This window comes from Leptospira mayottensis 200901116 (genome assembly GCF_000306675.2).
Taxonomy (GTDB): domain Bacteria; phylum Spirochaetota; class Leptospiria; order Leptospirales; family Leptospiraceae; genus Leptospira; species Leptospira mayottensis.
Genome location: NZ_CP024871.1, coordinates 385,001 through 432,500, shown reverse-complemented (window position 1 = coordinate 432,500; position 47,500 = coordinate 385,001). Strand labels below are relative to the sequence as shown.

Here is a 47,500-nt window from a genome sequence, read left to right as displayed (position 1 = left end):
TTTCCCTTTTCGATTCCCTTTTCGATTCCTTTTTCGATTCCTTTTTCGATTCCCTTTTGCATACCTTCTGAAATCAGTCTTTCTGCAGTAGTCACAGTTAATTCCTCGTATGGTTCCAATTTAGATCTTTGGAAAATTCCTTTGAGTTCCGAAGGTTTGAAATCTCGGACCCAATAGATATACAATAACAGTTTTCGTAAGATTGCAACTCTTTTCGATTCCTCTTCGATCTCCAGTAACAGAGAAAAAAGCCCAGGTAAATGAGAAATAAATTCTAAATCACCTTCTCGAATCTTTTGAACGACTCCCAGAGTGACTTGAAAGGTAATACTTTCTAGTTTATCTTTCAGTTCTATTTCTTTTAGATCGAATAAATCTATTTTAAAATTGGGGATAAAATCTTTTAGAATATCAACTTCTTGATTTGTTAAAGCGAACTGATCTAAAAATCGATTCCCCATTTCTATGTTGATTTCGATAGATTTCAGTAAGATAACCGAGCAGTTGTATGTAAATAGAGTTATCTAAATAACTTTTATGTTCGAAGAGTAAATACAAGTTGGTTTTGTTACCAGACTTAAGAGGAATTTGAAACAATAGATCGGTTTGTTCTTGTTTGAGTTCTTCAGAAATAAAACTGGATTCGGAGAGTTCTAAGTTTTCTAAATCCAGTAGCCTCACTACTTCGAGTGGTAATGTGTTTTTAAAAAATATAGCGGCTTCTTTTTTATCTTGGAACGTTTCTCGGATTAATCGATCGTGAGGATTGTTGACTTCGGTCATGGCTATTGTTTACTTTAGATTTTTATTGAGTCAATTAGATTCCAATCGCAAAACATACGTTTTACGAAGAAATTTGAAACTTAAGAACTTTATCTTTGAATTTTACAGAAGTTCCTTCGACTTTATCTCCGATATAAAAAACAATACCGAAAACTTTTTCTTTGGTAGGATCGTAATTCGACCCGTTTCAAAACAGTTCACTAATTTTTTCGAAAGATCTTAGCCTACATATTGATAAGCTCGTATCGTTGAATCATCCCCAAACCTCCTCCTTGACTAATCCTTATAAAATTGATTACCGTAAATTTTTATTACAAAGCCCGTTTCAGTGCAAAATATTAGGTATTCTGTTATATGGCTTTGAGTAAATGGAAATCCATCTTCAAAATATAGTCTAAAACGAACCCAATGTCTTTGAAAATAGGGTTGGATTAATTTTATCTCGAATCTTTTGAACGACTATTTTTCGCAAAACGACCTGTCCAACGAGTATGCAAAAAATTTCTTTAGATTGAACAAAATCTATTTCTTTCCAATGACTATCTATACAACTTAGAGCCTGTCTTAAAACCTCAGAAATAGGTACCTCGACGAAAACTTAACAATTATAAAATCTGTTCGAAAGCTCGTAAACTACCAAAGAGACGTAATTTGTCATAACTTCTATATTTGATTACAAACTTACTGAATCATTATAACTGATTTTTTGAAAGGTTTTGGGACAGACTCTTAAATTAAAAAAATGCATATAAGGACTACAAAGTATTTGTGCAAAATTATAAAGATCATTTTTCAATTTGAGACGAACAAGATCCCACTCTTCCCAAACAATTTGTTTCATTTGAATTAGAAAACTAGAAATCCCTACTTTTTGTAATCGTAATTCCGATTCGCAAAGATATTTTCTACAGATAAGAAAGGTCTAAAATAAAAACATAAAATACAACAGGAGATTTTCCTTATGACAAGTCCGGTTCTATTTCTCGGACACGGTTCCCCGATGAATCTCATAACCCCTTCAAATTTTACTCTGAACTTGGAAGAATTCGGTTCCACCCTTCCGGAAGTAAAAAACATACTCGTGATTTCCGCACATTGGAAAACAAAAGGAACCTATGTGACCACCTCTGATTCACCGAAACAGATTTACGATTTTTACGGATTTCCTTCCGAATTATACGAGATTAAATATCGACCTTCCGGATCCCCGAAGCTCGCCGAGAGGATTCAAAATTCACTCAAAACCATAAACGTTCAACCTACACAAGAATGGGGACTCGATCATGGAAGTTGGGGAGTGTTGTATTTCCTATTTCAAAAAGCGAATATTCCCGTACTTCAATTGAGCCTAGATTCAAACTTAAGTCCAGAAAAACAATACGAGATCGGAAAAGAATTACAACCTCTGCGGGAAGAAGGAACTTTAATTTTAGGAAGCGGAAACATTGTTCACAATCTGCAAAAAGCTGATTTTTACGATATGAATGCGACACCTGCGGATTGGGCAATTGAGTTCGACGAATTCATACGACAAACATTGGAATCCAGAAACGATAAAGAGATTTTAGATTTTCAAAAAAAAGGAGACATCGCAACGCTCTCGGCACCTACCACGGAGCATTTAGAACCGATTTTTTACGTTTTAGGTGCGATGAAGCCTGAAGAAAAAGTGAAGTTCATTCATCATAGCTTTCAGAACCGAACTGTATCCATGCGGTCCTTTACTTCGGTTTAAAAAATTATTCCTCATCTCCGGAAAAAACCCATTCTTTATTGAGCAAAGAATTGGAAACCTTCATCAAATCCCTCTCCGGATCAATCAGAACCTGACTTTTCCTTCCGTTTAAAGAAACCATAACATCCGCATACACTGAAACTTCTTGAGCAGTTCTTTTCTTCTCATTTTTACCGACCCAATGAGCGAATTGCAAAATCAAATCCGGTTGATAACTCATCATAATCCTCTGGATTTCGTTGAGATGAGATTCCGGAAGGACCACGTTCGTTTCCCCAGTTTGTTGGTTCACCATTCTAAATGAAGCAATACCGTTCTTTTGAACCAACATAATCTGCCAGGAAAATCGAAAACCCTGCTCCGTCCAAAGATGATTTCCCGGATATAAAAAATGCCTAAGAGGAAATAAAGACTGAAAAAGAATGTAAAAAATCCAAAAATAATAAAGCATACGATCAGATAAAAGAAAATCGATTTTTTTTCTCAGCGTCTCAACTTTATAAAAAACGAACTTTTCCGAAATAGAGGACTTAGATTCTAAAAAAAATAAATAAGATTCGATAAAAACCAAAACCGATTCCTTGAAATGAATCGGGAAACGCGTCCACAAAAAATGAAAAATGTTCTCCCGGTCCGGGAACATACTTCTGGATTTCAGAAATTGAAACAGATCGATCGGCCAAGTCGGGGAGAAAAATAAAGTGGCATTCAAAATCATAACCCAAGGAAACATTCCGATCGGAAACAATTTCCAAGTCAAAAAATGAAATATTATAACTAAAGAATATCCCAACATTCTCGTCTTGCGAAATAATAATAAAAAAGGAATCGAGAGATCAAATATCAAACCGGCATAACTAAAAAAGTATCCCGTAGCCGACATGGAAAGAATCGGACCGAAAATCGGGATATCCGAATTACGAAGAAGCCAGATTCTCACCGGTTGCGCTTCGAAAAGCCAGTCCGGAACCAATTTGCCGACACCTCCGAAAAAATAAACCGCTCCAATCTGAAATCTAAGTATATAAAGACTCCATTGCGGAATCGGATCTATATTCTGAATCGATCCACTTTTGAATATTCTAAAAATATGAAATATGTTCAAAGCTCTATCTGCCGGAATCCAAATCAAAATAAAAAGCAACAGACAAATGAGATAGTAATGATTGAGATAAACCGCAACCTCAAGAAGGTTGATGTACGTAAAAATCAGAAAAAAACAAAAAACAGAAATCCTGTAAAAAATTCCCAAGGAGATAAAAACCGCAAAAAAAAGAAGCGAAACAAAAAGAGGATACAAAACCCAACCAGGCAAAACTCCGATCCAAGAAAAGCCGTAAAATTTGAAATGAAAATTCGGATCCAAAAAATATCTGGAAATCCAACCGTTTGTAAAATAACGAAATACTAATATAAAAAGCAGAATGCCGAATATGATTCTATAAAGTCCCAGTGACCAAGCCGGAACTGGCTTAGAAGCCCGGAAGAATAGGTTGGAAAAAAGTTTTTTTCGCATAGTAACCGGAACCGATCGATTTCCACTCACCAGAAAAGCGTTTCTCGGAAAGTTCTGCAAGCATTCCCGGAATTTTCGATTGGGAATCCGGCAAAAGATGATTCATATGAAAAACTTCTCTCATCCCAAAAGAGATATCATTCAGATCCAAACTTCCCGCTCCATCTCGAATTAGAATTTCCCCTCCTTGATTTTTCGCCTGACGTGGATCGGAAAAGATAAAAATATTTCTGTTTTGTTCCAGTGCGTTGTTTGCGGATGAGATTGCGCCCGATTTTTCAGGAGCTTCCACAATAAAAACGGAATTACACATTCCGGTCACGATTCGATTCCGTTTTGGAAACGTATATTTCAAAATCTTTTGACCGGGAGGATATTCCGTCAAAATCAAAGTTCGTTTCGAATACTTCATTCTTTGATAAAGTTTTCTGTTTTCAAAAGGATATTCCGTTTCCGGTCCGGTTCCCATAACTCCGATAACTGCTAACTCTTCGTCCAAAGCCGCACTCATACTCGTTGCGTCGATTCCTTTTGCAAAACCAGAAACGATCCCCGAAAAACCTTTTTTCTTCAAATAGGAAGGAATCAATTCAGCCGCATAACAGGAAATCGGAGAAGGATTTCTCGTACCAACAACCGCCGCAAAAGAGAGATCTAAAATATTCAAATTCCCTTTATAAAACAAAATCAATGGAGGATCATATATTTCCTTTAAAAGAGAAGAATATTCCGGATCAAAAAAAGAAAGAACCGAAAATCCGGTCTTTTTTAAATCGTTCGAAATTTTTTCCGAGGTATACAAGGCCTTCTGCAAAACGGAAGAAGGCAGGAAACGTTTCAAGTGTTCACTCAAACTTGTCCAAGAATTCAATTTTTCGAATATTCTATTTTTCAAACAGAATTTGGAGACATTGGAATCGATGAGAACGAGAGGATTCATTCCGCTTTTGAGGAACTCTCTTCTATTTTTTTCAGGTTTTGAAGCACGTTTTGATACGAATCGTTCTTTTCAAGACCACCGCGAACGAGACCGGCGTCATTCAATTCCTCAATCGTTTTTTTGACCTTCAGATATTCTTCTTTGGAATCTTCCGTCCTACCAAGACGATACAGAAAGTTGGCTTTGGCAAAACGAGCTGGAACATTTTTATATTCTTTTTTGATAATATCATCTATAATTCGAAGAGCCTTGTCCTGATCGTGAAAACCGGCAGACACACCTTCCCAGGAAGAATCTGGCATGGAAGAATCGAAATAGATGAGAGCGAGTTGAAACGGAAATCGCGAATCACGAGGATCTTGAATGGCCAGATGAGTGAAAAGATCGATCGCGATTTGTCTTCTTACGGTCTCCCAACCTCTGTCTTTCGAAGCATTCGCATAAGCAAGAGCAGTTTCGAACAAAAGTTGTTGATCGATCGGTTTTAGAAGAAGTGCTTTTTCAAAAAATGGAATCGCAGGTTCAAAAAAATGAAGTTCCGCACCTACGATTTCCACTTTTTTTCCTTCGTTGTTTTCTTTCAACGCTCGGTTGTAAAATTTGACCCCCATATCGTAGTCGCCGATTTTCATATAACCTTGGGCAATCTTCCAACTGAGAGCGCCTGCAGATCTTGTCTTTTGGGCCATTGAAGAAATTTTCTTTTCCAATTCTACGATCTCCGCTTCCTCCATCGCAAGTCTCTCTTTCCAGGCTTCCAGATCTTCCACGGTCGGAGGCCTATCTCCCCGATTCTGAAATCCGAAATTTTTGGATCTTTCACAGGAAACAAAAACGAATAAGAATAATAAAAGAAAAATCCGTTTCCATGGAAAATTGGAATCTATGCCTTTGAATTCAACGCGGTGAATGGATTTGCAGAAAGTCGAATTCTTAGAATCGGCTTGGAGGTTTCCAAAATTTTTATAAAAGAAAATTTGAATTCTTAGTAAAGTTAAGATCAGATGCAGGATATTTTGAAACATACGATTTCCTAGGATAGAATCGACCCTTTTCTATAAGTATCGGCCTCCCCTAATTGATGCGGTTTTAGAAATGGAAACTGCGGTTTGAATTTTCGAAAAAAAGAAAAAAGCGGAGTCATTTCCCCGCTTTTTAAAGGAAAAAATCAGTCTTTTGAGGTTCCTGCAATCAGAAGAGCGGCTCCTAAAAGAGAAACATCCTTCAAAAGTGCGATCGTGGAAGCCTGATTTCCCGCAGCCGCACCCGGAAGATGCACCAAGACCACAAAAATTCCCAAAAGAACCGCAAGAAGAACAGTCGCCAAATACGTCTTAATTCCGGTAATTACAGAAACCGAAGCCGCAATCAAGGCCAACCCGGTTACATAAACCCAAACAATCGGAAAAGGAATATAAGAAGGAACAATCCCTGTCATCGCGGGACCTGAAATAAAGTGAAATAATCCGAAAATCGCAAAGGGGACCGCATATACTATTTTACCTATTTTTTTCATATTAAACTCCTTAATTCATATCCTTCAGAGAAAATTTCCGAAATCAGTCATTCTATCTGAAAGTCAGGTATCGAATCCTGATTGAATATTGAACTTCAGCAACTATAATTTGACCAAAAAATAAAGTGGGTTTTTCGTTTTGGATATAAAAATTCTCAATAAAACTGATTTGGATTGGCTCTTTACGCTGGAAGAAAATTGTTTCGGTAGTCACGCCTGGACAAAAGAAATGTTATACTCTCACCTTCGAGAGTTTTCAGGAATCGGTTCGACTGATCTCTGTTACATTCTCTATAAACTCGCGGGTGATGAGATAGAAATCTATCGAATCGCAGTGTATTCCCGTCAGAGAAGGCAAGGCAAAGGAAAAGAACTTTTGGAGCATCTTCTAAGTTTCGAAAAGGACAAAACATTTTTTCTGGAAGTCAATTCTACAAATTCTCCAGCAATCGCTTTGTATGAGTCCTGCGGATTCCAAAAAATTCATGTAAGAAAACATTATTATGAAAACGGCTCAGATGCATTGATTTATAAAAAAGCTCCGATAGACGTTTTCGAAAATTTCAGTTTTAACGTACCGGATCCCTGAAACCACAAGTCTCCTAGATCTTTCGGCGAAATCTGAAGTTTCATAAGTTTACAAAACCAAAAGAACGTGTTTTCTTACTGTATTCAAAAATCCTAAACGAAGTCCGTTTAATGATTTCGTAAATTTTTTTTATTATGCGTTTGTTAAAAGCCCTTTTTTAGCTGAAAGTTATTTCCAATCGGTATACACTGCTTTTACTGGAAAATTTTAGTATGAGAAGAATTCTTCGAACTATTTTGCCCCTCTTTGTCTGCGGATTTTTTGTGAACTGTTTTTTAAATCCTCTTTCTAAACTCGTCACTGATACCGTTTTCCCCACGAAAGAAGACTGTCAAAACTGTGAAGAACAACTTCTTGTTGCGGTCTCCGCCGTTTCTCATCCTAGAGTTTTACAGCCTCGCGCCGACGGAATCCAAGCGTTCGCTTTAAATCTTTCCATGTCTTTTCCATTTTATTGCATCGTAGGAATCTGCGCTGGAGGAATTACCGAGAATCAACCCACATCCACGGTTAGCGTTGCGGTTCCGAATGGAACCGATCTTACCGCCTTAAAGCCCAATTTTTTGATTCCGGAAAATTCCAAACTGGAAGTGAATGGAGAATCACAAATTTCGGGAACATCGGTTCAAAATTTCACCAGCCCCGTGATCTACAAGTTTACGGATTCCAAGGGAGAGAGTCAAAGTTATACCGTGACAGTAAGTCCCGCTCCTCCCGAAGATAGAGTAAACGGAACCGTTTTATTTCCGACCGGTGATCTTTGGACGAAATGTTCTTATGGTCAGGTTTGGAGGCCGGGTTTCAACGATTGTAAGGGCAAAGGAAACGAAAACGACAATTACGGAGCAAATACAGACATCGTCTTCTGCGACACTGCCGATGCGTCTTGTGACATCTACGGAAACTTCGCGTTTCAAAACGCCTGTTTCGAGATGCAACAAATATTATCACCTCCTAATATTCCTATGAACGTATTGAGAGCCGGAGATTTCAACCGATTAAGTGCCCTGGTTCTATGCAACGGTTTTTCCAAAGGACCTTCTTGTGGAACCGCAGATCAGTGTCTCGGAAATTCTGGAACCACCGTCAACGAGAGTCTGTTCCCACAAACCGTAAACGGTTACTATTGGACTTCGTCCATTTGTTCTGTTTTAAACATGCAGGTGATCCAATTCGGCGGATTAAGCAACACAACCGTCCAGGTAAAAAACGGTAAGGGCAAGGCTCTGCGTTGCACGTACAATATCTTTTCATGATCCGCTTTCAAACAGTAAAATTCCGTTCCGTTCGAGGTGTGGTTTTGTATGAAATTTAGATTTTACGTTTTGTTTTTTTATTCCATTCTGATCCTATTCGCAAACTGCAAGATCGATCAAAGAGTAAGCGCGGATAAAAGTCATCGGACCGTTTTAGCTTCTGCTGACGCAAGTTGCCAGGTCGCCTTTGTCGAACCCTTGTATTCTTTTCTATTCGGCTTGTTGCCAGTGTTTCGTAAAGCCGAACCAGAACCAGGCCCCGGAAAAACGTTACGCGTCACCGAAGTTACGAACTGGAAAGACTACGTGGTGACCGCGTTAGGCGGTTGGGCAATCACTTTGGTTCGCCGGACGAGAACGATCGAATTCTGCCAGGAGAACTTATACGCCAGCAACTGGAATCCAGAAAAGATTTCCATCGATCAGACCTTGTATCAGATGGCTGTATCCGGTAAAATTATCGTCCATTTGAAATCGGGGGATCCTTTGACCCAGGTAAAAATCGTAGGTTTTGATGAATCCTCCGTGGACGTTGAAACCGTAACCCCCGATCCTCAAGGCGGAATGATGGATCGGGCTTTTTTACGGGATGGCTCGATTTTGGACGGTAAGCAGATCGGACAGGACGACAAGGAAGTGATCATGGAAAATCTGGAAGGGAAAAAAATTACGATCGCCAAATCGACCCTTCATAAGATCGATATGCGGGTTCCGAAAATGATTAAAGAAAAAAAGAATATTCTAAAATCCGAAATTTCCAGGATCGCGTTTGAGGATTTCGAAAAAAAATAGAGGTTTGGTCGAGTTCATAAATCAGAGTTGTTTCAGTTTTTTATTGATTTTATTTTAGAGTCTTGTCCCAAAATCTGTAAAAACTCCGCTAAAATTTAACAATTATAAAATCTGTTCGAAAGCCCGTAGAGACGCAATCTGTGGGAACTTCTATATTTTGCTAGGAACACTCACAAAATGATGTAACTGATTTCTTTTAAAGTTTTGGGACAGGAACAAATTCTAAGACTTTTTTCTCAAAAGAATACTACAAAACGTTCCGATCCCTTCCTGGCGACCCAAAGCTCCCATTTTTTCGGTGGTGGTAGCCTTGACGGAAACGCAGTCCACCGGAAGATTCAATAGATTACATAAGGATTTTGTAATTTTCTCTTTGAGAGGCGTAATTTTGGGCCGTTCTCCGATCACGGTACAATCCACGTTGACGAGTTGGAAATTTCTTTCTTTCATCAGTTCCAAACATTTCGCGAGAATGACCTTGCTATCAATGTTCTTCAATTTTGGATCGGTGTCGGGAAAATATTGACCGATGTCCCCCAAAGCCAAAGCCCCTAAAATTGCATCAGAGATCGCATGCAAAATAATGTCTGCATCGGAATGACCTACAAGGGCAAACTCAGACTCGCATTCCACCCCTCCCAGAATCAAAGGACGGCTTTGGTTTATCTCCAACTTATGAAAATCAATCCCGTTTCCAATTCTAAACATTCAATATTCCTAAATTTAATAACTATAATACTCTGGCAAAGTATCTTAAACGAATCCATATACAAAATTTTCCGACTCCAGCGATTATTTTTCCATCTTTGATCTTCGTTTCAAAAATGCCCAAATGTTCCTAATTTACGAGCCTTTCCTCTTGCATAGAGACTATCAATTTTCTTCTCGATCCTGTAGTTAGAATTTTTCTCATAATATAGACATTTTTTTACTGTAGTTTAACGAACGTTTTGGAGCAGTAATTCGATACGTTTTATATCCGAGGTTTTAGTCTAAATCGAAGGCTCAAAGCAAATTTTACCACATTTCTACTTCGTATCGATTCGATTCAAAAAAACGTCCACGATATTTTGTTTCCATCTTAATTCTTTTCTAAGATAGGTTTCATTGGCGAGATTTTGGTGGAGTTCTATTGATCTTTTTTTATTTCGTTTTGCTTCGTTCCGTTCCGAAAAGTGAAAATTACAAATCGATAGACCAGCGTATGTTTCCCCCAAGAAAGGGGCCCGACGGATTCAACTCGATCGAGCGTAGGAAATATTTTTTTGCCAAAATGTAGTCATCTTTTTGAAGATGAAGATATCCCAGATTGTTGACCGGATAAGCAAACGTAGGATTTAGTTCGATCGCTTTTTGAAAATGAGAAAGCGCTTTTTCCGTCTGATCATCGTTATAGTAACTGATCGCAAGATTATTCCAAAGATCCGGATATTCAGGATCGATTTTTAACGCGGCTTCGTAATAACGAATCGCGGAACGAAAGTTTCCGGCCGAATCATACAAATATCCCAGAGATAAATAAGAGAAGGAATATTCAGGATCGTTTTTGATTGCTTTTTTAAAAAGGTGAAACGCCTCTGTAGGCTTTCCGAGATAAAAATAGATCCATCCAGTAGAAACGTCAGCGGTTGCAGAGGAAGAAACTAAAAACGTTTCCGGAAAATCCGATGGACTCATCCAATTTTTTTCCAAGGTTTTTGCAGCGATTGCATTTTGGAGTAGAATATAATTTTTTCCGCAATTTTGTAATTCGGATTTTCGGTTTTCGAAAAATCAAAGTAACGCAGAGCGTTTTCATAATCTCCGAGATAAAAGTAACACGCACCGATGTTGTTGAAAATCTCGTATTTATAAGGCGCATCTCCGAGAAGATTCAAAAATTGTTCCAGTGCGCTTTTGTATTCTTTCAATTGGAAAAAAGAATGTGCACGCAGATAGTTTAAGGCTAAATTCTCGGATCGATTTAGTGGAGCTGTTCGATTTGCGAGTTTAAGTGCAACGCTGAAATTCTTCAGCTTGTATTGAGTTAGAACTTCGTTTAACGAAATTTCGCGATCGGAGTTGTCGCCCGGGTCGGCAAATAAGACATTTCCGAATAAAAAGAGCAGAATAAAAAGACGATTTCGTTTCCCAAGCATACGGGTCGACCCAAGATTACTTACATTATCAGATTGTAAAGCACTTAACTACTGAGGTTGAGAAGAAACAAAAACCTATTTCTTAAAAGAAAGATCCAACATTCTTTGAACGGACATTCTCCCCTTCTCGATCACTTCCGGATCTAGATGAATTTCGTACTGATCGTACAAGAGCGCGTCTTTGATTTTTTCCAAAGTGATTTTTTTCATGTGAGGACAAACCTGGCAAGTGGAAACGAAATGACGGTCCGGAAATTCGGTACGCAAGTTATCACCCATAGAACATTCCGTAATTAGGAAAATATTCTTCGTTCCAGATTTACGGATAAAATCGCTCATTTGGGAAGTGGAACCGGAATAATCAGAATGATCCACAACTTCGGTTTTACATTCGGGATGAGAGATCACAGTAACGCCAGGAAACTGTCTTCTTGTAAGTTCGATGTCTTCCGCGGAATACATCTCGTGAACCATACAACTCCCGGGATGTGTGATGATCTTTTTCCTGGTAAGATTCTGAACGTTTGCAGCCAAATAACGATCAGGTAAAAAAATCACGGTATCACTTTCCAAGGACTCGATCACTTGTAACGCGTTCGCCGAGGTGCAACAGATGTCCGTTTCAGCTTTTACGTCCGCAGTGCAGTTAACGTATGTAACTACGGGAACACCTGGATATTTTCGTTTGAGATCGATTACATCTTGTCTCGTGATACTCTCTGCAAGAGAACAACCCGCTTTGAGATCCGCAATGAGAACCTTCTTTTGGGGAGACATAAGCTTTGCAGTCTCTGCCATAAAATGAACCCCGTTAAAAAGAATGATGTCTGCGTCCGTATCCGTCGCGACCTTACTCAGGTAAAGAGAATCGCCCGTGATATCCGAGACCCCGTGAAACACATCCGGAGTCATATAATTGTGCCCGAGAAGAATCGCATTTTTCTCTCTCTTTAATTTTTGAATTTCCTGGATTAAGGGAAGTTTTTCTTCCACTTCGTGTTCCATGTAAGTGTTTTTAAGAGCTATCGTAATTTCTTCAAGGGTTTTCATGGGTAAGGCCAATATGTAGTTGTGGTCGAAATTCCTTTTAACTTCGAAAAGGAAGAATCCGTTCCCGTGTTACAATTAGACTGGCATTGCCTCCAAAGATTCCCACTGTTTGTAGAACCGGAACGTTTTGCTGTAACATAATCGGATTCAGTTTCAAAAGAACAGGAAGAATAACTCAAGAAAAATGTGGAATTGCATTTGCTCCAACAGTGGAGAAGTTCCTCTAAAACCTCCCTGTTTTGCATATTGGTAGGATGAATTCCATTTTGAAGTCGATCCATTTCCTGAGAAGAACATTTCTCATTGATTGAAACAGGAGATTTTAAACATAAATTCTCCTGGGAATAATAATCCAAACAGGAAGGGTTTGTAGCAGAAGTTAAAATCCAACCGAGAAGTTGCTGATTGATCGTATCCTCTTTTTGTTTAGAAACGATACAATCAAATGTGACTAGAAAACAAAAAAGAAGAACCAAAACAAATTGTTTGTGTGCAACAAATCCCATTGTAGCTCAGTTTCCTTTACGAGAAGCTTCGATACAATCAAAAAATAAAGAGAAAAAGACAGGTTCGTCAAATCCGAGTTTTTTGATTCTAAAATATATTGACACGATTCTTTTTGAATTTTAAATCAATCTTTATTCCCCAAAATCAAACAGGATTGGTGTTACTTTCAATGAGAAAATTATCTTCTCTAATCACTGTGTTAGTTCTCCTTATTTATTTAGGAAATTGCGCAGCTACAGTCGATGTAGAATATCCGGTATTCCCGAAAGATAAAGAAGGCCGTGCGCTTCAGAAATTCCTCGGAACGATTCGTAACGTAGGTTTGGCTGTCGAAGCCCCAAAGAAAAGTCTCTGGGAAGCGATCTTCGGAGAAGGTTCTAGTTTTATCGACCAAATGCCTTCTAAAGTTTTCGAGGCATTCGATAAAGAATCTTATTACAAACTTACCGACCTCAGCAAACGTGCCGATATCCTTAACGAGGCTACTCTTTCTCTCACAGGAATTACGAAAAGCAGAGCGAAGATCGGAAATCTAATCGGGGCGGAAGCAATCCTTTACATCGGATATCAAAAACCCTATACAGAGTGTGGTAGCGAAAACAAAATCGATGCAGTTGCGGCTGGTCTTAAAGTTGCCGGTTTTGCTGCTTCCATGGCAACGGGTAAAGAAGTGAATACCGGAAACGATCCCGTTTCAAAACCGACTGGCGTTCGTTATATGCTAATTCCTTTAGATGCAACTTTGATCAAAGTAGAAACTGGAGAAGTTAAAAAAGCGGTCGTTTCTAACCCCGCAAAAATTTTTAACAGCGTCGGAAATCTGGAATGTCCTTCCATTCTGGATTCTTTCGGACAAGGATTGGACGAAGCCGCTGCATATATCAAAGGCAGACTTTCTCCGATTGTTAAAACGGAAAGAATTAAGGTTTTCGTAAAAGACGAAGATGAGGAAGTAAAAGAACTTCTCCAAGAAGGTTACGAAGAAATCGTGGGAGAAACTCCAAGTTTTAAAAAGGCAAAAGAAGCCTGGGAAAAAGCGGATAAAAAAGCGAAAGGTCAATCCTGGGGAGCGAAAGCAAACCTAGCGACTTATTATTTTTCCGTCGGCGATTTCGAAAAATCGATCAAACTCTACGAAGAAGCTATGAAACTCAAAGATGCCGATAAAAGTTATCTGAGAGAACTTAGAAAAAGAGTAGAGGCTACGTTTGCAGTTGATGAGAGTAACGCGAAGTAATCTGATTCCTTTGAAATTGCAGAATTGTATGAAAAGCGGACGAAAGTCCGCTTTTCTTATTTCTATTTTCACCTTTTCAATCGTATTCCTTATCGATTGTAGAAAAACCCCGAACGAAGAGGAATGCGTGGAAAACCAGATGCACAACGTAAAGTTGATCGCACAAGCCTCCGAAGACGAAATCCCGCCCACGATGCAACAAATCATGCTGAAACAGATTCTTCAGCCGGCCATGTCTCGGGCCATTGTACTCCGTTGTATGTCCGAAAAAACCCTAAAACAGGTCCAATGCGAACTAGCAAAGGAAAAGTTTAGGGATTTAAAAGAATGTAAAAAATTTGGGAAAGAAGAATCGAAATAAATCCGATTTCGTCGACATTTCAACGACACTTTTCGAAACCCTAGATAGAGATTGAATAAAAAAATAGTATATTCTAATCTTCTAAAATTCCCGCTTCTGAGCAATTCATCAACATATCAAGTGAACTCGGCAAACACTCAAGTTTACTTTTGAGTTCGTTCCAAAACGCGAAAACCCACATTGGATGGTTTTGGGACAAACATTTATCAAAAAGGTTGAACTGCAAGGATCAAGATCCCGAATTGTTCCTTCTAAGATACGCCGGAATATCGTAATCGTCCACTTTCGGAGCAGAACCGTTCGAAGAACGAAGTCGTAAAGATCCAGAGTTTCGATTCTGTTCTGCGTTTTCATCCTGAAAGAGTTCTTTCTTCTTCGCAGAAGAGTTTTCCATTCCCACCGCTTTCTTTTGAAGACCGTAGTTTTCCTGAACCCTCGCAGTCAAATCCTGATTTTGAATAAGTTTTCCCGAAGAGGAACGCCTATCAAAACCGGTAGCGATTACGGTTACCCGAATTTTATTAGAAAGACTTTCATCTTCGTGAAGACCGACGATGATATTCGCGTTCGGATCCACTTGAGAAGTGATGATTCCGGAAACCTCATTCCAATCAGAGATTGTAAGATCTTTTCCACCCGAAACGTTAATGAGAAGTGAAGAAGCCCCCGTAATCGAAGCCGAATCTAACAGAGAATTGTTGATAGCGTATTCAACGGCTTCTTTAACTTTACCTTCTCCGCTTCCTTCTCCGACTCCCATTACCGCATCTCCGGTGTCTTTCATGATCGTTTTCACGTCTGCAAAGTCTACATTGATCAGTCCCGGATTGTTAATAATATCGCTGATTCCTCTGACAGCGTTGAGAAGAATATCGTCGATCACTTGAAACGCAAGATCAATCGGAGTGCTTTTATCCACAACTCTGAAGATGGAATCGTTATTAATGAGAATCAAAGTATCAACGTGAGAACGAAGTTGTTCGATTCCTTTGCGAGCAAGCTCCATTCTTTTTTTACCCTCGAAGGAAAAAGGGAGAGTAACAACTCCTACCACGAGGCATTTCATTTCCTTGGCAATCTTTGCAATTACGGGAGCAGCTCCGGTTCCAGTCCCTCCCCCCATTCCGGCCGTGACAAAAACCATATCGGCTCCGCGGACTGAGGATTGTATTCTTTCCTTATCTTCTTCCGCCGCTCTGTAACCGAGTTCGGGATCACCACCCGCTCCCATACCGCGAGTTACTTTTGTTCCTAAGATGATTTTATTTTCCACTGGAGAACGAAGTAAAACTTGTTCGTCGGTATTGAGAATCGTAAATTCAACCCCTTTTAAAGTGGAGTTAGACATTCTTGTCACTGCGTTCATTCCGCCGCCGCCGACCCCAAATACTTTGATTACTGCGGGACTTGATTTTACTTCTTCTTCAAATCGGATCATATCGTTTTTCCTTTTGGAGAACGGATCAAAGATTGTCTTCAATCCATCTTTTGATTTTTTTAGACCAGCCTTCCGAACGGTCTACGGATTTCTGATCCATGTCCGTCATCCTATCTGCATATTTAATCATCCCGATCACCGTAGAAAATTCCGGAGAGGACGCTTTTTCAGCGAGTCCGCTAATTCCACCAGGCCTTGCTCTGGATGCCGTTAGACGAAATACATCTTCCGCGAGGGTGTCGATTCCTTCGAGCAGACTTCCTCCTCCCGTGAGGATCACTCCCCCTGCAAGTAGCCCTTTCTTGCCAGATTTTTCCAGTTCCTTATCCGCCATCTCAAAGATTTCCCTCATCCTCGGTTCGATGATAGAAACAAGCTCCTCTCGAAGGACTTGCCTTGCGGGTCTTCCACTAATTGGCGGAATTTCGATCGTTTCGGTAGGATCGATTTCGGACAGAATAGTATGCCCGTACCTTTTTTTTAGAAGTTCGGCGGTTTCCAAGGTGGTTTTAAGTCCGATGGAGATGTCGCTTGTAACGTTGATTCCTCCAAAAGGTATCACGGAAGAATAAGAAATCCCTCCGTCCACATACACGATCAGATCACAGATTCCGGCTCCTATATCCAGAACCGCGGTCCCTAAATCCTTTTCTCCCGAAGTCAAAACTGACTCAGAGGATGCAAGGCTAGAGAGAATCATTACTTCACAAGCGAGACCGGATGATTCAATACATTTTTCTAAATTATGAATTGCTGTTATTCCTGCCGTTACGATATGAACTTCTGCTTCTAGACGAACTCCTGTCATTCCGATCGGATCTCGAATACTCGTTTGATCATCAACCGAGAATTCTTTGGAGAGTACGTGTAAGATCTGTTGATCCGCAGGAACCCGAATCGCTTGTGCTGCTTCAATTACTCTGACTACGTCCGGCTCCGTCACGGTTCTATCTCGGTTTGTGATCGCAACTACTCCTTTGGAATTATCAGCTCTAACCGTCTTCCCCGTAATGTTAACCGCCACCACAGAAATTTCTTGACCGGACGTGAGTTCGGCTTCGCTGACTGCTTCGATGATGGAACGTGTAGTGGATTCTATGTTGATAATGGATCCGTTTTTGACTCCAGAGGAAGGATAAGCTCCAGTTCCAATGATTTCCACTTCATACTCGGAAATAGGTCGAGCCAAGACCACCTTCGTCAAAGAAGTTCCAAGGTCCAGTGCAGCAATAATTTTATCTCTCGGTTCCGACATATCAGTGATAGACCGCGTCTTCTCCTCTGATATCCACAAGCTCGGATTGAATCCGATCTTTTTCAAAATATGCCAATATAGCGTAAAGTTTTCTGATTTGGTCTCGATGAAGAAGAGTGCCGATTTGAATTCTCAATTGAATCGGTTCGTCCGCAAAGAAAAAAATTTCCCCATCTTCTTGCAGTAAAACTTCGGAGATTCTCGGCTTTAAAGCGGGGTATATTCGAAAAGCTTGCTCCACCGAATTGTAAAGATCGCGAAAGATAGCGTCTTGGATGGCTCCGTTTTTTACGGGAAAGTTTCCGGAGAGAATACAGAGATCTTTCTCACGAACATCGTCTTTAGAAAGAAGCCGCAATTCCGAATCGATCTCGTAAAGATGCCCGTTCGAATTTACGACGTATACGGCTTTTTTTTCCGTGAGTTCTATGAGTAATTGATCTTCCGACTTTTTAGTGATACGGGCAGAATTGACTCTGGGAAGCCTGGAGAGTTTTTTTTCCAGAAGATCCAAGTCCAACGTATCAAAGGAGGTTCCGGGTTGAATTTCAAGCATTCTTACGATTTCTTCCGTTTTGAGCTTTTCATGCCCCGTAATAATTAACTTATTCAATTCTCGTGGTATCATCCCCTGATAACCGAAGCCGAGCATTATTCCAACACTCAAAATTCCGATCAGGAGAGCCAAAAGGAGAATGTTTCTTCTTTTCTGCACAAATTCTCTTAGGAAGTCAATCAGATTATGTCTCATAATAAATTCTTCAGGGAAATTTCTTCCCTGATTTCCATATCGGGTTTTGGAATCACTCTACATCTTGTTTTTTGCTGTAGGAATTCCCATATTTCAAACGGCTAAGACAATATTACAATTTCATATTCTCCTTCTAACCTACTACTTGAAACGTAGGAACTCCCACAGATTACGTCTCTTTACGTTATTTTAAGGTCTTAAGGCAGGCTTTAAAATCAAAAAAGTCCAATCCGGATCCGACGGTCAGCAATAGGGAAAATAAACCCATTACGATTCTCTCTTTTTCAAAAAAAGAAAGTCGCGTCGGAACAACTGTCCTATAAAATCCGATCTTATAAGAAATAGACTACCTCATGAATCTTTCCAAACATACAGCTATTTTGACAGGTATTATTTTCTTCTTAGGATTTTCCTTAGGGATCTATGTTTCCGTGGTTGAAAAGGCCGGAACCCAAGATGAATATCCCTATACCATGAAAATTTATTATCCCCGCTTGGAAGGAATTCATCCGGGTGCGCCAGTTCGAATTTTGGGAGTAGAAAAAGGAATTGTTCGCAGCTTGGACGTGATTCCGATAGACGAAGTAGGAGACCAGAAATTTTTAAATAAGGATCAGACAAAAGCAATTGAAATCGTAATCCGACTCAGAGAACCAGTCACACTTTGGGACAATTACAAAATCACATTCCAAACAAATACAATCCTCTCCGGAAGAACGATCGATATCGATCCGGGTTCCTTCGAAAAAGAAGACACCACTTTTTTTCAACCTACCTACTTGGAAAAGGAACAAAGACCTCCGGATTTTTTACCTTCTGCGGATTATTTTGAAGATTTTTTCTCAGCTTCCACAGGAGTGATTCGGGAAAACCGGGAAGACATCCGTGTGTCTTTTAATAATTTTTATGAGATTTCGGAAAAACTGAAATCGAACCGTGGAACGATTCCTCGAATTATCAACTCTCCGGAAACGTACGACAACGTGATAGAACTTCTTTCCGATGCGAGAATTTTCGGAAACGATATGCGTCGCTATACAGAAGGTTATCGCAAGTTGGAACGTTCGGCTCCGACCCCATTTACAATCAATTTATACCGCAGAACCACACTAATCGGGAGCGTAGGCAATAATTATTATTTTCGTAAATTATAATATAATAATTTTTAAAATAGTCACCAAACCGCTTCCACAACAGAGCGAATACGATAGACTCAAAATAACGTAAATTGACTAATCCCTTTCTATGCTCCCAACTACTTAAGTTATCTTAAGACGAATTCCCTTTGTTTTATATTATTTTTAAGACAAAATGGCGCCCCTTCTGGGCTTGAAAACCGTGGGTTAGATGCAAGCATTTACCACAAAACAAGAAAACCAACAGAAGGAACGTAATGAAAAGAAAAATATATGTAGGAATGGATGTCCACAAAGAAACGAACAGAATTGCGAATTTAACGAACAATACAAAGGAAATAGTAAAAGAACAGCAGATAAAACATAATGAGGTTCAGATCAAAAAGTTCGTCAATAAACTAAAATCAGAATGGAACGAGATACATAGTTGTTACGAGGCGGGAGTAACCGGTTATCCACTTTACAGATATCTAAAGTCTTTGGGAGTGAATTGTATCCTTGTAGCGCCAGGAAAGATACCAAGACAAAGCTCGGATAAGATCAAAACGGATAAGAGAGACGCGATCAAATTAGCAAAATTATTACGAAGTGGAGAATTAGAATCGATTCATGTACCGAGTGAAGAGGACGAAGCGGTAAGAGATTATTTGAGATCCCGTGACAGTCTTCGTTTGGATTTAGGAAGGAATCGTCAAAGGTTGATGAAATTCTTATTAAGAAAGGGTATAACCTACTCAGCAACAAAGTATTGGACAGTCAGTCATAACAAATGGTTGAACAATCTACAGTTTAACAACGAGATCCTTCAAGAGACGTTTAACGACTATTATAGTCGGGTAAGAGTTCAAGAAGAGAATTTAAAAGCGATGGATAAGAGGATACAAGAGATAGCGGAAAGTGAACCGTATCGAGAGAAAGTAGGAATATTAAGATGTTTCCGAGGAGTGGATTATCTAACCGCAATGTTTTTACTTTGTGAGGTTTGTGACTTCAAACGATTCAAAACAGCCGGTTCGTTCATGAGTTTTCTTGGACTTGTTCCGGGAGAATATTCCAGCGGTTCCAAAAGAAAACAAACAGGGATAACAAAAACTGGAAGTCCCAGACTTCGAAGGATTTTGACAGAAGCAGCTTGGCAACATCGTTTCCCTGGAACAGGAAGTAAGATTGTAACCGCACGTAGATCGGGACAACCTGCGTTAGTTGTTGCTTTGGCGGAAAAAGCATCTCTCAGATTACACAAGAAGTTTCGTAATCTACAGCAAAGAGGAAAAACTCCTCAGGTAATGATAACGGCAGTTTCAAGAGAGTTATCCGGATTCCTTTGGGCGGCGATGAATCTGGTTGCATAGAGTTAGAGTAATGTTTCATCCAATAATTGAATTCGTTAGAGAAGATGTACGATAAAGGAGGAATACTTGTTGGCTCAGTGTTGAAGCAAATTTGAATTTCAAATTTGACCTTCGTTTTAAGACTAAGAACAGCTCCCGATGTATAGATTATCCTGCGGTATCCAACCCGCGAATATCAGTCTGATCAATCGTCGCGAATGCTTTTCTCTAACGAGTTAAATTATTGGGTGATTAAAAAAAAATGCGAAAAAATATTTACGGCTCCGGATGGGGGCGCCATATCAGAGCCTGTCTTAAAACCTCAAAATATAGGAACCTAGACGAGAATTTAACAGTTATAAAATACGCTTGAAAGCTCGTAAACACCAAAGGGACGTAATTTGTGAGAACTTCTATATTTTATTACAAACTTACTGAATGATTGTAACTGATTTCTTTTAAGGTTTTGGGACGGCTCTAATGAGATCCGTTCCGAAGAATCAATCATCTACAAGTGCCTTTTCTTAATTCGATTGTCAGACAAATTCTCTTATTGATTGATAGCATTTTTATAACAATAATTTTCTTCGGTCATACTGATCCCATCCTGTGACCTGCGTTTGAGCATAACATTCGTGTAATTCTTCAAACAAAAGATCGAAATGACCTTTTTATTCCTAAGGACTCGTTCAAGAGTCCTATTTAAAGCACGAATTCAACCTTCTGTTTCAAGAAAGTGGTGGAGTTTGAATCCTACAATTTTTCCGGAATATAAAATCAAAGAAAGATAACCGTCTTTAACTTTGATGTAAATATATCGGAAACAAAGATCAGATTTGCTTCTGCAGGAATTAAATTCTGGATTGAATTGGGATATTTGAAAAAGGAAGTTTGAATTTGTGATTCCTGGCGTTAGCAGCGATTTTGTGTAAATAACGTTCTTTAAAAAGAATCCAATTTCAATTTATCCCCGAAAACTGATTCATTGCTTTTCCCCAATCTTGAATCGGCGCGATCCACCATTTTTTAGATATATTATTCAATGTTAAATAGAGAAATTTGATTTCGGCCTCATGGTCGGAAAGGATCCCCGATTTTTGATAATTTTTCTCGTATATCTTTCTTTGTTTTTCCAAAAAGAAAGAGAATCACTTCTCAAAAGACGACCTGCCCATCTTGATGCAATATTCTTGCAGGATCTCTTCATTTTTACTCTCACTATTTTACTTCTTGCCATACCTTTCTAACCGTCTCAGAACCTTTGATTCCGTTGTATTTTCTACGGATGAAATCAGAAATCGGCTTCTCGATCCTTTCCGATCAACTCTGCAAGAATCAATCCCGCAAAGACGATCGTACAACCCGCAATCCGAATGGGCCCCGAAGTTTCACCTAATAATAAGAAAGCGATGATGGAAGAAAAAACAGGTTCCAAAGAAAAGATGATTCCCACACGAGTTGGTGACACATAACGTTGAAATTTCGTTTGTAAAAACGTAGTCAATACCGAAGCTAAAAGCGCATTGTACAAAACCCCTGGAATCAATCCCATACTCGGATTAATCCTCGCTTCCTCAATTCCGGTAAAATGAAGACCGATCGTCGACACTAAGGCGAGAAAACCAGCCACAAAGGACTGATAAAAAATGGAAACTCGAATCGGAATTTCAGAGCCCACACGATCCATTTGGATGATATACAAAGAGAAAAAAAATGCACCGCCAAGAGTAATCCAATCTCCACTTGTAATCATCAAAGAACCTTCCATCCCGATTTCTCCCAAAAGGATCAGACAAATTCCAGTAAAAACCACGGCAGCCCCCAAAAGATTTCCCCTTGCGGGCATTTTTCTTTTGAAGACCGCTTCCAGAAACGGCGTAATAACAACTAACGTTCCTATCAAAAAAGAGGATTTAGTCGCCGTCGTAGTTTTGAGTCCTAAGGTTTCACAAGCAAACCCGAGATATAAAAACATTCCGAGCCAAAATGCACTCGGGTACCAAACTTTACCGCTTCTAAATTCTTTCCAAACAAATGGAAAAAAAACGAAGCTTGCAATCCCAAAACGAAGACTCAAAAAGATAGAGGGAGAAGTATCCCTGAGTCCGAAAACCGTCATGGTGAACGTCCCTCCCCAAACCAAAGTACAAAGGATAAGATATACCTCGTTTCCAAATTGTCCGATACGAAACATTAAATTCTACTTTTCTTAAGTATGATTTTTAGAGGTTCCCAGTTTCGGCGAGGTCGGGACCAAATTTCAACGGATTCGTAACCTTTTTTGGAAATTTTGATCTTCGTTTCCTTTCGATCGGGAAATAACTGAAAGAAAAATCCATTGACCGGATTGGAAACCCGAATTTCCTCATGAAAGTATTTTATTCTTTCAATTTCGATTTTCGCTTCGAGAGGTGTGCCGAATTCGTCCGTAACTTTCAAGAAAATCTTTCTTCCTTCCAAGACTTCGTTTAACAAAATATTCCAAGTTTCTCTCAAAGAAACGTTCACCTTTTCCACTTCCCCATATACGGGATTTAGATGTGTGGTTTCCAAAAGATACGCGAGTGTTCCATGAGTGAAATATAAATAATCTTGATCTACTCCATCAATAGGATAAATATTTTTTTTCGGTTCAAATTCTTTTTCGGGATTCAAGCTTGCGACGGAAGCTGCGATCTTCCTCCCTAATTCTCCAGCCATGTCTGGTTCTGGATTGTTCAAGGAATCGATTGAATAAGGAATTAACAGACAATTTGCATATGCGTGATAACTAATAGACGCAGCAAATCTTTCCCGATCGGCCAAATCCATCATCGCCTTTGTTTCGGGTTCCGATCCCGCTGAAGGCCCTCTATAAAAATAGTTGGAAGGATTCGAAGAAGAATAACCTCCTCCCGTTTTTCCCCAGAAAAAAGGATAGTTTCGGTTGATATCGACTCCCGGATTTAATTTGTCATTTACCGGACCAATTCCAGGATGACCGTTCTTTCTTCCCATCAAATTGGACACATGCCAAAAGTGCCTGGCTCCGTCTGGATTAACAATCGGAACAACCCAGATCTTCATCTTATTTAGAATTTCCTCATATCTTTTAGGCTTGGACAAAACGGAATATACGATATCGTAACAGTGTTCGATAGAGATGACTTCATTTGCATGATGGGCACAATTGAAAAGGACAGAGATCTTTTCCTCATCGGACAGGTTCGTGTTCGTAAGAAGCAATGCTGGAATCTCTCTACCTCTTGCAGTCTTACCGATTACTTCCGCACGAGCTCGTTCGGGGTAACGACTTGCAACTCCAAGTATATAATGAATATTTAATATATTATCCTTATATCCTTTTTTGAGATCGTCAAGGCCGGTAAACTGTTCTTTGATGAGATCCTGATAATTTCCAGAATAGTATTTAAACGGAAAGTATTGCTTGACAACCGTAACTCCCGGAGACGGAAATCCAAACTTTTCGACATCTTCCTTACTCATCACGGAATAATAAGAATCAGCCTCTTGATAACTGATGGTATACTTTCCTTCCGTTTTCTCCTTAAATTCTCCTAAATGCCCAGGATCGATCCGAACGAGGAGCATTTTTCTTGGATCATTTAACGGAGAATTCAGGATTTTCTTTCGAAAGAAACCTCCACAGGAAACGATTACAAACAGACTCACACAAAAGAAGAATATGGTGCGAAATGGAAAGACGGAATACGATTTCATTCTCTTTAAAATATTAGAACTAATTTGTCACGGTCGTTTTAAGAATCCAGAGATTTTTTAAAATACTTGATTTGTTCGTTTCCTTTTTCAGTCTATCCTCATTCTAAAAGATTCTTTCTACTGCGGAATCCTTTAGGATAGGAATCTTCATGAAATCAAAAATCCGAAATACTCTTCTACTCGCAATGATTTCGACCGCCTATTTAGAATGTACGTACAAATTGTTTGCGAACTCCCCTCCCTGCGGCGGAAAAGAAATCGCCGGAATGAAATGTATTGCTGCCGGAGAATTCATCCGAGGAAGCAATACGTACGATGCGGACGAGAGGCCGGAGGAGAAAGTTTATGTGAGTGACTTTTATATGGATATATACGAAGTCACAAACGAAGAATTTAATAAATGCAAAAACGCGGGTAAATGCCAAGAATGCTTAAAGACGGGTAAATGCAATTACATCGGACCGCGTTATGGTAAACCGTATTTAGGTCCCAAACAACCCGCGGTAGGAATCAGCTGGCATACGGCAAAAGAATTTTGCGAATGGGCAGGCAAAAGACTCCCAACTGAAGCGGAATGGGAAAAAGCGGCCAGAGGGCCCGATGGAAATTTATACCCTTGGGGAAACGAACTCGCAACCTGCGAGAAAGCGATTATCGCTGTGGGAGATACCAAAGGATGTGTCGCTAAAAAAACGGAGAAACCCCATCTTATGCCGACAGCCGACGTCGGAACAAAAGCCCCTGGGGTTTATGGTTTGTATGATATGGCTGGAAATTCATGGGAATGGACTGCAGATTGGTATTCCTCTTCTTTTAAAGTCTGCGGAGATGCGTGTAGAGGAAAAGATCCCAAAGGTCCTTGCGGTGGAAAAGAATCTTGCCCAGGTTACTCAAAGAAAGTCTTAAAAAGCGGCTCTTGGTGGTGGCCGGCAAGTTATGCGAGAGGCTCCAAAAGGAGAGCCCACATTCCGGAAAACTTTCCGGAATACCATCATTTCGGTTTTCGCTGCGCAAAGGACGCAGATAATTAATATGATCAATAATTTTAAATTAGGAATTTATTTTATTCTTATACTCCCGATCCTTTGTTTTTCATTTTGCTCCGGACCGGAAAAAACCAAAGAGACCCAAAACCACCATTCGAGAGAACAAAATCTCGTTTCCAAACTCGGGATTTTTAAGGAGACCCCTCAAGAAACCCTCGTTCCCACAAAATGGGACGTAGGCGATACTACCGTTTCCAACGAAGATCGCTTAGATCTTCTTATTCCTCACGTTCAAAACATAGGAAACGCTTATGTTGGAGTCGGATCGGAACAAAATCTCACAATCGCAGCTTGGGCGAAATCTGATTTTATTTATCTTATGGACTTTACCCAGATAGTCGTTCATGCAAACACGATCACAATTCTTTTCCTTAAAAAAGGAGAAAAGAAGGAAGATTTTATCCGTCTTTGGGGTAAAGAAGGCGAAAAGGAAGCCCTTGAGCTAATTCAGACCTCTTTCTCTGATCCAGAAGTCTACAAGAAAGTTTATAAACAAGCTTCTCCGTTTATTCGTAAACGTCATAAGACCAACTTGATGCTCGCCCAAAAATATAACTACAAAATGTTCCAAACCGACGAGGAACAATACTCTTATATCCGTAAATTGGCGATCGAGGGAAGGATTTTCCCCGTCCGTGGAAATCTTCTCGGAAATATTACGTTAACCGGAATTGGGAACACTTTGAAAAAAGTAGGCCATAAGATCGGGGTTATTTATTTTAGCAACGCAGAAGAATATTTTTCTTATCCTAAGGAGTTTAAGAATTCCATTCTCAATCTTCCGATCGAAGAAAATTCTCTTGTGGTGAGAACGATTTCCGTACGTAAAGACTTGTTCCCTTGGTCTCCCGGTTCCGAAATTTCCACGGACAGGGGATTTCACTACTGCGTTCAAAAAATTTCTAATTTTCAAAAATGGTTAACAAGCGACAAACCAGGACTTCGCTCTTTACAAGTTATGGTAGAAGGCGGGACCGTCGACAAGAAGAATGGAATCACAGTCGTTGACAAGGAACCGGTCGTAACTCCTACACCGACTTTAACGACTACCCCACCAAATCAAACAAGAACCAATCAACTTACACAATAAGAATCGAGTTCTGAAAGCAAATTAAACAATCCGTTTTCAGAACTGTCTGTATACAGAATTTGTCCTATGGATCCTACATAATAGGATTTTGAGACAAACCTCCCGTTTAAACGCAAAACTATAATCTTATTTGTATCTCAAGACGTAAGAATTTCTATAGAAACGTAACAACGAAAAGTATATTCGAAAGTTCATAAACTTGCTCAAGAGCGAGAACTCCTGCGTTTTTAGTACAAACTTGCTGAACAATTGTAACTGATTTTTTAGGTTTTTAAGATAGGCTCACAATCGTTTTTCAATTCCGATCCCACTTTTCTTAACCTCACGATACACTAACTGATTTTTATGATGAGAAATTTGACCTTTAAGACAACAGACAAAAAAGATACGTTCTTAAAATTATTACAAATATTATAAAATTATAAAGTAAAACATAAAACGGCACTTCTCCATTTACAAAAATCCAATCGAACAAAATCCACGCAAAAAGAAAACTCACTTCCTAAGTAACTCCAAGCTTTTTTCCTTCTAATTAAAACGCGACAAAATCGACTTAAGGATGCATAACTTACTATTAAAGTCCGGATATAAAATACGTTTTTTGTTTTTAAACCGAAACTTGAATCTAAAAAACAAACGTACTACGAAAGCAATTCAAGCTTTATTAAACCCTAAAGTAACAATCAGTCAGACATAACCCGCAACAAAATAAAGATTCAATAAACACTACCGAGCTTATGATTCATTTTACATTTACACTATAATTTTATTATTTACAATATCTGAAAAATATATCCAACATTGAACGCCAAGACACAGGAGTCAACATGACAGACTACATTGTTCGCGGAGGTGAACAAGAACTTCCTCCGCCTTATCATATGAAACAAGTAGAATTTTACGCCTTTTGTATACAAGGAAATCAGAATGCGATTCAATCTATCGTAGATAGAGATCTTAACGGGCCCGCAAGTGGCAAGATGCATTACTCTGCATTTACAGATAAGTTATTTCTTGTATTTGCAAAACAGCAATATCTTGTTCCGGGCAACGATTGCGGCTGGGTGAAGGAAACAGACGTAGGTTTTTGGATTCCTCTTTTTGCAAAAGATCCGTTTCGAATCCGGTTCTATCAACCTTATCTCTTCGTGGATATTCCTACTGCAATGGCTACGGGAAGAGAAATCTACGGTTTTCATAAAATTCAAGGTGAATTTCAAATACCTTCTCTTCAGGTTCCTCCCGAATACTTTTCCGTGGATGCGATCACCCCTCGTGGCAAAGACCGTCAGGCTATCTCCCAACGGATATTCACTCTTACTTGTCCCCCGGAAGAAACTCATTCAAAAGAATCATTCGATGAATTGTCTAAGTTGGGAAATGAATTCGCTAAGATTCTTTTCGACGACCCTTTCAAGATTAAAATTCCGAGCACTGGCTCAACAATCAATCTCTTGGAGCATTTATTTTTTCCCGAAGTTGGAATGGTCTTCTTAAAACAATTCAGGGATGCGGCCGATCCTAAATTAGCTTGTTATCAAGCAATTGTAGAAGCGAACAGCAAAGTTACTCTATTTCGTAAGGGCGGAATTTTGGAAGGGAATTACATTTTAGATATTTTGAGTAACGCGTATTTTCCTTTCATTTCCGACTTTGGCCTTAAAAGCACTTCCGTCTCGATTCAATTTGGACTTTGGTGTGACTTTGATTTTGATTTTTCTCCCGGAAAAATCATTCATCAAAACGTTTAAAACCACTTCGGAGAAAAAAACTACATATGTAAAAAACGAAATCGAATTTGGGAATTTGTTAGTTTAAATTCAATTTGCAAACATATATTAAAATTTTAATATATTCTACCAATATAGTTTAACTGATAACAGGTGAGATTTTATGAAGAACAAAAAAGAAAAAGTAATTATACTCGGAGGCGGTTTGAGTTCTCTCGTTACTGCATACGAAATCACTTCTAAACCCGATTGGCAGGAGAAGTACGACATCACAATTTATCAATTAGGTTGGAGACTCGGCGGAAAAGGCGCAAGCGGCAGAAATCAGGACTTTTCCAATCGAATTGAAGAACACGGATTGCACATTTGGTTCGGATTTTACGATCACGCTTTTCAACTCATCAGAAAATGTTATCAAGAACTCGGAAGGCCTCTCACTGATCCTTTAGCTACCTGGGAAGAAGCGTTTAAACCGGCGAACTTTTTCGTATTGGAGGAACAGATAAATGGAAATTACCAACCTTGGCCGATGCGATTTCCGATGAACAATCAAATTCCAGGAGATACTACCGAGCTTCCGGATCCTTCGGTTTACCCTTCGATGATTCTAAGTTATGTGAACGAATATTATGTAAGTCATCGGAAATCCATTTTTCCGGAAAACGAGCAAATTGATGATCAAAACATCTGGAAACAAATCTTAGAATGGATAAAAGACGAGGAGGAAAGAGACAGCTTAGACGTGATCGAAAAAATCATTCTCGTTCTAAAAAATCTTTCGAATAAACTAAACGATGATTTTGCTTATGATCACTTTCTAAAAATCCTAGACCTACTCATTGATAATCTTTGGGAAAAAGTAGAGAAAAAAATCGAATCGAACACCGAGGCAAGAAGATTCTGGATCTTAGTCGATTTCAGTCTCACCAATATCAAAGGAATAATTAAAGACAACATTTTAGAGAAAGGTTTCGAAAGTATAGACGACTTCGATTATAGAGAATGGCTAAAACGTCACGGAGCAAACGAACTCACGATCAACTCCGCGATCGTGCAAGCAATCTACGGTCTCGTATTCGGAGGGAAGCGGCAATACACTTTCGCCGCTGGCACGGCTCTTAAAGGAGCTTTAAGAATGGTCTTTACCTACAAAGGTGCGGTCGCTTATAAAATGCAAGCGGGAATGGGAGACGTCATTTTCACTCCTCTGTATGAAATCCTGAAAAGACGCGGAGTTCACATCAAATTTTTTCATCGAGTGAGGGAACTGATTCCCGGAAAATCGAACGGACAATCCTTGATTCAAACTGTAAAAATCGGCAAACAAGTGAACCTAAATAAGGATGAATACTGTCCCTTGATAAACGTAAAAGGACTTGCATGCTGGCCAAGTGAACCTCTCTACGACCAAATCGTGGAAGGAGAAATATTAAAAAAAAATAATATAGATTTGGAGAACTATTGGTCCACATGGCAGGATAAAGAGGAGATCATCCTCGAATATGGAAGTGATTTCGATCGAATCGTATTCGGAATTTCCATTGGTGCAATTCCTTTTATATGTCCGAAGATTTTAGAGGAAAGCTCAAAGTGGAGACAAATGACGGAATCGATCACAACTTGTCTAACGGATGCGTTTCAGCTTTGGATGTATCCCGATATTGCAGGTCTAGGATGGAAATATTGGAAGAACGAATCTCCGGTGCTAGGATCTTACGTAGAACCTTTTGACACTTGGTGCGACATGAGTCATCTCATCAACAGAGAATCTTGGTCAGATTCCCTCTCGCCAAATCATATCGCCTATTTTTGCGGCCCTTCTCCCGCCGGAATAACACCTAAGGATCCTCTGGTTAATCCGGATATACCGACTCAGATGAAAAAATTAAAGGAAAGGATTGTGAAATTTCTAGAGCAAGACGTGCATGTTCTTTGGCCGACTTCTACGATTCCTGGAAAAACTTCAGGGTTCAATTGGGATTTTTTATTGGATGCAAACAAGGCGGAAAAAGGACCTCAAAGAATCGAATCCCAATATGTCCGTTTAAATATTCAACCCACGGAAAGATACGTTTTATCGGTGAAAGGTTCGACGAAATACAGACTTCCGGCGGGTAATAACGGATACTCCAATCTTGTAATTACGGGAGATTGGATTCAAAATTCCGTGTTAAACGCAGGATGTGTGGAAAGTACCGTCGTAAGCGGTATCGAAGCGGCTCGTTGTTTTTCTTAAATTTCGGAAATGGAATCTTTTTCTTTTCGATTTTAGAAAGAACACTCAATTTTTCTAGGATGAAATTCCAGCTCCACGGTTTTAAGACGTTAGGACTTTTTTCCGTAAATCATCAATTTTTAATATATAGATCTCTGGATCAAAGATCGGGGAAACGCGTTCTTCTCAAACTCCTTCGTCAAAAAGACAGGACCATTAAGAACATTCAAAAAATCTATCACGATTTTAGAATTTCCAATTTTGTTAAAGGACCGAGAATTCAGAATTCCCTAGAATTAATACGACATGAGGGCAGTCCAATTCTCGTAATCGAAGACTGCGATTCAATTCCTCTTTCGAGATTGTTTCCTAACGGAGTGAATTCCATTGAGAAATTTTTTGAGATTGCCATAGGCATCTCCTTAGCACTCAAAGAAATTCACGAAAAAAAAATTCTCCATCAAGCACTCCGTCCAGACAACATTTGGATCCAAGCGAAAACGGGGATAATTAAAATTACAGATTTTTCATCCGCAACTTTCTCGGACAAAGAAACCTCAATTTCGATTACGCCGGATTTACCCGTCGAAATACTTTCCTACATCTCCCCAGAACTAACCGGAAGACTCTCTCGTATTCTGAATCTTCGCACGGATTTTTATTCCTTAGGAGTCATTTTATATCAGATGATTACTGGAATTCTTCCATTTACTTCCAAAAACGGAAATGAAATTTTACACGCCCATCTAGCAAGAAAGCCAATTCCAGTACACATAATTCGGAAAGAATTGCCTATTCCGATTTCACTCGTTATCTCTAAATTACTTAAAAAAGATCCGGATCAACGTTATGCATCCATTGATGGGTTGATATACGATTTAAAACTCTGTCTTCAAAATTTTCAAAAAGGAGAAATCGATTCGACGTTCATTCCTGGCTCCAGAGACATTCCGGAACTAACATTCGATTCTTCCGTTCTTCACGGAAGAGATAAGGAAAAAGCCGTTTTAGAATCTTCTTTTAACAAAGTACTCCGGGGAGATACGGAGCTTGTTTTTATCACAGGTGATTCTGGTTCCGGGAAATCGGCACTTGCAAAATTTTTTTTAAAGAGTATCTCCGAAAGAGGCGGAATTATCATCCAAGGTAAGTTCGATCAGTATGAAAGGTCGATTCCGTTCGGCGGACTTATACATTCCTTAAGGGACTTGGTTCCGATTTTACTTTCCAAACAAGAAAAAGAAATCAGGAAATTAAAAAGACTGATCACCCAGTACATAGGAGACAACGGAAAAATACTTTTGGATCAGCTTCCCGAATTGGAGTTTATTTTAGGTCCGCAACCGGAATTGTCCGAATTACCTCCAGATGAGAATCGAAACCGTTTCTACTATACTTTTCATAACTTTATCAGAGCCCTTTCCGAAATGAGCAGACCACTCGTCCTTTACATGGACGACTTACAATGGGCCGATCCGGCAAGTCTTAATCTCTTAGAAACTTTTTTTATCCATTCGAAAATTAAGAATTTCTTATGTATTCTCTCATTTAGACCAGAGGCGGTCGAATCTCCAAATTCGTTTTCCGAAATCCTAAAATCCATCGAAACTAATAAGATTCAGAAAAGTCTGATTACAATCGACTCGCTCGATAAAAAAAGCATTTATCACCTTATTCAGGATTTGGTTCCCAGCTCAGAAGAGCAAACTCGGTCCGTAACTTCCATCCTCCATAAGAAAACATTGGGCAACCCTTTAGCGGTCATTCAGCTCCTTAGAACCTGTAAAAAAATGAATATTTTCTCTTACGAATTCGAATTTCAACTCTGGAACTGGGATCTCGAAAAAGTCGATAGTCTATCCGCTGCGGATAATGTCGTCGATTTTCTCTGCGATAGAATTAAGGAACTTACTCCGGAAATTCGGGAACTGCTCGGAATCTGCTCTTGCCTGGGAGAACGATTCACTTTAGAATTCATTTCAAAATTAAGTTTTTTTGATATTCCAAAACTTAATCAAACTCTTTGGGAGGCGGTAAAAGAAGGACTTTTAATACCCTTTCATAATCAGAATCAATCTATTTTTGAAAAAAGCCTTTCTTCAGAAAGAACCTTCGGTTTTTCGCACGACAGAGTTCGACAAGCAGCTTACAGTCTTTTAGAAGAATCAAAGCGAAAAGAATTTCATAAACAAGCAGGAGTAACCCTGCTTGCCATTCACGGTCCAGAACCTAAAAATAGAATTCTTTTTGAAATCACGAATCACCTTAATCAGGCTCTTGATCAGATCGAAGAAGAAACTCTTCGTAATAATCTTATAACCCTAAACTACAAAACCGGTCTCCAAGCCAAAAACTTCGGTTCTTACGAAAGTTCCCTTCAATATCTGAACTCTGCATTGAATTCTTTGAATCAGGAAGTTTGTATCAAAGATTTGGAATTTTATTCCAATTTGATTTTGGAAACCGCAGAAACGGAATATCTTTTGAACAATTACGAAAGGGCAATATCACTTTTGGGATTATTAGAAAATTTAAGCATTTCGAATTTACAGTATATTCGCGCAAATATGATACGTGTTCGGCTTTATTCTAAAATGAACAAAGTCGAAAAAGCCGTTTTAGCCGGTCTATGCGCGATGGAACGTTGCAATATTCAAATCCCTTCCTCTCGATTTAAAATTAATTTGGTGCTTTTTAAGGAATTACTTCTCTCTTTGATTTTATCCAAAGGAAAATCTGATTTCGAACTAGTCCATCTAAAGGAAAATTCGGAACCGGAATACCAAGCTCTGATTGACCTTTTTGCAGATCTTGGTCCTTCCGCATTCACGTACAACCAGAATCTTTTTGCACTCTTAGTATTAAAAATATTTAATGCTTCTTTAACAAAAGGAGTTTCCAGAAGTAGCCCGATTGCATATAGCGGCTACGGAATGATCGTAAACCAAATATTTAAAAATCTGAATCAAGGAATACGTTATTCCAAAATTGCGATGGATCTAAACAAAAGGATTCCCTTCAACCTTGTAAAATGGAAAGTACAGTACGTTTATTCAGCTTATCTTTGCCATTGGAAGAAACATATCATTCCCGACATAAAACTGTTAGACGAAGTTCACAAAGGAGCGTTACAGAACGGAGACATTCTTTATGCGGGATTTAGCCTACAGGCAAAAATTCAGAAAAAAATCTTCGCTTCCTGCCCGATAGAAGAACTTTTAATGCATGCAGATTTCGCAGAGAAATACTTTAGAACTGCAAGAGACGATTTCGCGTTTATGATTGCAAAAAGTTCCCATCAGTTGATCAAAGCTCTCGCCGGAAAAACTTCGTCTCCTAATTCCTTGAACGATTCGGAATTTCAAATGGAAAATTTCGAAAGAAAAATCCTACAAGACAAAAATTATACCGCGCTTTTCTACTTTTATCACGATCTTACCAAACTTCATTATTTTTCGGGACAATTTTCAAAAGCTCTCACCTACGGCCAAAAAGGCGAAGATCTAATTCAGAATGCGTTCGGTTTAATTCCTTTTGCCGAATTCTGGTTTTATTACGGACTCACCATTTTGGCAAATTTCGACGAACTTCCATTTTTTAACAAGATTATATATTCAAAAAAACTAAATCTTATATTCTCTTATTTCACCAAGTGGAGCAAAAATTGCCCTGAAAACTTCAGGGGACTTCTCGAACTTTTACACGCGGAAAGAGAAAGAGTACGAAAAAAAATCTCCGAAGCGATCACAGGTTACGAAAAAGCAATCAAACTTTTTCAAGAAACGGGTTTTGTTTCATTTCAAGCCCTATCTAGCGAAATCGCCGCAAGATTTCATTATAAAACCGGGAACTTTTCCTTAGGAAACCATTACATACGACTCGCCATCAATTTTTATTCCGAATGGGGAGCTTCAGCCAAGGTCGTCGATCTGAAAAATCGTTTTGCAAAACGGCTTAATCTCTCTTTTTCCCATGAAACGACTCAAAAAAAGCTTAACATTCAAAATACGAATTTAGACCAGGAAATTATATTAAAAACGTATAATGTTCTTTCTGAAGAGATTGTTCTAGATAATCTTTTGAAAAAATTAATTCAAATCGCGATAGAGACCGCAGGTGCGACAAGAGCTATTTATTTCCATTTACACAACAAAAATTTAACGGTCTATCTCACAGGACAAAGTGGTGAAACGGAAATTATAGTGGAAAATTTTCCGGAAATCGACGAAACTCAATATCCGATTTCATATCTTAATTACGTTTTTAGAACGCATAGAATAATTTCTACTCGCGAATTGGATTCCTCTTTGATCAAAGATTTTACCGATCAGTACATCAAAGAAAAAAAACCTCAATCTATGATTTGTATTCCTCTGTTACACGCGGGAGAACTCAAAGGAATTCTCTATCTCGAAAATCAATTAGTCAAAGGGGTGTTCACCGAAAACAATATCCAAACCCTAAAGCTGATCGCCGGGCAAGCGGCAATCTTAATCGAAAATGCAAACCTCTACGCGGAACTCGAAACAAAAGTTGCAAAAAGAACAGCAGAACTCAATAATACAATCAATCTGCTTCAAAAAGACCTACTTTACGCACAAAAGATTCAAGATAGAATTCTACCTAAACCAGAATATACGTTAGGCAAAATATATATTCTCACGAAATACGTTCCCATGACTCAAGTCGGAGGTGATATCTACGACTACGCAGAAATTTCTCCCGGTAAGGTGAGAATCTTTTTAGCGGACGCTACCGGGCACGGAGTACAAGCCGCGTTAGTCACCATGCTGATTAAATCCGAATATGAAAGTTTGAAATATCTAGACCTACCTCCGGGCGAAATAATTTCAGAACTCAACCAAGAAATCATCGCGAAATACAAAACCCTCAAATCCTTTTTCAGTTGCCTCGTCGCCGACGTGGACGTCGAACAAGGAATACTTGCCTATTCCGCAGCGGGCCATCCAGATCAATTCTATCTTTCCGGAAACACGATCACAAAATTGTCCAGAAGCGGACCGATCATTGGTATTCTTGAAAATATAAAGTATAATTCCCAGTTTTTAGAGATATCCAAAGGGAATAAATTATTTTTCTTTTCAGACGGAATGACAGAGGAGTTCAATCCCTTTCGAGAAGAATTCGGAGATCATAGGCTTTCAGAATCTATACTCAGACAGGCCTCCAAGCCCGTTTCAGAAATTGTACAATTCGTATTCGCAGATCTTCAATCCTTTCTTTCGGGTCAAAAAATTCAAGACGATATCACATTCTTATCCGTGGAAATATTATAATATATTCAAAAAAATCAATATATCACTTAGAGCCGGTCTCAAAACTGGTTGTACTTTTGAATCGTAATTATTTACTTGTGAAATGGACAAATATTATTCAGAGATCCCCGATGCACTTTGGGAAAAAATAGAACCATTAATCCCAAAAGTTAGGGCAAATCTCCAAGGAGGTCGCAATCGATTACCTACAAGAGTGGTAATGGCGGGGATCATCTATCGAATGAAAACAGGCTGTCAGTGGCGGGCAATTCCGAGTAACTTCGGATCTGGTCAAACTTGTCACAGAAGATTCCAAGAATGGGAGCGAGCGGGAGTATTCAAAAAGGTTTATAAATCTATTTTAAAATATTATGATGTGAAGAATAAGATAGCATGGGACTGGGCCTCGATGGATTCCGCAATTGTTAAAGCTCCCAAAGGGGGAGTTTAACCGGCAAAAACCCTACAGACCGCGCCAAATTAGGGGTTAAACGGCATATTCTTACGGATGGAAATGGAATTCCATTGGCCATAACATTGAGTGGAGCCAATGTTCATGACAAGCATAACGTAAAAGAGACTTTAAATTCAATCCTGATTTTTTCCGGTAGAAGAAAAAAGAAACCAAAACATCTCTGTCTTGATAAAGGATATGACTTTAAAGATACGGAAAAATTAATTAGAAGAAGAAATATCCGGCCTCACATTCGAAGAAGAGGCGAGAAACCATTGATCGGTAAATATAAAGGAAAGCCTCGAAGATGGGTCGTTGAAAGAACTAACAGTTGGCACAATCGATTCAGGGCTATCCTTATCCGGTGGGAAAGAAAATCTGAAAATTATATGGCTTCTCTTTACCTCGCGAGCACTATTATTGTTTTCAATTTCTTTAATAGATAGTTTTGAGACCGGATCTTAATGTAGGGACTACTACAAAAATTGAACAACAATAAAATAACGTGAATTCGGCATAGCCAATGCGAAAGCGATTGTAGTGGAAATTCCGAAGGAATTGGAGCGAATAGCGCGGTCGCGAGCCATTTTAATTACGAAATTTGCGAGCGATTCGCCCAAACTTTCTTATATCGAATTCACGTTAAAATATATTCAAAATTCATAAAATTTATAAAGAGGCGCAATATGTGGGAGCCACAGAACTTAAAACCATTGATATTATTATGAGGTTATCTCAAAAACCGTCATCCGTGTAGTCAGACTTAAAATTTCTTGTACTTAAACTATAAATAATATGAGGTTATCTCAAAAACCGTCATCCGTGTAGTCAGACTTAAAATTTCTTGTACTTAAACTATAAATAATATAATTGATCGTTATGAGCCGATTAGGTGACTTAACGAACGAACAATGGGATTTGCTTTGCGATTTACTTGTAGAACCCGAAGCAAGAGATGACGGTAAAGGTCGTCCGCGTGTAAATTCAAGATCAATTTTGGACGGTATATTATGGATTCTTCGCACTGGTGCTCCGTGGATAGACCTACCTGATAGATATCCCGCATATCAAACATGCCATCGAAGATTTCAAGAATGGCGCAAAAATGGAACCCTGGATAAAATTTTAGAAGCGCTTCTTCATGACTTAGAAATAAGAGGCAAGATGGATTTAAGTACGTGTTTCATTGACGGGACTTTTGTTCCTGGAAAAAAAGGGGCCTACGTATTGGCAAAACTAAACGGGGAAAGGGTACAAAAGTCATGGTTATCGTCGACAAAAATGGTATTCCTATCTCCGCCGGGATTGAAAGTGCTTCGCCGCATGAAAGTAAGCTCGCGGAAGGTGCAATCATCCGCAAAAAAGTCAAAGGCAAAATCAAAGATTTAGTCGGAGATCGTGCTTACGATTCTGATCCTTTAGATGAATATCTTAAAAAGAAATATAAAGTAAATTTGATCGCTCCACACAAATCAAATCGAAAAAAGAAAAAGACACAGGATGGACGTAAGTTGCGGAAATATCGTGGAAGATGGAAAATTGAACGAACTTTTTCTTGGCTACAGAACTTCAGAAGATTTGCAACTCGATACGAACGAAACGATCAAAACTTTTATGGAATTCTGATACTCGCATGTATCATGATCGTTATTAGGAGTTTTTGAGATAACCTCATGTAATTTTAATGTTTTTAATACTCGAAGTATAAAAAAATACCATAATAAGTTTACTTTAAAAATTAGAATATTAATCTTCTTCAAAAAAACTGGAGTCCTTACATTTCGTTTTTATGGAAAAATAAACGCGTAAAAGAATCAAACTCACGTAAATCAGGCTGAGTCAGACGTAAGGAAACTGGACAGACCTCTTGCACGTATTCATGAGGATTTTCTCTTGCTCTAACCGATTTTTCGAATCTAAAATACCTAAATATTCCCAAGTTTCGTGTTCCAATTGAGTTCGGTTCGGAAGATTTAGAAGAAGACTACCCGCCCCACCGCAAAGTCCCGAAACTTAACGAACGTTTTCAGATCCATTAAAAAGGAACGACTTTGCGGATATTGTTCTCGCAGTTGCGAAAGGATTTCAAAACCTTGAACGTCTAGATCCCCAGTAAAAAATCTCCATTTCCTTCAACCAACTACAATCCGTTTATCTTTAAAGGATCGATTCAATCTACTCAAAAAGTGAAAGAGGAATTCCTGCCTTGGCTCAAACAAGAATCGCTGAGTAATGTTCCTTCCGATCAAACCGGAACTTGCGCATAAAATCATCAATGGGGAAAAGAATGTAGAGTTTAAGAAAAAGTTTTCCATTCAAGATGTGGAGAGAATCGTGATCTATCCCTCCAAACTGGAACAACGAGTATCGGCTATGCGACTGTTGATTCTATTGTAATTGATACTCCCGATTCTCTCTGGAGACGGTTTGCCAAGATTGGAGGAATTGACAAGGATCGTTTCTCTTCTTATTTTCATGGAAAGGAAACGAGTATCGGGACCGTATAAAGAATGTGAGTAAATTAAATGCGCCAGTGACTCCTGCACAACTAAGGCATCTACAGATGTTCGTTTGGCTTCCACAACGGCTAAAGGTTTGCCGTCTCTTCCCAGTAAGACGTAATCGCTAAATTGATGACCAACATTAGGGGACTTCGCCTTCATGAGTCCTGAAGGTCTTTGAATCTCAATATTAAACTCTTCTATTATTTGGGTTCCATCGGAAAGATTCCAACCAGCCCTAGTTAGCCTATGATCGATTATTTCCTTTCTGGTTTGTTTTTCGGTTTTCAAGGGTAGATTGTGTTTTTAACAAAAGTTCCCGATGGGACCTTGCGATCGCTTCCTTTTCAAGACCGTTACGAATCTTATAATCTTCTACGAGAAGCAAAACCTTATAATGGGTCCAAGAAAGTTCGGAACGGATTTTACCAAGCTTATAAAACTGAAAAAATCTCCGCATATAACGCAGATTTCGATCCGAAAATCCCTTACCAAAACGTTTGTTCAGATCCTTGAAAAGTTGAATCAAGACCCGATCTCCGTAACTTGCCCGTTCTTTTCCTTGTTCAACCTCTACGATTCTTTGACCAATCTTCCAATAACTCATCAGAGAAATCTTGTCCCAATCGGAATTCGCATCCGATTGAAACGATTCATAGATTTGAGAGATGTCCATCAAGAGCAAGCGATAGGATTTTTGCGAAAGGCCAAGTGAGGACGAATTGGAAATTCTCATAGGAAAATTGAATCCAGTCAATCAAAAAAGTCGAAATCGAAAAAACTAGAAACGATTTAAATTTTTTAATGGATTTTAAGAAATTAGAATAGCTATTCCTTATCATTCAAAATGCTTAATATCTCTTTAAAGCTCCCAAGACCGGCTTCTAAATTTTCAATAATGTCTTCCGCGAGTATATCTGGATCAGGTAGATTCTCAAGGTCGGATAACGACTTGTCTTTGATCCAGGTAATGTCTAAATTTTTTTTGTTCCGATTATTAAGTTCCTCAAATGTAAACTTTCTCCATCTTCCTTCTGGGTTTTTCTCAGGATGATAGGTTTCCTTTCTTTTGTTTCTATTTTCCGGATTATAACAATCTATAAAATCTTTCAGATCTCCAAATTTAAGAGGATTCTTTTTGAGAGTGTGGTGAATATTGGTTCGATAATCGTAAAACCAAATTTCTTTCGTCTGCTGCTGTCCTTTAGCGGCAGGTTTGGCATCAAAGAATAGAACATTCGCTTTTACACCATGCGCGTAGAAGATTCCGGTCGGAAGACGAAGAATCGTATGGAGATCGACGGTTTCCATCAATTTGACTCGAATTGTTTCGCCGGCCCCACCCTCAAAAAGAACGTTATCCGGAAGAACGACCGCGGCCTTCCCCGTTGTTTTAAGAATGGTTTTAATATGCTGCAAAAAATTCAGTTGTTTGTTACTTGTACTCTCCCAAAAATCCTGACGATTGTATGTAAGTTCCTCTTTTTTTTGCTCCCCTTGTTCGTTTGTAATTTTTGAACTGCTTTTTTTACCAAACGGAGGATTCGCCAAAACGTAATCGTATCGAACTCCGGGATCGGCAATCAAGGCATCTGTAGGAGAAATAAAATTATCTGAATCGATATCACCTATATTGTGTAAAAACAAATTCATAAGTGCAAGACGACGGGTTCCCGCAACAATCTCATTCCCAAAGAATGTTTTAAACTTAAGAAATTTTTTTTGTTCTTTGTTCAAATCCTGTTTCGTAATAAAGTCATACGCAGCTAAAAAGAAACCGCCGGTACCACAAGCGGGATCGGTAATCGTTTTCTCCGGTTCCGGACGAACACATTCGACCATCGCCTTAATCAGAGCACGAGGAGTAAAATATTGCCCTGCCCCACTCTTCGTATCTTCCGCATTTTTTTCCAAGAGTCCTTCGTAAATATCACCCTTCACGTCGGTACCCATGAGAACCCAGTTCTCTTTATCAATCATCTCGACAAGTTTACCGAGTTTCGCTGGATCTTGAATTTTATTCTGACTCTTTGTAAAAATCTGCCCAAGAATACCTGGAGAATTTGCCAACTCTCTCAGAAGAATATTATAGTGAAGTTCTAATTCAGCACCCTTCTTATCGGTCAGACTCTCCCAATTGTATTGCTTTGGAATTGCGATTTTACGATCATAGGGCGGCTTTGAATACTCATGAGCCATTTTCAAAAATAAGAGATACGTCAACTGTTCCAGATAATCTCCGTAGCCGACCCCGTCGTCTCGAAGCATATTGCAAAAGGACCAAACTTTTCCGATGATTCCATTTGTTGGAACAATTGCACTCATGCTTTTGTTTTTTTCCTTTTCTTTGCTGACGTTTTCTTTACGGACTTAGAAACGATCACTCCTTTACCTTCCGGAACATATCCTTTCTTTCGCATCCAAGATAGAGTTTTCAAAAAATTCTCTTTGGGAATTTTCAATTTTTCCGGAGTCCAATTCTCGCGCGCTTCAAACACAATTTCTTCGTCGGTCGGTAACTTACCTTCCAAGAGAAGATTGTTCCATGCCGCAAAAAGAGTAGCGACAACTTCGGAGCGAAGTTTATCCAGAGGCATAAAATCCTGAATCAAGTTTCGAATTTTCTGCAGATCTTCGGCATTCAATGCATGAGATGTTCTATCGATAACTTTTTGGAGTCCATGCTTGGATAAATATGTATAACCGAGTTTTTGTTTTTGAATTCCAAAGTAATTCGCTTTCAGAGCGCGAGATTCGACTACCTTCAAATGCGGATAATCATCCGGACCAGCCGCATCCTTGACAGGATTTCTTCCTAAAGAAATTCCAAGATGATATTCCACCATATGCGCAATCTTTTCGCATTTTACGTGATTTAGATTTTCTAAATACCTTGATTGTTTTTCGTGGGCGTCTATGATCATTGCGATCACTCCGGCATGCAATTCCGTGGTCGATATTTCCGGGACAAGTCGAGGGAATTGAATCAGATTCCCATTTTCTGGATTCAGTTTCGAGCCTACTTTCTTTTCAGAAATCACATTTGTTTTTTGGAATATACTTTCTTTCTCTGCGCGAATTCTTTCCAAAAGCACTGATGCGGGTTCGTCCTTCGGATCCTGTGCCACCAACTTTCCTTCAAATGCTTTTTTCAATATGCTTTGTCGAAGAGATTCCGCTTGTTTGAGAGAAAATTGGATGGTTTCTTCGAGTTTATCGCAGACACTGAGCCTGGATTCGATTTCTTGGACGATGACTTGTTGTTCATTTAGACTTGGCAAACACATTGGCGTAGCGTTAAGAGTTACCTGATTTATTTTAGGCATATTCCCCGCTGATCCAGTAACTCTTTTTCTTAAAAAAATTCTCTGAAAGGGATTTGATAAATTATAATATATGTATTTTGGAATGACTATATTTTTGTTACACTGAACGCGAAACATAAGGTCTGGAAAAATAAATTCTTTATCGTTTCCTGTAAAAATCGTCGGAACACCGACGTATTCAATAGTATTTCCTCGCTGAATTAAGATATCATCGTAACTACACCAGATATCCTTTTTCTCTAGATGGTCTTCATCTAAGTATTTGAAATAAGCAGATTCAAATTTTCCAGAAGTAGTAGCGGATAACTTTAATACTTTCTGATTTGTTTGGTAATTTACAGGTTTTCCAGAATAACCATTTGTAATTCTATTTTTCAAAACTGCTTTTAGCGCTACCCATTTCCAACCATCCGGCAACTCCCCCAAAGAAGAATCTTCTTCTTCCACAATATTTTCACTCACGCTTTGATCCGGATTTTGGTCTCTCCAATCTTTCGAGAGTTTTCCTTCGAATGCAGATTTCAAGACCGCTTGCCGATAGACTTTCAATTGTTGTTGGGCTGTTTTGAGGTTTTCGATTCCCTTGTCTAATTCACTGAAAAGTTCTTCGATTTTAGATACAATGCGTTGTTGTTCGGCGAGCGGTGGGAGGGGGATTGGAAGTTCAGCGAATCTCGAACCAGATATTTCCTTAAATGTTGTGCCACTCGAATAAGCTTCTGCTATATGTTTAATACTTTTTAAATAATAATATAAAAAATCACTATTTGTATATTCAGAGGGAACTATATTTTTAAAACCTTGATTCGTACAAAGCTTAGTTGAAGCAATGGCAACATAACCGATCGGTGCGCGAGAAGAAAAAAGCACACTTCCTTTCGGTAATAACTTTGCACTAGAATTTTGAAGCCCTATCACTGTTAATGATTTACGCCCTTTTCCAATGAACTTATTAGAATATCCAGAAAGGTCGGCTGGTGTTATCCACACAACATCTTCTCCCCAGAACGATTCATTTGTAGTAGAGGGCGTACCTCCAGAAACAATCAATCCGACATCGCTTAATTTCACCCAAAGCCAATTTGAAGGTAAGTCAGAAAAATTATTTTCGAACGATCTTTGCTCATATGTTTCAACGTTAATTACCGTCGATGCGTCTTTATAGATTTTCATTCCAATCCCATAGTGTTACCCCAACTCCATTTGTTGCATTGGCTTGGATCAAACTCTCCGATGATAACAAAAGGATTCGGAGAAACGTTATGATACTGTTTTGATTTACCAAAAAAATGAAACATTATCAAATTTTAATTCATCTAAATTAAGTTTAGAACTTTAATCTGATTTTCGACAGCAGAATAAATTTCCATTTCTACTTTCGGAGTAAGTATCGAACAAATCAATGAAAACCGAATTCGATCATGATATCGTTCCATCTTCTCTCTACTCCTCCACCAACCACTCACAGGATATACACAAATTTTTTCTTTAGCGGCTAAATCAGCCGCAGATCCAATCCAAACATCGGAATGAATCGAACCTTGATCTCGAAGAGTGCTACCGAAGACCCAATTGGAATTTTCAGAATTGGAAAAGCCGGTTTCCCATTTTCCCTTACCAATCTTTTCTCTGCTATTTCGATTCATTCTTTTTTGAAATCGGATTAAACCTTCTGTCGCTCCAATTGACTCGAAACGTAAACCACAACAGGCGTAAGTGCTAGTCATTTTCGTGTTGATTCTTTTCGGATTCGGTTCTATGAAATAAGAAAGAGTAATTTTTAGCTGTACTGATTCCGTTAAAAACTCTTGAAGCACAGTTTTAGGCCAAGGTAAATCATAATATAAAATCTCATTGGTTGAGATACCGTCTTTGCCTTTTGCAAAAGGAGAAATAGAGTCTTGGATAATCATTGTGCAAGAATTTTTACCGTTTTCTAATGCGAAGTTTAAATTTGGCACACCATATCCGTAGGTTCTAATAATTTTTTTTGTTCTTCTTTTCTTAATTTTTGAATATTAGAGTAATCTAAATTTAGAGTCGAGTAATCGGCAGAATGAATCAACATCCCCCGAATCGTCTCAGGCCAAAAATCAGAGTATTCAGCGGATAAAATTGCACCATATCTCGCCGCTTGAGCCGTGGCAGCGCTTGTACCAACGATAGGAAACAATAATCTTTGCTGAATAGCAGAATTAGTAGTGAGAAGAGAAAGGGAATCAGTTGGATCAATTTCTTGTCTTTTATTTTTTGCAAAATTGCCGCCTTCCATTACTATATCCGGTTTAAAAGGCCAATCAGATGGATTCCAAGAAACGGAAGTTGTACTCTGCGGAGACAAATCTCCTGATTTCGCAATCAACTCATAATCGAGATATTTTGATTTTTCAATATCTTTTTTTTGAGTAAAAGCTCCTACTGTTACCACATTCCAAGCTTGAGCAGGATCTTGAATACTCGATTCCCTATTAGCAATCGGATAATCCTTAATCTTCTCTGGAGATAAATTGCCTGCGGAAACAAAGAGCAATCGTTTAGGTTCTTCCTCTTCTTTAGTGCCAAAAGCTAATAGATCCAAAGCAGCCGACCAAGACGAAGCCTCTCCTTCTTGAATCAATAAATCAGGTGCTGTAATCGCTAAATGAAATAACCTTCGACAATCTCCTTTTATTTCAGCAAGTGAAATACAATCCCCTGTGATTCTTCCATAAAGCTCTTTAGAATTTTCTCCGTTCGGCGGAAGAATCTTAATCGATTCTAATCTATGTTTCAATTCAATCGAAGCCGAACTAAGTAAAAGTGGATAGAGATCCCCCAAAAGCACCAAACCAGCCATTCGAGTCCCATGACCATGATGATCTTCCTTTCCCCATTCTGGATGAAAGGAATCTAAATCATTCTCTTCGATACTTTGAGCCAATAACGGATGGGCAATAGTAACACCCGTATCCAAAATACAAACGGCGACATCTCTATGATTCGGATGAATTTTCAAACGATTCCGTAATTCGAGAACCCAATCCGTTTCTTCGATCGGAGTCATATCTAAAAAAGAAGCTGGTGTCTCCTTAGACTTTCGAATTTCAGAAAGACAGTCTAAGAGTATAATAGAAGACTTCAATTGATTGATAGATGCGGTAACCTTAAAGACAGAAGATTCGGGAAACGATAAAAATCGTTCCGAAACCAAAATTCCCGATTCGATAGCAGCTTTCTTAAATTGTGAATTGATCTCGTTTCTATCTTCCCCAACTCTCAACCAAATCTCTAATAATAATTTATTATTATGATCGCTTGGAAATGGATCGTTATCGTTCCAAAAGTTTTCTAAGGTTGAAAGTTTTATTGTTTCAATATTATTGAGCAATTTTTGATTCTTTGGATTTCCTTTTTCCGTATTCTTACTTTGATCTAAATATTGTTCTATTTTTTTGAAAAATACGGATAACTTTCCATGGGGAATGTAAACAGTAACTAAAGTCTTTCCACTTTTTTTCTGTACATTTTCGATTTCAATTCCAGAGAGTTTATCTGATAAGCTTGCGAGCCATAAATCATAACCTTCCAAACTTTCAAAAGTTAGAGGTATACGCAAATCTTCCTTTATAGAAGATTGTTTTCTTAAGTTCACTATTTCTAAAAAGTCAGCTTCAGCCTTTTCTAACTGGTCGCGTAAATCTTTTCCTTTGGATTTAGGATCTTTCCCTAAGTATATTGGAAATTCAGACGAACCACCGGAAGGATTCGTGTATTTCTCAGAATCCGGTTTCAGTCTTAGAAGAAAATGAGGATATTTCAAATCCGGCATATTCTATTTTAACTTTTGTTTTGATTGAATTCTTTTACCACTCCGATCCAAAAAGGATTTCATTAAATCCTCCGAAGAGAGTTTTAATTTATCTTTTAAGATCATCCGCTTGATCGCGTCGTCACAAGCTTTGATGACTTCCGCGAAACTTAGACCTAAGGCGGCATTGACTACTTTGAGAAGTGACTTACTTTCAATTTTATAAAGTCGAACCCGATTCTGAATAATTTGTAAGATAAGCTTTTTATCGGGATAGTCATACTCTAACATTTCATCAAATCTACGAAATAAAGCAGAATCCAAACTATTCTGATTATTAGTTGCGGCACAAATGATACTATTCGATTGGTCTTGTTCCAGGTAGACTAAGAAACTATTCAAAACTCTTCGAATTTCACCAACGTCATTTGTGAAATTCCGAGTTGTCCCAATCGAATCAAATTCATCGAATAAATAGATTCCTCTGGTTTCATTCATCGAATCAAATATCAGTCGTAATTTGGAAATCGTTTCACCCATATACTTGCTAATTAAACCATCTAACCGAACGGCAAAAAGAGGAAGCCCAAGTTCACCGGCTAAAACGGACGCTGTCATCGTCTTTCCACAACCGGGCGGACCGACTAACAATAACTTACGATTTGGATGTAAATCATGTGTCTTGAGTTTCAGATAATGTCTCTGTTCTTCTAAAGTCTTCCGAATGAGTGATACAATCGAATCCTTTAAAACCATATCGGAAATTCTAGTTTTCGGATAAGAAACCGAAAGCAAATCTGCAAGTTCTCCTTTAGGACGAACAATAGGAATCGGGGAATCCTTTTTCTTCGAAAGTGAAGTCTTTGACTTCGCTTCGTCCACTAAAGATTTTAGCTCTTGGGCAAGTTTAGAATGCCCACTCCGAGCTTCCGCCGCAGCAATCTGTAGGGCTATTGAATAGAATCTTTCTTCGTCATGCTCTAAATGACTTCTCAATAGTGCTTTAATTTGATTGGACGTAGCCATAGATTCTTACCTTTTCCAGGATTCATTAAGCCTTTCTATAGAAAATTACTTAGTATAGAACAATTATATATCAGTACGAGACAAATTTTTGAAACTAAGGTAAAATCGAGATCTTTTTTTAAATTTCGTTTAGGCTACCAGAGCTTCATTTAGTTCTTCCAAAATGTGTTCAGTTTCTTCTCCAAAAAGTTGCCAAAACTTTCCCAATCCACCTATCTTATTGAAAGGGTCTAGATCAAAGTCTTCCTTTTCGACATGGTAGGAAGAAACAATGTAATCCTTTATCATTTGTAACCAAAGCATTTGTTCTTTGTTAAACTTTAACGATCCCGCTTGTTTCTTAAAAACCCAGTCCTGAAAATTCTTATCTACAATTTTATCATAGCTCGTAAGAGATCGATCAAGGCCGGTTATCTTCCGAATCAAGGAAATTAGCGCCATTAAATCTGTTTTGGGATTTCCGTAAACAGATTCCAAATGCTCATAAGCCTTCCACACTTCTAGTGGGGCCAAATTCGGTTTATCCGATTTTAGAATATCCAATATTTCCTTTAACATCGTATAGGTCAATTCACGTCTACGATAAGGCTGATTGTAAAAAATTTGAAGTGCAAGTATTTCTGTTTTATGAACTTCTAACCAAACCTGGAAATCATGTACCAAAACTTCGGCTGTTGCTTTCGTATCTACATCCCAGGACTCTTTCAAGACACGATCTAAATTCACTTCGTCTATGTATTGAAAATGCGTTTTTCGAACTACTTCTATAAATTGATTGAGTTCTGCTGTAAAAATATCAGTAACTTCTTGGACTTGAGCAGAATGCTTCTTTTTAAATTCAACTTCGATCTCTTCGGTAGATAAATTTGCGAAATCTTTTTCTGCATTTTCTCTTAATTCTTCCAAAATATCTGGATTAAATGCGCCCAAAAGTAATTTCACAACTTGAGGAATTGTTTTCCCTTTTGTTCTTTCTGCGAATTGGATTTTTTCTTTTT

General features: G+C 38.7%; 35 protein-coding genes and 6 pseudogenes (2 of these 41 cut by a window edge). 17 read left to right on the top strand and 24 right to left on the bottom strand.

All coding sequences use genetic code 11. From position 1 onward, the window contains the following. Together LEP1GSC190_RS20050 and LEP1GSC190_RS20950 are read right to left on the bottom strand one after the other, a co-directional pair. Positions 1–783 (bottom strand): annotated as a pseudogene (locus LEP1GSC190_RS20050) (Rpn family recombination-promoting nuclease/putative transposase) (it extends 106 nt beyond the left edge of the window). A gap of 365 nt (positions 784–1,148) precedes the next feature. Next, a pseudogene (locus LEP1GSC190_RS20950) lies at positions 1,149–1,339 on the bottom strand (hypothetical protein); the annotation flags it as partial. 405 nt (positions 1,340–1,744) lie between these two features. On the opposite strand from LEP1GSC190_RS20950, the gene ygiD reads away from it, so the two are divergent. Then, on the top strand, positions 1,745–2,518 hold the full coding sequence (gene ygiD / locus LEP1GSC190_RS01945) for a 4,5-DOPA-extradiol-dioxygenase (protein WP_002747274.1): 774 nt from the start codon (positions 1,745–1,747) through the stop codon (positions 2,516–2,518). A gap of 4 nt (positions 2,519–2,522) precedes the next feature. Here ygiD and LEP1GSC190_RS01940 read toward each other — a convergent pair whose 3' ends face one another. The 4 genes from LEP1GSC190_RS01940 to LEP1GSC190_RS01925 form a co-directional block, all read right to left on the bottom strand. Further along, positions 2,523–4,034 (bottom strand): HTTM domain-containing protein, encoded by a 1,512-nt coding sequence (locus tag LEP1GSC190_RS01940; protein ID WP_002747484.1) that lies wholly within the window; start codon positions 4,032–4,034, stop codon positions 2,523–2,525. Beyond that, positions 3,991–4,974 carry a DNA-processing protein DprA gene (locus LEP1GSC190_RS01935; protein ID WP_002747494.1) on the bottom strand — a complete coding sequence of 328 codons (984 nt, stop codon included), beginning with the start codon at positions 4,972–4,974 and terminating at the stop codon, positions 3,991–3,993. Before LEP1GSC190_RS01935 ends, LEP1GSC190_RS01940 begins: the two co-directional genes overlap by 44 nt. Further along, on the bottom strand, positions 4,971–5,999 hold the full coding sequence (locus LEP1GSC190_RS01930) for a tetratricopeptide repeat protein (protein ID WP_002747332.1): 1,029 nt from the start codon (positions 5,997–5,999) through the stop codon (positions 4,971–4,973). Before LEP1GSC190_RS01930 ends, LEP1GSC190_RS01935 begins: the two co-directional genes overlap by 4 nt. Before the next feature lie 143 nt (positions 6,000–6,142). Beyond that, positions 6,143–6,490, bottom strand: a complete 348-nt coding sequence (locus tag LEP1GSC190_RS01925; RefSeq protein WP_002619751.1) for a DoxX family protein — start codon at positions 6,488–6,490, stop codon at positions 6,143–6,145. A gap of 139 nt (positions 6,491–6,629) precedes the next feature. Here LEP1GSC190_RS01925 and LEP1GSC190_RS01920 point away from each other — a divergent pair, with 139 nt between their 5' ends. The 3 genes from LEP1GSC190_RS01920 to LEP1GSC190_RS01905 all read left to right on the top strand — a co-directional run bounded on the left by LEP1GSC190_RS01920 (position 6,630) and on the right by LEP1GSC190_RS01905 (position 9,127). Further along, the gene (locus LEP1GSC190_RS01920) at positions 6,630–7,079 is read left to right on the top strand and encodes a GNAT family N-acetyltransferase (protein ID WP_002747379.1); all 450 of its coding nucleotides are present in this window, start codon (positions 6,630–6,632) and stop codon (positions 7,077–7,079) included. A 212-nt stretch (positions 7,080–7,291) separates the two neighbouring features. Next, on the top strand, positions 7,292–8,335 hold the full coding sequence (locus tag LEP1GSC190_RS01910; protein ID WP_002747596.1) for a hypothetical protein: 1,044 nt from the start codon (positions 7,292–7,294) through the stop codon (positions 8,333–8,335). Between the two features lie 48 nt (positions 8,336–8,383). After that, positions 8,384–9,127, top strand: a complete 744-nt coding sequence (locus LEP1GSC190_RS01905; protein WP_002747467.1) for an LIC_13076 family protein — start codon at positions 8,384–8,386, stop codon at positions 9,125–9,127. 222 nt (positions 9,128–9,349) lie between these two features. Here the strand turns inward: LEP1GSC190_RS01905 and ispF are convergent, their stop codons facing one another. The 4 genes and pseudogenes from ispF to LEP1GSC190_RS01885 form a co-directional block, all read right to left on the bottom strand. Next, entirely contained in the window at positions 9,350–9,835 is a 486-nt protein-coding gene (ispF, locus tag LEP1GSC190_RS01900; protein WP_002747276.1) for a 2-C-methyl-D-erythritol 2,4-cyclodiphosphate synthase, read from the bottom strand. A 320-nt stretch (positions 9,836–10,155) separates the two neighbouring features. Continuing rightward, positions 10,156–11,265, bottom strand: a pseudogene (locus tag LEP1GSC190_RS01895) (tetratricopeptide repeat protein). Positions 11,266–11,340: 75 nt separating this feature from the next. Further along, complete coding sequence (gene nadA / locus LEP1GSC190_RS01890; RefSeq protein ID WP_002747522.1) at positions 11,341–12,315, bottom strand: quinolinate synthase NadA; 975 nt, start codon at positions 12,313–12,315, stop codon at positions 11,341–11,343. Further along, complete coding sequence (locus tag LEP1GSC190_RS01885; RefSeq protein ID WP_002747360.1) at positions 12,312–12,821, bottom strand: hypothetical protein; 510 nt, start codon at positions 12,819–12,821, stop codon at positions 12,312–12,314. The genes nadA and LEP1GSC190_RS01885 overlap by 4 nt, the downstream gene beginning before the upstream one ends. A gap of 170 nt (positions 12,822–12,991) precedes the next feature. Here LEP1GSC190_RS01885 and LEP1GSC190_RS01880 point away from each other — a divergent pair, with 170 nt between their 5' ends. Together LEP1GSC190_RS01880 and lep are read left to right on the top strand one after the other, a co-directional pair. Beyond that, on the top strand, positions 12,992–14,059 hold the full coding sequence (locus LEP1GSC190_RS01880; protein ID WP_002747374.1) for a lipoprotein LipL41: 1,068 nt from the start codon (positions 12,992–12,994) through the stop codon (positions 14,057–14,059). Further along, positions 14,040–14,420 carry a LipL41-expression chaperone Lep gene (lep, locus tag LEP1GSC190_RS01875; RefSeq protein WP_036036786.1) on the top strand — a complete coding sequence of 127 codons (381 nt, stop codon included), beginning with the start codon at positions 14,040–14,042 and terminating at the stop codon, positions 14,418–14,420. The genes LEP1GSC190_RS01880 and lep overlap by 20 nt, the downstream gene beginning before the upstream one ends. 229 nt (positions 14,421–14,649) lie before the next feature. Here the strand turns inward: lep and ftsZ are convergent, their stop codons facing one another. From ftsZ to LEP1GSC190_RS01860, 3 genes are read right to left on the bottom strand one after another with little or no spacing between them, the layout of a single operon-like run. Next, complete coding sequence (gene ftsZ, locus LEP1GSC190_RS01870; RefSeq protein ID WP_002747600.1) at positions 14,650–15,858, bottom strand: cell division protein FtsZ; 1,209 nt, start codon at positions 15,856–15,858, stop codon at positions 14,650–14,652. Between the two features lie 25 nt (positions 15,859–15,883). Beyond that, positions 15,884–17,113 (bottom strand): cell division protein FtsA, encoded by a 1,230-nt coding sequence (gene ftsA / locus LEP1GSC190_RS01865; RefSeq protein ID WP_002747364.1) that lies wholly within the window; start codon positions 17,111–17,113, stop codon positions 15,884–15,886. Position 17,114: 1 nt separating this feature from the next. Continuing rightward, the gene (locus LEP1GSC190_RS01860) at positions 17,115–17,864 is read right to left on the bottom strand and encodes a cell division protein FtsQ/DivIB (RefSeq protein ID WP_002747391.1); all 750 of its coding nucleotides are present in this window, start codon (positions 17,862–17,864) and stop codon (positions 17,115–17,117) included. Positions 17,865–18,217: 353 nt separating this feature from the next. Here LEP1GSC190_RS01860 and LEP1GSC190_RS01855 point away from each other — a divergent pair, with 353 nt between their 5' ends. After that, positions 18,218–19,018: an MlaD family protein gene (locus tag LEP1GSC190_RS01855; protein ID WP_002747280.1), complete on the top strand. Its 801-nt coding sequence runs from the start codon at positions 18,218–18,220 to the stop codon at positions 19,016–19,018. 239 nt (positions 19,019–19,257) lie between these two features. Continuing rightward, positions 19,258–20,352, top strand: a complete 1,095-nt coding sequence (locus LEP1GSC190_RS01850; protein ID WP_117344622.1) for an IS110 family RNA-guided transposase — start codon at positions 19,258–19,260, stop codon at positions 20,350–20,352. A 921-nt stretch (positions 20,353–21,273) separates the two neighbouring features. Here LEP1GSC190_RS01850 and LEP1GSC190_RS20045 read toward each other — a convergent pair. From LEP1GSC190_RS20045 to LEP1GSC190_RS01840, 3 genes and pseudogenes are all read right to left on the bottom strand, one after another. After that, positions 21,274–21,442 (bottom strand): annotated as a pseudogene (locus tag LEP1GSC190_RS20045) (IS256 family transposase); the annotation flags it as partial. Between the two features lie 180 nt (positions 21,443–21,622). Next, positions 21,623–22,525, bottom strand: coding sequence for a DMT family transporter (locus LEP1GSC190_RS01845; protein ID WP_002747289.1), 903 nt, complete (start codon positions 22,523–22,525; stop codon positions 21,623–21,625). After that, positions 22,525–24,051, bottom strand: coding sequence for a M14 family zinc carboxypeptidase (locus LEP1GSC190_RS01840; protein WP_002747539.1), 1,527 nt, complete (start codon positions 24,049–24,051; stop codon positions 22,525–22,527). The genes LEP1GSC190_RS01845 and LEP1GSC190_RS01840 overlap by 1 nt, the downstream gene beginning before the upstream one ends. 149 nt (positions 24,052–24,200) lie before the next feature. On the opposite strand from LEP1GSC190_RS01840, the gene LEP1GSC190_RS01835 reads away from it, so the two are divergent. The 8 genes from LEP1GSC190_RS01835 to LEP1GSC190_RS20945 all read left to right on the top strand — a co-directional run bounded on the left by LEP1GSC190_RS01835 (position 24,201) and on the right by LEP1GSC190_RS20945 (position 37,526). Beyond that, entirely contained in the window at positions 24,201–25,082 is an 882-nt protein-coding gene (locus tag LEP1GSC190_RS01835) for a formylglycine-generating enzyme family protein (RefSeq protein WP_002747497.1), read from the top strand. A gap of 1 nt (position 25,083) precedes the next feature. After that, positions 25,084–26,187, top strand: coding sequence for an LIC_10091 family lipoprotein (locus LEP1GSC190_RS01830; RefSeq protein ID WP_002747396.1), 1,104 nt, complete (start codon positions 25,084–25,086; stop codon positions 26,185–26,187). Positions 26,188–27,014: 827 nt separating this feature from the next. Next, complete coding sequence (locus tag LEP1GSC190_RS01825; protein WP_002747290.1) at positions 27,015–27,938, top strand: hypothetical protein; 924 nt, start codon at positions 27,015–27,017, stop codon at positions 27,936–27,938. 142 nt (positions 27,939–28,080) lie between these two features. Further along, positions 28,081–30,153, top strand: coding sequence for an NAD(P)-binding protein (locus LEP1GSC190_RS01820; protein ID WP_002747592.1), 2,073 nt, complete (start codon positions 28,081–28,083; stop codon positions 30,151–30,153). A 59-nt stretch (positions 30,154–30,212) separates the two neighbouring features. Continuing rightward, positions 30,213–35,429 (top strand): trifunctional serine/threonine-protein kinase/ATP-binding protein/SpoIIE family protein phosphatase, encoded by a 5,217-nt coding sequence (locus tag LEP1GSC190_RS01815; protein WP_036048193.1) that lies wholly within the window; start codon positions 30,213–30,215, stop codon positions 35,427–35,429. An 82-nt stretch (positions 35,430–35,511) separates the two neighbouring features. Beyond that, entirely contained in the window at positions 35,512–35,859 is a 348-nt protein-coding gene (locus tag LEP1GSC190_RS20535; protein ID WP_002724411.1) for an IS5 family transposase, read from the top strand. A 47-nt stretch (positions 35,860–35,906) separates the two neighbouring features. Beyond that, positions 35,907–36,308, top strand: a complete 402-nt coding sequence (locus tag LEP1GSC190_RS20530) for an IS5 family transposase (protein ID WP_036036267.1) — start codon at positions 35,907–35,909, stop codon at positions 36,306–36,308. 433 nt (positions 36,309–36,741) lie between these two features. After that, positions 36,742–37,526, top strand: a protein-coding gene (locus LEP1GSC190_RS20945; RefSeq protein WP_420844245.1) for an IS5 family transposase whose coding sequence is annotated in 2 segments (ribosomal slippage) — positions 36,742–37,090 and positions 37,090–37,526 — 786 coding nt in all. Because the reading frame shifts where the segments join, the coding sequence is not laid out codon by codon here. A 197-nt stretch (positions 37,527–37,723) separates the two neighbouring features. Here LEP1GSC190_RS20945 and LEP1GSC190_RS01795 read toward each other — a convergent pair. Then, a pseudogene (locus LEP1GSC190_RS01795) lies at positions 37,724–38,010 on the bottom strand (Wadjet anti-phage system protein JetD domain-containing protein); the annotation flags it as partial. Between the two features lie 84 nt (positions 38,011–38,094). Here LEP1GSC190_RS01795 and LEP1GSC190_RS01790 point away from each other — a divergent pair. Further along, positions 38,095–38,491 (top strand): annotated as a pseudogene (locus LEP1GSC190_RS01790) (ASCH domain-containing protein). A gap of 119 nt (positions 38,492–38,610) precedes the next feature. Here LEP1GSC190_RS01790 and LEP1GSC190_RS01780 read toward each other — a convergent pair. The 7 genes from LEP1GSC190_RS01780 to LEP1GSC190_RS01750 form a co-directional block, all read right to left on the bottom strand. Beyond that, positions 38,611–39,039: a DUF1016 N-terminal domain-containing protein gene (locus LEP1GSC190_RS01780; RefSeq protein WP_237578329.1), complete on the bottom strand. Its 429-nt coding sequence runs from the start codon at positions 39,037–39,039 to the stop codon at positions 38,611–38,613. A 152-nt stretch (positions 39,040–39,191) separates the two neighbouring features. After that, complete coding sequence (locus LEP1GSC190_RS01775) at positions 39,192–40,688, bottom strand: class I SAM-dependent DNA methyltransferase (RefSeq protein ID WP_002747499.1); 1,497 nt, start codon at positions 40,686–40,688, stop codon at positions 39,192–39,194. After that, positions 40,685–42,862 carry a restriction endonuclease subunit S gene (locus LEP1GSC190_RS01770; RefSeq protein WP_081606737.1) on the bottom strand — a complete coding sequence of 726 codons (2,178 nt, stop codon included), beginning with the start codon at positions 42,860–42,862 and terminating at the stop codon, positions 40,685–40,687. Before LEP1GSC190_RS01770 ends, LEP1GSC190_RS01775 begins: the two co-directional genes overlap by 4 nt. Before the next feature lie 143 nt (positions 42,863–43,005). After that, on the bottom strand, positions 43,006–43,602 hold the full coding sequence (locus LEP1GSC190_RS20035; protein WP_237578328.1) for a hypothetical protein: 597 nt from the start codon (positions 43,600–43,602) through the stop codon (positions 43,006–43,008). A 35-nt stretch (positions 43,603–43,637) separates the two neighbouring features. Beyond that, on the bottom strand, positions 43,638–45,497 hold the full coding sequence (locus LEP1GSC190_RS01760) for a S8 family peptidase (RefSeq protein WP_002747402.1): 1,860 nt from the start codon (positions 45,495–45,497) through the stop codon (positions 43,638–43,640). 3 nt (positions 45,498–45,500) lie between these two features. Next, on the bottom strand, positions 45,501–46,502 hold the full coding sequence (locus tag LEP1GSC190_RS01755; RefSeq protein WP_002747288.1) for an AAA family ATPase: 1,002 nt from the start codon (positions 46,500–46,502) through the stop codon (positions 45,501–45,503). Positions 46,503–46,631: 129 nt separating this feature from the next. Next, positions 46,632–47,500, bottom strand: partial view of a type I restriction endonuclease subunit R gene (locus LEP1GSC190_RS01750; RefSeq protein WP_002747400.1) — the 3' end only. Its footprint extends 1,918 nt past the window's final position; 869 of the gene's 2,787 nt are visible here — the last part of the coding sequence; the start codon falls outside the window, past its right edge; its stop codon occupies positions 46,632–46,634.

Bases quoted from the DNA above. Each gene is read 5' to 3' on its own strand.
- ygiD (WP_002747274.1), top strand. From the start codon at position 1,745: ATGACAAGTCCGGTTCTATTTCTCGGACACGGTTCCCCGATGAATCTC.
- LEP1GSC190_RS01940 (WP_002747484.1), bottom strand. From the start codon at position 4,034: ATGCGAAAAAAACTTTTTTCCAACCTATTCTTCCGGGCTTCTAAGCCA.
- LEP1GSC190_RS01935 (WP_002747494.1), bottom strand. From the start codon at position 4,974: ATGAATCCTCTCGTTCTCATCGATTCCAATGTCTCCAAATTCTGTTTG.
- LEP1GSC190_RS01930 (WP_002747332.1), bottom strand. From the start codon at position 5,999: ATGTTTCAAAATATCCTGCATCTGATCTTAACTTTACTAAGAATTCAA.
- LEP1GSC190_RS01925 (WP_002619751.1), bottom strand. From the start codon at position 6,490: ATGAAAAAAATAGGTAAAATAGTATATGCGGTCCCCTTTGCGATTTTC.
- LEP1GSC190_RS01910 (WP_002747596.1), top strand. From the start codon at position 7,292: ATGAGAAGAATTCTTCGAACTATTTTGCCCCTCTTTGTCTGCGGATTT.
- LEP1GSC190_RS01905 (WP_002747467.1), top strand. From the start codon at position 8,384: ATGAAATTTAGATTTTACGTTTTGTTTTTTTATTCCATTCTGATCCTA.
- ispF (WP_002747276.1), bottom strand. From the start codon at position 9,835: ATGTTTAGAATTGGAAACGGGATTGATTTTCATAAGTTGGAGATAAAC.
- nadA (WP_002747522.1), bottom strand. From the start codon at position 12,315: ATGAAAACCCTTGAAGAAATTACGATAGCTCTTAAAAACACTTACATG.
- LEP1GSC190_RS01885 (WP_002747360.1), bottom strand. From the start codon at position 12,821: ATGGGATTTGTTGCACACAAACAATTTGTTTTGGTTCTTCTTTTTTGT.
- LEP1GSC190_RS01880 (WP_002747374.1), top strand. From the start codon at position 12,992: ATGAGAAAATTATCTTCTCTAATCACTGTGTTAGTTCTCCTTATTTAT.
- lep (WP_036036786.1), top strand. From the start codon at position 14,040: ATGAGAGTAACGCGAAGTAATCTGATTCCTTTGAAATTGCAGAATTGT.
- ftsZ (WP_002747600.1), bottom strand. From the start codon at position 15,858: ATGATCCGATTTGAAGAAGAAGTAAAATCAAGTCCCGCAGTAATCAAA.
- ftsA (WP_002747364.1), bottom strand. From the start codon at position 17,113: ATGTCGGAACCGAGAGATAAAATTATTGCTGCACTGGACCTTGGAACT.
- LEP1GSC190_RS01860 (WP_002747391.1), bottom strand. From the start codon at position 17,864: ATGAGACATAATCTGATTGACTTCCTAAGAGAATTTGTGCAGAAAAGA.
- LEP1GSC190_RS01855 (WP_002747280.1), top strand. From the start codon at position 18,218: ATGAATCTTTCCAAACATACAGCTATTTTGACAGGTATTATTTTCTTC.
- LEP1GSC190_RS01850 (WP_117344622.1), top strand. From the start codon at position 19,258: ATGAAAAGAAAAATATATGTAGGAATGGATGTCCACAAAGAAACGAAC.
- LEP1GSC190_RS01845 (WP_002747289.1), bottom strand. From the start codon at position 22,525: ATGTTTCGTATCGGACAATTTGGAAACGAGGTATATCTTATCCTTTGT.
- LEP1GSC190_RS01840 (WP_002747539.1), bottom strand. From the start codon at position 24,051: ATGAAATCGTATTCCGTCTTTCCATTTCGCACCATATTCTTCTTTTGT.
- LEP1GSC190_RS01835 (WP_002747497.1), top strand. From the start codon at position 24,201: ATGAAATCAAAAATCCGAAATACTCTTCTACTCGCAATGATTTCGACC.
- LEP1GSC190_RS01830 (WP_002747396.1), top strand. From the start codon at position 25,084: ATGATCAATAATTTTAAATTAGGAATTTATTTTATTCTTATACTCCCG.
- LEP1GSC190_RS01825 (WP_002747290.1), top strand. From the start codon at position 27,015: ATGACAGACTACATTGTTCGCGGAGGTGAACAAGAACTTCCTCCGCCT.
- LEP1GSC190_RS01820 (WP_002747592.1), top strand. From the start codon at position 28,081: ATGAAGAACAAAAAAGAAAAAGTAATTATACTCGGAGGCGGTTTGAGT.
- LEP1GSC190_RS01815 (WP_036048193.1), top strand. From the start codon at position 30,213: ATGAAATTCCAGCTCCACGGTTTTAAGACGTTAGGACTTTTTTCCGTA.
- LEP1GSC190_RS20535 (WP_002724411.1), top strand. From the start codon at position 35,512: ATGGACAAATATTATTCAGAGATCCCCGATGCACTTTGGGAAAAAATA.
- LEP1GSC190_RS01780 (WP_237578329.1), bottom strand. From the start codon at position 39,039: ATGGACATCTCTCAAATCTATGAATCGTTTCAATCGGATGCGAATTCC.
- LEP1GSC190_RS01775 (WP_002747499.1), bottom strand. From the start codon at position 40,688: ATGAGTGCAATTGTTCCAACAAATGGAATCATCGGAAAAGTTTGGTCC.
- LEP1GSC190_RS01770 (WP_081606737.1), bottom strand. From the start codon at position 42,862: ATGAAAATCTATAAAGACGCATCGACGGTAATTAACGTTGAAACATAT.
- LEP1GSC190_RS20035 (WP_237578328.1), bottom strand. From the start codon at position 43,602: ATGATTATCCAAGACTCTATTTCTCCTTTTGCAAAAGGCAAAGACGGT.
- LEP1GSC190_RS01760 (WP_002747402.1), bottom strand. From the start codon at position 45,497: ATGCCGGATTTGAAATATCCTCATTTTCTTCTAAGACTGAAACCGGAT.
- LEP1GSC190_RS01755 (WP_002747288.1), bottom strand. From the start codon at position 46,502: ATGGCTACGTCCAATCAAATTAAAGCACTATTGAGAAGTCATTTAGAG.